Source organism: Gemmatimonadota bacterium (genome assembly GCA_030747075.1).
Taxonomy (GTDB): domain Bacteria; phylum ARS69; class ARS69; order ARS69; family ARS69; genus ARS69.
On the sequence record JASLLL010000004.1, the window covers coordinates 1 to 57,671 of the forward strand.

Genomic DNA, 57,671 nt, shown 5'->3' on the forward strand with positions numbered 1-57,671 from the left:
AAGGAAGACTTCGAGATTGAGCATGTCCAGACGCACTCGAAGGACTACCGCGGTCCGAAGAACTACCTCTTTTCGGTCAATGTGACGGATCTCCTGATCCGTCACACGGGCTCGAACCACAAGCGGGAGACGATCGCCTTTTCGAAGCGTCGGCGGAGCGTGGTCTTGCGGATGGGGGTGTTCCAGGTGTGGAGGAACTGGCTGAAGTCGCGGTCCGAGAAGCTGCAGGACGAGACCCCGGCGCAGTTTCTGCGTCTGTGTGCGGACAAGCTGACGGTGGACGATGTCTTGCGGAAGCGGCTCTTCCCCGGGCGAGTGAGGCTTCCCGATCAGTGGATGACCTACTACGAGGGGAAACTGCGGACGCCTTCGGTACCGAATGCGCCTCCGCACGCCTTGAAGTACGCGTTCTAGGGTGGGGACGGGCGGGTTGGAGGGGTGAATCGGAAGTGCCGGCTCCAGGCCGCCCCAATGAGGGGCGACCCGAAGCCGGGAGCTAGCTCACCGAAAGGGCAACGGGGAAACCCGCTCGGGAAAAACAACAATCTCCGCAACACAACGGTTCCGTTTTCGTCGGGATTTTCCCGGAGAGAATGGCTAAACTGTGGCTCCGCCACGCACCCCGATCTTCCCGGAGGAATCCAGTGTCGTCGTCATCTCGCTTTGCAGGCGAAGGTCTCACCTTCGACGATGTGCTCCTTGTACCCGGACCGTCCTCGGTCCATCCGCAGGAAGTGAAGCTCTCCACGAATCTCACTCCCGAGATCCGCCTGGAAACCCCCCTTCTCTCCGCCGCCATGGACACGGTCACGGAAGCGAAGCTTGCGAAGTCGCTGGCGCAAGAGGGAGGCATGGGAGTCATCCACCGCAATCTCTCGCCCGAAAGACAGGCGGAAGAGGTGGACCTGGTGAAACGCTCCGAGAGCGGGATGATTCTGGACCCCGTCACGATTCGCCCGGACCGCCAGGTGCGCGAGGCCGAGGGAATCATGAGCCGGTTCCGGATCTCCGGTGTTCCCGTCACGAACGAAGACGGCGCCCTTGTGGGCATTCTCACCAACCGGGACCTGCGGTTCATTCAGCGAACGGATGTCCCGGTCGCGGATGTGATGACGAAGGAGAATCTCGTCACGGTGCCGGTGGGAACCAGCCTGGAAGAGGCGCGCGGCATCCTGCACAAGAACCGAATCGAGAAGTTGCCGGTGGTGGATGAAAAGGGAATCCTCCGGGGGTTGATCACCATCAAGGATATCCTGAAGCGGCAGCGGCATCCGAATGCGTGCAAGGACTCACATGGAAGGCTGCGCGTCGGCGCGGCGCTCGGGACGGGCGCGGACCTGGAGGAACGGGTTGAGCGGCTGACCGAAGTGGAGGTGGATGCCGTATTCATCGACACCGCGCACGGGCATGCGGATGCCGTGGCGGACGCCGTCCTGCGCGCCAAGCGGACGAATCCAGACATGGTGGTCGTGGCGGGGAATGTCGCGACCGCGGAAGGCACGGAGGCGCTGATCCGGGCCGGAGCTCAGGCGGTGAAGGTGGGTGTTGGGCCGGGATCCACCTGCACGACGCGTATCGTCGCGGGCGTGGGCGTTCCCCAGTTGACCGCAGTGATGGAGGCTGCGGAAGTGGCCGGACAGCACGGCGTGTCCATCATTGCCGACGGGGGCATCAAGTACTCGGGAGACATCGTCAAGGCGCTGGCTGCCGGGGCCGCAGCCGTGATGGTAGGGAGCCTCTTTGCCGGGACGGAGGAAAGTCCGGGCGAGATCGTTCTCTATCAGGGCCGAAGCTACAAGGTCGTGCGCGGGATGGGGTCGGTGGCCGCCATGAGCGAAGGGAGCGGAGACCGCTACTTCCAGGAAGGCGTGGAAGAGGCGCGCAAGCTGGTGCCGGAAGGCATCGAAGGGCGCATTCCCTTCCGTGGATCGCTCGCCGAGACGGTCTACCAGTTGATGGGCGGCCTGCGCTCAGGCATGGGCTATTGCGGCGCTGCGGACCTTACGGAACTGGTTGAAAAGGCGCGGTTCATCCGCATCACCGGCGCCGGCCTGAAGGAGAGCCACCCGCACGATGTGGAAATCACGCGGGAAGCCCCGAACTATGTCAGGGGCTAGTCGGCGGCCGGGGCTGTTCGGGAAACGGTGAGTGCGAAGCGACCGTCCGCTCTTCGGGACACAGGAAAGGGGGCGCCACGCGGCACCCCCTGTTCTTCAGGAACCTGTCCGGCGAATCGTCCTACCGGTACAACCCCTTGATCTTCCCCCAGCTGGCGGGGTCGATGGCCGTGGGCGTGCACTCCATCACGAAATCCCACATGAGTTCAGAGTCGCAGACACCGTCGAAGAAGGTGCTGCCCGGACAGATCACCGAGGAAGCGGTTCCGTAGTAGAACGAACGCACGGCGCGGGTGGTCGGGTAGCACGATCCGCAGGCCGGGGGCCCGGTGGGTCCGGCGGCGGGGTGGTCGGAGACGACGCTGACCGGATCCCCCGCGGTTGGCGAGAGCGTGTATGTCACGGCAAACGGAGAGGTGACCGCCGCAGCGATGTTCAACCAGTCCCAGTCCTGCACCGGAAGATACGGCTGCGTCCAGACGGGGGCGCCGGTGGGGCAGAGGTCCGCGTCCGCCGCGAACACATCCACCGAACCGGTAAACCCATAGCCGGACGGAGAGCCGGTCCAGCAGAAGAGCCAGCCGCCGGTGAGGACGGAGGAAGTCCCGCCCGGGCAGCAGGAGTCCAGGGCGATCCCCAACTGGTCACCCGGTGACCATCCGCTCCAGATCCACAGCCAGCCCGTGCATGTGTTGTAGTACATGACCGTGCAGCTGGTGGCGACATTCCAGTTTTCCGAGCGCTCGCTGTCCCGAAGCGGAACCTCCGTCTTCTCCAGCGCGAGCGAAGTCGTGGCCGCAACGAGCAGCAGAACGACGGCCAATCCTGCAGCGATTCGAACCCGTGTCATACACACCACCTCCGTATCCACCCGTTCTCCCCGGGGGCATGAGATGCTCCCCGAGACTCTGTGTCGGCATCTCATGCGCCTGCAGGACATCCGACCACGCTCCGGTCCCGCACGAATCTACGACCAGTGCGCGTGGTTTGCCTAGAGAAAGGTGGAGTTCGCCCCGCGGGCAAAGGGGGGTCGCCTTGACGCTGGCCAAGGCGAACGATTACCATAGAGACAGTTCGGACGAGGCAGTTCAGTCTGCCGTCCGGCACTGATTTCGGTCCCTGCATTGCATGATCGCGGGCTGTGCTTCATCGGAACCTGTTGATTCCGAATCGGGAGCCTAACATTCGGCTGGGATGTCGGACCCCCTCCGGGGGGAGGACGGAACGGGTCGTGCGGGCACCCACCTGGTGATTCGGTTCTATGAACTCGGTCCCGGCCGGCATTGTGGGGTCCGGCCTTCGGGGCGTGCCACACGGCGCGCCCCTTCTTTCGTTCGTCCTGTTGGGCATTGGCTTGGCGTCACGCCGACCGATCACCCGCCCGGGAACTGGAAGAGGAAGCTCGGGTCCGCGGCACGCAGTCTCTTCACCGCCTCGATCAGAACATTCCGGTTCACCGGGTCGGGGTTCTTGTGCCAGAGCCAGTAGGCATCCAGGAAGTCGTCTCGAAGCGAAGAGACTTCAGTGCAGGGAGAGTCTTCGGGGTGGCCTCCAAGGGGGTCCTGTCGCAGAGCCATGATGTCGTCCTCCTTCATCCGCTCATACAGGTTGAAGTACTCGCTTTTCATGTGGAACAGCACATCGACATAACGCTCGAAATCCGTCGCCAGCTTTCCGCATACCTGGGAGACCGCCCCGTCTGCAGGCGTGCCCCGGATGCGTTCGTGGTACCTGGAGGCGAATCGGTAGTAGGTCTTTCCGCGGCCGATACGCATCCTCGCCGACGGGGCGTAACTGCGCCGCGCTCCCTCTCCGACATAGGGATGAGTCGCGAAGAGCCCGGTGCGCAAGAGAAGTTCATCGGCGTGCTGCCGATAGACCTCGCATTTCCACCGGGGGTCGGTGGATGTGCGGACCTTTTCGAAGACATCGGAATCCACGCAGGACGCCGGTCCCGTCGCCGAAGAGGTTCCCATGAGCGAGGAAAGCAGATGCACCAGATAGATGTTCACATCTTCATCTGAGGTTCCGGAGTTCGATTCGAAGCCGCACTCACCACGCGACCGGAGAAGTGCCTCCAGTACGAAGTAGGCGGTCTGCCCCGGACCGTCATCCGGTTCACCGAGATTGAAGAAGGGGGACGAGTGCATCAGTTCACCTCCACGCACGGGTCACGCAAGGGAAGTGCCAGATGTTGCGGCGAAGGGTCGCCACGATCGCCTTGTTTCGCCTACTCTTGCCCATGACGCTGCGGCCCCGGTGCGTGGGTCCACGCACAGAGTGCGGACAATCGCGCATCTTGCACGGGTGGGCACCTCACGGAGGCGGAGGCAGGCCATGCATCCAGAAGGAAGCGCTCGGACGATCCGCGTCGGGTTTGTGCAGATGCGCCCCTCCTTCGGTCAGGTGGAGGACAACCTGGACCGGGCCGCACAGGTCATCCGGGCCGCGCCCCCGTTCGATATCCTCGTCCTGCCCGAGCTTTTCTCCACGGGCTACCTGTTCCGGGATCGTGCGGAACTGGCGTCCCTCGCGGAGCCTCCCGAGGGGCGGACGACGGCATTCCTCTCCGATCTCGCCAGGGAGTGCGGCGCGTGGCTCTGCGGCGGATTCCCCGAACTCGACGGAAGCCGGATCTACAACGCGGCCATACTCGTCGGGCCGGACGAGACGACCTTCGTCTACCGGAAAATCCACCTCTTCGATCGGGAGACCATGCTCTTCGATCCCGGGAATCGGCCGCCGAAGGCGTGGACATTGTCGTGCGAGCACGGAACGGTCCGTGTGGGCGTCATGATTTGCTTCGACTGGCTGTTCCCCGAGGTGGCCCGCTGCCTCATGCTGGATGGAGCCGAAGTACTGCTTCACCCGGCGAATCTCGTGCTGCCGCATTGCCAGGAGGCCATGCGAACCCGGTCACTGGAGAATCGCGTAGGATCCGTCACCGCGAACCGAACCGGTGCGGACTGCCTGGACGGCGAGGAACTCGTTTTCACCGGACAGAGTCAGATCACCGACAATCTCGGCGAAGTCCTGTATCGTGCGGACGAATCCGGCCAGACCGTCCATGTGGCGAGCCTGGATCTAATGGCGGCGCGAGAAGGCCGCGTCACGCTTCGGAACCGTCTGCGCGATGATCGCCGACCCCACCTCTACGAACGACTGACCGCCCCCTCTGCCCGGAGAAGCGACGCCCGAAATTGACGGGCGCGTGAACTTCAGGCACCAGCCACCCAATCCACGCACTGACAGGCACTTGCCGGACTTCGCCCGGCACGGCGTCACCCGGAGTTGCCGGGGATGCCTCGCGGGGACTCCCGGTCGACTTTGGGGGGAGAGAGTGCAACGCGCTGTGGCACAAGTGATTGCGCAAGTTCCGGAGGCCGGCCTGAAAGTGGCCCGGCCCTTGCGAAAGGACAGGGCGACGCCAGAACGAAACGGGGGGTGTCCGGAGGGAACCCTCACCGACGCGGAGCGAAGCCGGGGAGATTCGCCGAGCGAAGGGGACACCCCCTACTCATCGAATGGCGGAACCCCCCGGTGCCGCGCCCGTGGGAAGGGCGGCCGGGAGTTGCTACCCGACGGGGGGTTCCGACGGTGTGCGGGCGTGTGCGGGAGGAGGCTGCTTGTCACATCAGGAGGTTCGGAGAGGGCGCTGGCCAGGCCTTTTTCGCCCCCGCATTCCCCCGGGGAGCCACCCGGGGCCACCCACACCCACGACGACCCACGGGCCGCGAGGTCACAGCGGTGTGTCGTGAGATACCCCCGGTCAGGCCGGGGTGAGCGTCCGCCCGGACAGCGCCTCCCCGAGCAACTTCCTCAGCGCCTCCAGCGTCAGCCTGCGCATCAACTGGCCGCCTTTCGCGCAGGAGACATCGCCCGTCTGCTCCGACACGACGATCACCAGACAGTCGGACTCCTCGGTGATCCCGATCGCCGCGCGGTGACGAGTGCCCAGTGCCCGGGAGAGTTGGGGGTTTTGCGTCAGGGGAAGGATGCATCCGGCGGCGGACACCTGATCGCCCTGAACTACGGTCGCGCCGTCGTGCAGGGGGCTGTCGGCGTTGAAGATCGACAGGAGGAGTTCTTCGCTGACGCGGGCCTCCAGGGGAATGCCCGTGTCGATCACGCCCTTCATGCCCGCGTTTCTCATCAGCACAATGAGCGCGCCGGTTCGATCGTGGGACATCTTGAATGCGGCCGACACGGCAATGTCGATCACCTCATCGTCGGTCCGATTCTGATAGATGAAGGGACGGATGAGCGGATTCTGGCCCAGCGTGGAAAGGACCCGCCGAAGTTCGGGCTGGAACACAATCACGAAACCGATCAGCCAGATGGTCTTCAGGCTGCCGATGATCCAGTTCAAGCCGTGCAGACCCAGAAACTGCGAGAGGAGGCCGCTGACGATAATCAGGAGCAGACCCAGAAACATGGACACAGCCCGGGTCGAGCGAATGAAGAGGTACAGTTTGTAAAAGACGACCGCGACGATCCCGATGTCGAGAAGATCCAGCGCCCAGTGGTTGCCGAAGAAACTCAACACGGGCAACCCTCTCCCGGAAGGCGTCCGGAGTGTACGGCCTCGGCGGTGAGTGCGGCCCGGACATTGCGACCGACCTCATGCACCCGAAGTACCGAAGCGCCGCCCGCGACGGCCAGTGCGGATACCGCCAGTGTTGCGTCTTCCCGACTCTCCTGCGTGTCGCCCGTGATGCGCCCCAGAAACGACTTTCGCGAAGCTCCCACCACCAGCGGCCGACCCAGGGTCGTGTATTCCCGGAGGCGTTGCAGGATGCTCAGGTTGTGGCCGGCGGTCTTTGCAAACCCCAACCCGGGATCGATGAGGATGTTCTCCTCGCGCACGCCCGAAGAGAGGGCGCGACTCATGGCGGTATCCAGTTCCCGAAGAGACTCGGCCACGACATCCCCGTAAACGGCGCGTTCCTGCATGTCGGCGGGAGTCCCGCGCATATGCATGAGCACCACCGGACACGCCGCGTCGGCCACGACTCCCGCCATCTCCGGGTCTCTCGTCATGGCGGAGATGTCGTTGATCATGGTCGCGCCTGCGTCGAGCGCCCGCTTCGCCACGCTGGCCTTCACCGTGTCGACCGACACCGGGATGCCCAGCGCCCGCGCACCCGCCAGCACGGGGAGAAGCCGGTCCCACTCCTCCGCGGCCGAGACCTCTGCGGCACCGGGTCGCGAAGACTCCGCGCCGAGATCCAGCGCGTCGGCGCCTTCGTCCACCATCTTCCGGGCGCGTCGCAGGGAGTCTTCCGGGGATCGGTCCACGCCGCCGTCCGAGAAGGAGTCGGGCGTCAGATTCAGGATGCCGAGGATGCGGGTGGCACGGGAGGGATCCCGCGGGGGGAGTGTCGCGGGGAGAGTGGCCGGTTGTCCGGCCCTCAGGAAACCCGCCCCCGCTCCACCGGCCATGAATGCCTCCTCAGCCGGCAGGCGCTTCGCCGACAGGCGGCGTCGGTGAGGCTCCGTCCGGGGCCGCCCTTGGACTCCGGTCCTCGGTCGCGGTGGGTTCCGCATCATCCGGCGGCGGGTCCGCAGGCTGCTTCTCCACAATCGGTGGGAGATCCCGTCCCTCCAGGATCAGGCGGATCTCCGCTTCATCCAGCGTTTCCCGTTCCAGGAGCGCCACGGTCAACGCATCGAGGGAGGCGCGGTGCTCGGTCAGGATCTCGTGCGCCCGGGCGCGACCTTCGTCCACCATGCGGTGAACCTCCTTGTCGATCAGTTCGGAGGTCTCTTCGCTGGTGTGTCGGTTCTGGACGATCTCCCGTCCGAGGAAGACCTGCTCCTCCGGGCGACCGAATGCAATCGGCCCGAGTGCGTCACTCATTCCCCATTCGCAGACCATGCGGCGCACGAGATTCGTGGCCTGATCGATATCGCCCTTGGCGCCGTTGGTGATCTCGTTGTGAACGATCTCCTCCGCGACGCGTCCCCCCATGATGACGGCGAGCTTGTTGAGGCAGTACTTGCGGGACAGGTTGTGCTTCTCGTCGATCGGGAGCTGGAAGGTGGTGCCGAGCGATTGGCCGCGGGGGATGATGGTCACTTTCGATACCGGGTCGGCGTCTTCGAGCTTCATCGCCACGAGCGTGTGCCCGGCTTCATGGCAGGCGACGACCGCCTTTTCCTCTTCGCTGATGATCAGGCTCTTTCGCTCCGAACCCATGGCCACCTTGTCCTTGGCGTCGACGAGGTCCTGCATGGTGACCGTATCCTGGTTGCGTCGCGCAGCGAGAAGCGCCGCCTCGTTCATCACATTGGCGAGATCCGCGCCGCTGAACCCCGGCGTGCCGCGCGCGACCCGCATGAGATCTACTTCGTCATCCAGCGGAATGGGCTTCGCGTGGACTCGCAGGATGCCCTCGCGGCCGTTCAGATCCGGCAGGTCCACCACGATCTGCCGATCGAAGCGCCCCGGCCGGAGCAGCGCCGGGTCGAGCACATCCGGGCGGTTCGTCGCGGCGATCAGGATGACCCCGTCAGAACTGTCGAAACCATCCATCTCCACGAGCAACTGGTTGAGCGTCTGCTCCCGCTCGTCATGCCCGCCGCCGAGGCCGGCACCGCGCTGTCTCCCGACCGCATCCATCTCATCGATAAAGATGATGCACGGGGCGTGTTTCCGCCCCTGCTCGAACAGATCCCGTACGCGGGACGCTCCGACACCCACGAACATCTCCACAAAGTCGGAGCCGCTCATGGAGAAGAAGGGAACATCCGCTTCGCCCGCCACCGCCTTCGCGAGGAGCGTCTTTCCGGTTCCCGGAGAGCCGACGAGCAGCGCGCCCTTGGGGATCTTTCCGCCGAGCTTCTGGAAGCGGGCCGGGTTGCGCAGGAAGCCGATGATCTCTTCCAGCTCTTCCTTGGCCTCGTCCGCTCCCGCGACATCCTTGAAGGACACATCCGGGCGGTCGCCCCCGGCGAGCATCTTTGCCTTGCTCTTTCCGAAGGTGAATGCCCGGTTTCCGCCCGACTGCATCTGCCGCATGATGAAGATCCAGATGCCCAGGATCAGGAGGATCGGGAACCACCCGAAGAGCACCTGCGTCCAGTTCATCCCGCGGACGCCGACCTTGATCCGAACGCCCGGGTTGTTCTCGCGGATGCGCGTCATCAGCCCCTCTGCCTGGAGGGGGATGTCCGTGCGGAAGTTCGTGTAACTTCGCTGGACGCCTTGCGCGACAACCAGCGCGTCGGAGTGAAGTTCTCCGTGTACTTCCTGCTCGACGATCTCCAGCGACTTGATGTTGCCTGCTTCCACCTGCTGAAGGAAGTCCGTGTAGATTACGGTCTCCTCCCGCGTATGCCCGCCGCGGACAGTCTGAAAGATCACCACAAGCAGAAGCGCCAGCATTGCCCAGAAGGCCATCGTCTTGGTGGTTCTTCCATAGCGGGGCGGTTCCCCTCCGGGATCCGGCTTTCCGCTTCCTCCCTCACGGTCCTTCGTGGGGCGCGCCTTCCTGTCCGCAGGTTCGTGCATCAATCGCCGTCCTCTCCGCGCCGGGGGAACTCCCCGGAATCCAAGTCTTCTTCGCTCAGAATCGTGATATAGGGCAGATTCCGGAATCTCTGGGCGTAATCCAAGCCATATCCCACCACGAACTCGTCCGGGACTCGGAACCCTACGAGATCAATCGGCACATGGACCTCTCTCTTTTCGTGTTTGTCGAGAAGAGACACAATCTTCAGAGAAGACGGGTTTCTGGCCAGCAGGAGCTCCCGAATGTAGTCCAGCGTGAGCCCGGTATCCACGATGTCCTCCACAATCAACACATCCCGATCCTCAATGTTCAGCACAAGATCCGACAGGATTCGGACCACTCCGGAGGACTCCGTCTTGTCTTCGTAGCTGGAGACCACCATAAAGTCTGTCTCACAGTGAACTTCCATCTCGCGGACCAGATCCGCCAGGAAGATAAACCCGCCCTTGAGAATGTTGATCAGAATCGGGGTGCGCCCCTCGTACTCCTCCGAAAGCTCGCGGCCCATTTCGCGGACGCGGTTGCGGATCTGCTCTTTCGTGAACAACACGGTTCCGATGGTGGCGGGGCATTCGCAGCGAGTGGGCATGGTCGTGCGGGTCTCCTCTTCTTCAACGGGGCAAAAGGGTGAACTCTCCAGACGAAGGCCCCTTACCGTTCCGGGGCCGATACCAACCCGCTCCGCAATCCGGAAGCCGGGTACCCAGACGATTCCTTCCCCGTCGCAAACGACCGGGAGAAAGTCCCGGGCCTTTCGGGGAACCTTGCGGTCCACCAGAAGATCCTGGACCTTGGTACTTCCTTCGAGGCCGACAGGCCGGTAGCGGTCGCCGTCCCTTCTCTGCCGGACCTCCAGCGGCGTGGCAATGCGGTCCGCATCCACCCACGCCACGGTCGGGCCGGATTCATCCCGCGGATCCAGCGGAGGCGCGGGGTACAGCCGCGCTTCCAGCATGGTCCCCGGTTCCCCAGGCGGCCCGGGCCAGCATACGCGTCCGGGCACCCGCAGCTCCCGCTCGCCGGGCGGGGTCGGCGGAGTTTCTCCCGTCCGGGCGATTCCAACCTCCTCCTGACCGACGACCACCCGAACCCTCCCCGGCAGATCGACGGACCGGTCATCCGCCCCGAGCCAGGCTCTCGCCAGTTCATCCAGAGGCTCAAAGGCCAGTCTCTGCAGGGGATCCCCGACCTCACGGGCGGCTTCGCGAAGCACCGTCCTCAGAATCAGCGGATGATAGGCCCGCCCTTGAGGAGCATCAAGAACGATCTCTCTCCCGGAGCGCCGCCGCGTCAGGAGCGACAGCACATCCCGTGCGCTCGTCTCGAGAAAGGCGTCCACTTCCGCCAGAAGCGTGGAGGTCCGCCCGACGGCGCGGGTGAGGCGCGGGTTTTCGCGCAGGAGGAGCGGCACAAGGTCGTGGCGGATCCGGGAGCGGAGGTTTTCGCGGGCGGCATTCGTGGGATCGGAGATCCACGGGAGGTCCTTCTCGCGCAGGAACTCCTCGACCTCCGCACGATCCCGATCGAGCAGCGGGCGGATGACGCCATCGTCGCGCCGGTATCGGGGCTGCGCGAGCGCCCCGGGTCCGGCTCCCTGGAGGAGACGCTCCAGGAAGGTCTCCAGCCGGTCGTTTGCTGTATGCCCCACCGCGACGATTCCACCCGCCTCCTCCGCGCACCGGTTGAGGAACGAGTAACGCGCGTCCCGGGCCGCGGCCTCCGTGTTTCCCGCAGGCGTCCCGCCCGGCCCTCCCCACTGCGCGCGCTCCATTCGGAAGGGGACATTCCACCGGTGGGCCAGCTCCCGGGCGAACCGCGCGTCCTCCCCCGAATCGGGGCGGAGGGCGTGGTCGAAGTGGGCAGCGGACAGATCCAGAGCGAGTTCCGCGCGAAGCTCCACCAGTACGGCCAGCAGCGCGGTCGAATCCGCCCCGCCCGAGATGCCGGCCACGACGACACTGCCCGGCGGAAGGAGACCTTCCCGGGAGACGGTCAGCAACACCTTGCGGGGAAAGTCGGGGGTCATGGTGGAATCCCCCTGGAGGGTGGTAGCGGTGCAGGGACTCGAACCCCGGACACGCGGATTATGATTCCGCTGCTCTAACCAGCTGAGCTACACCGCCATGAAACGCCCGGGGAGGTTACGAGGACCGGGCGCTGGTGTCAAGCTGCCGCCCTTTCGCGGTGGCGCCGTTCGCGGTTTCCGGGATAGACTCCGCGGACCTTTGCCCAAAGGAGAGAGACTCACCATGACCCGGGATTCCCACCAGCGAATCACGCGGCTTCTTCTGTCCGCTGTTGTGCTCATCAGTCTTCTGGCGGCGTGCGGAAGGCGGCAGGACAACACGGTCGGTTCCACGCTGATCGAGGACCAGGCGGGAGGCAAGGGCGTGAGGATGGCCGGGGTCGACTTCCCGGACACGAGCGCGGACTTCCACCTGGATCTGGCTCTTGGGACCGCGGGAAGCCTGGAGTCCCTTCTCGCCGGGGAGCGGCACGGGGTGCGCGCGACCCCCGTTCTTCGCTTCAGCGTCTTCCCGGATTCCGGCACCACGCTGGACAGCGCGGTGCTGTTCTTCTCGGTGACTTCCGCATCCGGAGACGCGGATCCGGTTGCGTTTTCAGTTCACCGCATCGACACGGAGTCGTGGACGGAGTCGATGGCGCTGAACGCGCACACCGACACGACCGACACGACCGACACGGTGTTCTCATGGATGGCGGACACGGCCGCGGTCATCGAGCTTCCCGCGGCCACCGGGGGCAACGCGCTTGTGCCGATGACGGAACTGGCTCAGTTCTGGACCGACAACCCGGACTCCAACCACGGCATGGTCCTTTCCCCGATGCCGGGGGCGAACGCTCTTCTGGAGATCGCCTCCTCTGAATCCGAAGTCGACACCCTCTCCGTGCAACTGCATCTCTACTGGACCGGAGCGGATTCCGCAGAGGTGTTGACCGTCCCGCCGACGGACGACACCTACCTGATGGAGAAGACACCCGACTGGGACTCGCTCACAGGATTCCCCGGGCGCATCACGGTGGCGCGCGGGGTTCCGGCGCGCGGGATCCTCCGGTTCGAGATGCCGGAACTGGGAGATCGGGCCACGATCAACCGGGCGGAACTCACGCTCCATGCCGACCCGTCGGAGTCGGATCTGGACGCGTTTACCCTGGGTGCATTTCGCGTCTCCGACACCACCTGGGTGAGCGACGGAATTCACCCGGACTCGCTGCTGGTGGAGGGCCTTGTGTACGACCCCCAGGAGGTGACGGCCGAGACCGACTCTCTGGTGCTGGCCGTCACAGGGCTTGTGAGCCGGCTCTACTCCATGGGGAACGAGGGTATCCTTCTTCGCGCCACGGATGAACGCCGGGACGCGGACTATCTTCGCATTTACGGTTACGACACAGTGGACCCCGCGAAGACACCGCGCCTTCAGATCTGGTACACGCCGGGAGACAGCCCATGATGCGCGTCGGGATTGCCGTGGTGATCGCGGGTCTTCTCCTGCCGCCTGTCGCGCGGGCGGATTCGCGCTATTCCCTCCGGGGCGCCGGGGAGTCGCTTTCGTCGATGAAAGCGGAGTCACGCGCGCTCGGCGGTGCGCAGACCGCGACGGACACTCCCGGCCTTGCGGGGAACCCGGCCTGTGCGGCGTTCGCGGAGAAGGGCGTCTTCTACGGAACCTACGAGACAGAGTGGATCCGCGTGGACGAACCAAAGCCCTCCGGCGGACGGAAGGTGCTGAAGGAATACTCCGGCGTGGTTCCCAACCTTGGCGTTTTGTACCCCTTGCCGGGTGGCGTCGTCTTCGGCACCGGTCTCCATGTGGAGCGGCGCCGTGGCGGGACCATCGAGATGGCTGCCACGGACTCCATGGTCGCGGCGATCGGCGGGCAGGAATACCAGTTCATCTACGAAGCCAGCGGGAACGCTCTCCGCATTCCGGCGGTGGCCGCGCTTCGCGTGGGGCCGGTGCAGGCGGGCGTGGGTGCCGATGTCGTTCTGGTGAACTCCCGGGAGCGGTGGCAGAACGATTTCCCGACCGGGTCCGGTTTCGAGGACAGCAACGACCTGACCTTCTCCAGCCTCTGGGCGGTGGGGCTTCGTGCGGGACTTCGCGTTCCCGTGGGAGATCGCCTGTCGCTGGGTGCGTGGGCGTCGCTCCCCGGAGATCTCTCCGGGAGCCGTCGATTTGAAAACGACGACCCCCTCGACAACAGCGACGACCTGGAAGTGGACGCTTCCGGCGAACTCCCCCGCGTCTGGTCGGCGGGTTTTGAAGCGCGTCCGTGGCCCCGCGTTCGGGTGCTCGGCGACTGGGTGCGCGAGGGCTGGAGCGAGGTCACGCCGTCCGCGCCGGAAGTCGTCCACCGGGATGTGGACCGGTTCGGCTTCGGCGTGGAAGTCACCCCGCCGGAGCGGGGAGGTCTCCGCTGGCCCGTGCGGTTCGGCTTCCGTACGGAACCCCTCCACGCGCTGGATTCGGAAGGGCGCGAGATCCGCGAGACCTTCCTCACCGCCGGGTCCGGCCTCCGCTTTTCCGGCGGCAGGGGTCTCTTCGACTGGTTCGTGGAATACGGATGGCGCGGGGAGAAGGACGAATCGGAGTTCCGGGAGGATGTCTTCCGCTTTGGGATCACGCTGACTGGATTCGAAGCCTGGACGCGCCGCCCGCCGCCCGAAGAGGACTGGTAAGCCGCGCCCCCCCCCGACCGCCAATAAAGAGGGGCCCTTGCGAGCCCCTCCACCTCCGCGCGGCACCGTGCTGCCGACGCGGAGCCCCCAATCGTGTGCCCGAGCTAGTCCGAGATCACATACGGGTAGCCCCAGGCGATGTTGTCGTAGGCGGCCGTGTCGTCGTTGAGCGTGTCGCTGGAGAGAACATCCACCACGGCGTGTCGCGGACCCGGCATCATCCCGGTGTGGTACATCCCCGTGAAGGTGCCGTCGCCGTTGCTGATGAACTGGGACCGCTGGTGGTTCCGCCGGACATGAAGGAAGACCTCGTCCGTCGAGTCGCCCGTATCCACCGTGAGCGTGACATCCGTATCGGGCGCAATCCGCATCACATCTTCGAGCGGGATCAGTTCGCCGACAGAGGTGATGGTCTCGTCAAGGTCGCCCGCCTGGACACGGACCGAGAGGATCTGTCGCGTGGAACCTTCGGACGCGATCTCCACACCGGACATCGACAGGAGCCTCCAACCGCGGTGACGGTCGCCGGTCAGCGTGCGATCACGCTCGAAGTACAGAAGACGCGTTCCGGCATCGTCGAAGTCCTTCGAATAGAGGACCGGTGTCGTCCCGCAGGCCCACAGGTTCAGCAATCCCGTCACTTTCCTCGTGATGGCGACACTGGCCGTCGGGGCCGATCCGGGATTCGCCTCGATCTGAATGTCCCAGTACTTGTAGACATCGATCAACTCGCGCCGCCACCAGCAGGTGTTGATCGGAGCGAGACCGGGACTGTCCTCTTCGTTGTCGTAACGAACATCCATATCGGAGTAATCCGACATGTCCCCGAACATCAACGATTCGATGGCTTCTTCATCCTCGGAATAGTCGCCGCTGTTGTTCGCGGGATTGCTGTCGGTGTTCAGGCACCCCGTCAGGAAGAGCATCCCCGCCAGAAGTGTCAGTCCCAGGAAAAGGCGTGTACGCTGCATGGTAGTTTCCCCCGTGTGTGATGTTGAAGCGATTCATGGGAAGGTCGCGGGACGGTCGCGGCAAGGCCGGCAGGGATTCTCCGCTAGGCCCCGCGCCTTCTCGGGGGGTGTCCTTTGCAGGCCGCGTGCCAAACTCCGTGCGAGGGAGTCAACGGACGCGATTGCAACGGCTTGGGAAGTTGGCTGCTTGAGATCGCGACACGCAGACGCCGAAAAACTGTACGCGTGCGTGCACATACCTGTCCGGCGAGGGGCAGCCTGCGTGCGTCAGCGCAGCGTGCGGAAGGGGGCGGGCGGCTCGTGGGGGTCCGCTTCGTTCGGCGGCGCGTCTCCCTCGGGCGCCTCCGGCAATCCCTCCGGTTGTCCGGACACATCCAGCTTGCGGAGTGCTTCCACCGCCCCTGCCCACTCGGCCTCCAGCGCACCCATCGTAAGGCGCGTCCGTGCGAAGAGCGCGTCCCGGAATGGCGTCCCCGCGGCGACATCGGCCGCAATGTCCGCGGGAGACTCCGCGCCGAACCGGTATGCGAGATGTCGCGTGATCGACCGCGCAACGAGTGGACCCATGGCCGTCTGGTAGAGCGACGCATCCGTGAGCGTCTCCCACTCGATCCTCCCGCGCTCCTGAACGAATACCCGGAAGCGTCGCTCCAGATCCCGATCCCACGGGCGAACCCCCGCGTGCGCCAGTCCCTCCACGAACCAGCGTGGCGCCCCCGCGAGCGGCCCTGCCATCTGCATGAGAGCGACATAGCGCATGGCCTCCCGTCGGCTCGTTTCCGGCGTGACCAGCGCGCTTTGCCCGGGGATTTCGAGGTAGAGCAGGCTCTCGCCCCGGATCGACCCCGTGACGGACGCATGAAGGACATCTCCCGTGGCGCGTTCCAGCGCCTTGTGATCGGGGAGGAAATGGAGGCGGAACGGGCGCGGTTCGAAGCCGTATCGCTCTCCGAGGCCGACGGCGAAGGCGTCCAGTTCATCCACCAGCCGAATGAGTGCTGGCCCCGCTTCCGGTGGGTGGCTGACGAGCAGTGTCGGTCGCTCCGTCGTCTGCCAGCCCTCCCGCGAGAGCATGGTGTGCGCAGGGATGCCGCCCATGGCCCCCCCGGCCCGCGCCGCGATCACCACCACCGCGACCCAGGGGGCGCCCCCCGCAATGACGGCGCGGGCCCGGCGCGCGCCCGCCCGGCGGAAGCTCCGGACGCTCCAGATGATCGCCCAGACGGAAAAGGGGTTTGTGAAGGCGATGAATACTCTTTCGGCGGGATTGCGCGGGCGAATCAAGAACCCCAGATTCACGGGCGGCTCCGGCGCATTGGTGATGAGCACAAGGCCCGCCTTCACGAGAAGCCCCGCCCCGACGATGGCACCACCCCACGCGAAGATCGACGCGACCCGACCGAATGACACGCGTACGCCGGACCCCGCCAGCAGAAGGCGGCTCGTGCAGGCGGTGGCGAATACCACCAGCGGCGGCACGATCACCGCCAGCGCCAGCAGCGCGATTCGAAAGGAGCGCACCAGTTCCGATTCGGTCGCCAGCGACTGCTCCAGAAGTCGTGGAATGACCCGGGGGAGCGCGGGGTCGACGGCCACGCTGATGTAGGCGGCGGAACACGCCGCGAACGCCAGAAGGGGAAGGAGAATGCGCGGGCGAGCGACGGGCGGGTCCGGCTCTGTCGTCACGCCCCGGTCTCCACCAGATCTTTCGTGACCGGCGTCAGGATGTCCGGTCCGCCTTCCGTGACCACCACGGTGTCCTCGATGCGAACCCCCCCGACTCCCGGAACATACACTCCAGGCTCCACGGTCATGACCATGCCCGGTTCCAGTACGATCTCCGACGCGTCGTTGAGGCCGCCCCCGTCGTGAACATCCAGTCCGATCGAGTGGCCCGTGCCGTGGATGAACTTCCCGGCGAACTCGGTCGCGTCGATCTCTTCACGCACGCGGCGATGGACCTCGCGGGCTTCGACGCCGGAGGTCGTCAGCTCCAGTCCGGTCTTCTGCGCGCTCCGCACGACATCGAACATGGCCCGCTGCTCCGGGGAGGCCGTGCCAAACACGAACATACGCGTGATGTCCGAGCAGTATCCCGCAAGTTCCGCGCCGAAGTCCGTCAGGATCATGTCTCCCGGGCGAAGCGGCACATCGCCGGGCGAATAGTGCGGTTCCGAGCCGTTCGCGCCGAAGCAGGCGATCGTGTCGAACGCGTTCTTCCCGCCTCCCTCGCGGATGGCGGCTGCGATTGCGGAGGACAGGTCCACCTCCGTCATGCCCTCGCGAAGCATCGACGGAATGCGTGCGGCGACATCGCTCGTCAGCGCGCAGGCCGCACGGATGAGCGCGATCTCTTCGGCATCCTTCACCAGCCGGGCGGCATTGACGGCGGCGGTCACATCCACGATCTCCGCCTCCGGGAAGGTCTCCGCCAGTTCATCCGCGCGCGCCTTCACGATCCCCTGCCCGTGGACGCCGATGCGCCTTGCGTCCCCCAGGAGGGTGGTGAGGATTCCCCGCTGTGCGGCCTGCGACGCGTAGGCGTGAATCTCCGAGTCCGGCGCGGTGAGCGCGCTCTCGCGCTCCAGATCGGAGACGACCAGCGCAGGCTTCTCGCCCGGGAGCAGTACGGCGGCGCAGTTCTCGTAGCCGCCACGCGTCACGCCGGAGACATAGCGGAATGTGCTGTCGGAGAACGGCATGCGTCCGTTCATGAGAACCACCGCGTCGAGCGGGACGGACGCGGCATCAAGGATGCGTTGGGCGCGATGGCGCACGGTGACCTCCACGGTGACGGGAAAGAACGGACGGCAGCGTATCAGCGGAGGTACGCACCCGCAAGCAGTGCGGATCGGCGGGCTATGCGGGCGGAGTGAGTGCCGCGAAGCGTGCCGTGGTCTCGGCCATCGTGTCGCCCCCGAACTTCGCGAGGAATGCGCGAGCAAGCTCGAAGCAGACCACCGCTTCGGCAATCACCGAGAGCGCAGGCACGGCGCAGATGTCGCTTCGCTCAAATGCGGACTCCACGGCCTCCATTGTCACGAGGTCCACGGATCGAAGCCTGCGTGCGAGAGTGGAGATGGGCTTCATCGCCGCGCGCACGATCACCGGCTCCCCGTTGGTCATGCCGCCCTCCAGGCCGCCCGCTCGATTGGTGGGTCGCAGGATTCCGCCCGGGCTTGAGCTGTCCGGCAGGATTTCGTCGTGAACCTCCGACCCGCGTCGCTCCGCCACGCCGAACCCCGCGCCGACCTCCACACCCTTCACCGCCTGAATGCCCATGACCGCGCCCGCCAGCCGTGCGTCGAGACGGTCCTCCCAGCGGGCGCAGCTTCCCAGGCCCCGCGGCAATCCCGTGACGCGTACTTCGATGATGCCGCCCACGGTGTCCCCGTCCTCCCGTGCCGCGTCGATCTCCGCTTTCATGGGCTCCTCCGCGCCGGAGGCCGGGCAGTAGACTTCGCTGGCGTCGCGGAGCTTCGTGATTTCCTCCGGCGACAGGTCCCCGGGAATGTCCGCCCGCGCCGCGCCGATTCCCGTCACGAACCCGACCGCTTCCACGCCGAACTCCGCCAGCAGCCCCCGGGCGATCGCGCCAGCGGCGGTCCGCGCGGCGGTCTCCCGTGCGGAAGCGCGCTCCAGAACGGGACGGCAGTCGGTCGTGCCCCACTTCCATGCGCCCGCAAGGTCCGCATGCCCGGGGCGTGGTCGGTGGACGGGCGGGGCCTCGTCGATGCGATGATCGCGGTTGTTGATCCGCAACGCGACCGGGGAACCGATCGTCTTCCCCCGCAGCACGCCGGAAAGCAACTCCGCACGATCCGTCTCGATCGACTGGCGACCGCCGCGACCGTACCCGCCCTGGCGCATGGCGAGCATCGAGTCGACCCTCTCCAGCGGAATCCGAAATCCGGCGGGAAGTCCCTCCACCAGCGTGATGAGGCAGGCGCCGTGGCTCTCCCCGGCCGTCGCGCAGGACAGTTCCCTCATCGGTCGGTCTCCTTGTCCGCGGCCCTCACCGCCTCGACGAATGCCCGCATCCGATCCGCATCCTTGATCCCGGGAGCGGACTCGATCCCGCCGGAAACATCCACCCCGAACGGTCGCACCTGGCGGATGGCGTCGCCCACATTCTCCGGCGTGAGGCCCCCGGCCAGGATCAGTCGTCCCAGTCCGCGTGCCGCCTGCGCAATCGACCAGTCGAAGGTCCGCCCGGTTCCTCCTGCCACCCCCTCCACCCACGAATCGAGAAGGAAGAGATCGGGAGCCCATTCGCGGATCTCCTCCAGAACCGTATCGTCCCGTGCGCGGAACGCCTTCACGATTCGATGGCCCGATTCTTCACTCAGTGGGGGCATTCCGTCTCCGTGCCACTGGATTCGGTCGATACCGGAGCGCTTGACCGTTTCTTCAATGGCCTCAGCCCGTGCATCGGTGAAGACCCCGTAGCGCAGGACATCCGGGGAGATTTCCCCGGCCATCTTGCCCACAGTCTCCGCCGGGACCCTCCGGGGGCTTTCCGCAAAGACGAATCCCACGGCATTCGCCCCGGCCCGCGCCGCGTTTTCGACATCCCGTGCGTTGGTCATGCCGCACATCTTGATCCATGTGGAGCGTTTCACGACCGTTCCCCCCGTGCCGGTCGGCGGAGCGTAGGAGGTGAAAAACGCGCTGTCAAACCCCACCCGCGCCTCATGATACGGCCCGAATCGGCCGATTCTCCTCTGAGGGGTTCGCAAGTGCCGTTTGCGCCCGCCCGGTCCGTTCGGGCAACGGGAGGAATCCACCGATGACGCGTGGCGGAAGGATACTTCTGGTGGAGACGGAGGGAGACCTGCGTCTTCAGATCGATGCCCTTCTGGATCGCGCGGGGCATGAGGTCTCCGCGGTGGACTCATGCGAGGGGGCGCTCCGGCTCATCCGAGAGGGATTTCGGCCGGATGTGGTGGTCTCCGGGCCCGGACCGGGGAAAGCGGTTCGCCTTTCGGGGGTCGCGCAGAAGGCGCCGCTTCTCGTTGCGGACGGCGGGCTTGCCGAAGGGCTTCCCACTGCCCCCGACGCGGCGGTGACCCACTGCCTTCCGGACCCCTCCGTCGTGGTCGCGTCCGTGGAGGAGTTGCTGGTTTCCGGGTTTGCCGAGCCGTCCGGAGACGACACTTCCCGGTGCCTGGAGTTGGGGCGTCGGCTTTCCCTGTCGCTGCCGCGGATTCCGGACACGAAGGGTCGGATTGATGTCGTGTCCGAGGGTCTCGAGCAGTTCTTCGGCCTTCAGGGAAGCCTGGTTCTCCGGCGTGCGGGAGGGGACTCGTCGTGGGTGGAGGCGCGCCGGGGTCTCTCCGACGATGTGGTCTCCGCCGTTTCCGCCGAGATCTTCCGCCGCACCGACGGACGCGGACTGCGGCCATTCTTCACCGAGGTTCTGGCGGACGGAGCCAGCCATGTCGTGGCCGGGCTTGGGATTCCGTTCCCCGGCGGCGATGTGGACCTTGGGTTCGTTCTGGAGCGCCCCCCCGGCCTGGAAGCACGGGCGGCTCTGGCGGGCCTTCTGGGTGCCGCCGTTCGCGCCGCGCACTCGGCCGACCGCCTCCGCGAGGCGGAGGACCTGCTGGAGAAGCGCGGGTCGTCCGTCGATCGGGTGGTCGCGGCGGCGCGGTCCTTCTCCCGCGCGTCAGGAATGGAGTTCCTTGCCGACGAAGTTCTTTCCGTTCTCGGCCATGAACTGAAGGTGGACCGGAGCGTACTCTTCTTTCCCGACTACCGGGGGCACCTCACGCTGGTGTCCGCGTCCGGCTTTGCGCCGAAGCGCCTGGACCGGATCGGGCTCTCCATCAATCACGGCGTAGGGGAACAGGTGATCTCCGCGAGCGAGCCGGTGGCTCTTTCGTCCATCGCCCCGCAGGGAGCCGGAAGCCGGGAAGTTCATTTGCTCTTTGAGGCGGGACTGGAGTGGGGCGCGTCGCTGCCGGGGTTTGCGGACAGTGCGGCGGTCGTCTTTCTGGGCGGAGGTGCCTCCGTGCCCGCCGCACCCGGAGCAGGCGAGGGCGTGCGAGACGGTCTATTGGCGGCGGCGGGAGTTGCCGTGGAGTACAGGATGCGGCTGGATCGGCACCAGCGAACCACATCCGGCCTTGCGTCCGGACTGGTCGAGGCGCTGGAGAACCTCCACCCGGACGATCGGGGGCATAGTGAGCGCGTTGCCGCATGGGCGGTACTCCTCGGGCGGGCGCTGAATCTCTCCGACGCCGACCTGCGCGCGCTATCGCTCTCCGCGCGACTCCACGACATCGGGAAGATCCTCGCGTGTGGCGGAACGGGTGCCCCGCCGGATGCCGGGCGAATGAAAGCGCACGCCATGCTGGGTTCGCGGCTCCTTACGCACGGAGACCTGCCCGCGGGTGTCATCGAAGGCGTGGAGCAGCATCACGAGCACTTCGACGGGACGGGTCGCCCGCTCGGCCTTGCCGGGGAGTCGATCCACCTGTTCGGCCGGATCATCTCGGTGTCGAACGCGCTCGATCATCGGGAGCGCCCTTCGCAGGACGACCGCGTACCCCTGCATGACGCGCTCGATCGCCTGCGCGAAGGGGCCGAAACACTCTTCGACCCCGAACTCGTTCCATTGCTCGCGCGAGAGGCTCTCCGCCGGTCTTAGCGGCGGATTCGGATCTGCTGGATCGTGTCCTCCGCTCGGATTTCGTCCACGGTGCTCATGCCCTTCCTCACCCGGCCGAAGATCGTGTACCGGCCGTCCAGGTGCCTTTGAGGGGAATGCGTCACGAAGAACTGGCTCCCGCCCGTGTCCTTCCCGGCGTGGGCCATGCCGACCATTCCGCGCTCAAAGGGAAGGCGGCTCGTCTCACACCGGATGTCGTACCCGGGGTGGCCCCACCCCGTACCGGTCGGGCACCCCGTCTGGATGACGAAGTTCGGCACGACGCGGTGGAAGATCAGCCCGTCGTAGAATCCGTCTTCCGCGAGCTTCACGAAGTTCGCGACGGTTCGGGGCGCAACTTCCGGCAGGAGTTCGATCGAGAGGATCCCGCGCGTGGTGATGATCATGGCCTCCATCGATTCCTTTCCACCCGCGAAGTAGTCGCTGTCGACGGGAGAGGCCTGGCCGGGAAGCGGTCCCGGGGGCGGGATGGACGGTCTCGGTTCGCCGAGTTTCTGCAGCGACTCCGCGGCCTGTACGCGGACGCGCCGCTCGGGGTCCGACGCCGCCAGCTTCTCCAGCGTGGAGAGGGCCGTTTCATGCGGGAAGGAACCCAGCGCCTCGGCGATGGCCAGCCGAACATCCACTTCTCCGGCAACCGGGCCGTCGAGTGCCGCAACCAGCGCGGCGGGAGTCTCTTCCCGATGCTTTGCGCGAAGCGTCTCGTCCTGCGGGTCCAGCTTCCCGAGTGACAACGCGGCCCCGGTGGCCAGCAACCACTCGCGCCCGGCGAGTGCCTGAAGAAGCTCCCCTCTCGGGAAGTTCGCCTGAAACCCGCCCAGGTGGATCGCGCAGGAGAAGCGCTCGCGGAGGGAGACTTCCGGGTCGCGGAGCCGCCACTTCATGTAATGACTGCACGAAGACCGCCACCGGTACGCACGGTCTCTCGACACCTTCTCTCCCGCCGACTCGAAGCTGGCGTAGGCGTGTTCCTTCACATAGTCGCTTTCGTCGTCGGCCGCCGTGAAGTGGTCGTCCGCCATGTGGTCCAACTTCTCCAGACCGGCGGCGAGCGGCATCATTGTGGCGGCGCGGACTTGCGGTTCCAGGTCTTTCAACAGGCCGAAGAGAAGATCATCGCGCGTGTAGTGCCACGGAATGAACTCAGCGGCGGAAGCGACGGCGGTTCGAACATGAACGACGGGATCTTCGGCCTGTCCGATCAGAAGAGGGAGTGCATCGGGAGACCGGGTTTCGCCCAGCGCGCGCAGGGTGTTCACACGGATTCGCCAGTCCTCGTCGCCGAGAAGAGGCTTCAGATCCGGGAGCGCGTCCGGGTCTTTCAGATCCCCCACCGCCCGGGATGCCGCAAGGCGAACGGAATCGTCCGCATCGTTCAGCAAAGCGCGCAGGTCGGCGGCGAGTGCCGTCGCGCCCAACCGACCCGCCGCCCATGCCGCGGCGGCACGAACCTTCGCCGACGGGTCGTTCAGCAACGGGCGCAGCGATTCGGCGGCGGAACTGTCCGCCGTTCGTGCCAGCGCCACGGCGGCTTCGGCGCGGACCGCTTCGGAAGCGTCGCCGAAATGGCCGAGGACGGCGGCCCCCGCATCCGGCAACTTCCCGAGTGCAAGGATGGCTTCGGTGCGTTCCGACTCCGGGCGGCCCCGGGCAGCGGCGTCTTGCAGGGCGTCTGCCGCGGACGCGTCCCCAATCTGCCCCAGTGCGAAGAGAATCTCCAACCGCGCTTCGGCGTCGCTTTCCGTACCGAGTGCGGCGGTCAGGGTCGGCGCATCCGTGGCGTATCCGTTGCGGCCCATGGCGCGTGCGGCGGCCGAGCGAACCGCGGGGCCGCCCCGGGCGAGGAGTTCCGCGAGCCTTCCCTCGCCGGACGAACGACGGTCTTCCAGCGCGGAGATCTCACTCAGTTCGCCGGTGGGCGCCGCGCGCGCGGCCGCTGGAACAAAGGCAAGCAGTATCAGCACGGCGAAAAGGAGCCACCCGATTCGGGCAGGACGGTCAGATTGTGTCATCGTCGCCTTGCTCCGTCTTTTCCTCAAGAAGTGCCAGAATGTCCTTCTCGTAGACCGATCCCGGCCGGAAACCGACATACTGCTGCCGGACGCGTCCCTCCCGGTCGACGAGGAAGGCGGTGGGAATGCTCCGGACGCCTCCGTAACTCGCGGCGACCTCCCGGTTCGCGATCGCGAGCGTGTAGACCATCTTCTGCTTCTGGAGGAAGGCGTTCACATCCTTTGCGCCCCCCCGGTCCAGCGACAGTCCGACGATCTCCAGCCCGCGTTCGTGGAACTTTCCGTGGAGTTCGTTCAGGTGGGGGATGGCCTTTCGGCACGGGCCACACCAGGTCGCCCAGAAGTCGAGAAGCACCACCTTCCCCCGGAGCGAGGAGAGCTTCACCGTCTTGCCGTCCACGGTGGGAAGCTCGAAGTCCGGCGCCATGGGATGGGCGTCCGTCGGTTCGGTGGCCGCGCCTTCGGCAGGGGGAGGTGGGGCCTCCGTCGTGGCCGGCGTCTCTTTGGCGACCTCGGCGGCATCGTCGCCGGAGCCCTGGTCGGCGGAACAACCCGCGAAGCCCGCAAACAGCGTGAGGCAGAGAACAAGGCGGATGACTCGGCGCAAGGGAATCGGATTCATGCGTGTCTCCAGGAGGGATGAACCCCCGGTTCAGGATGAGTGTCCGGTGCCGTCCGCAGTTTTCACGACGCCGGGCAGGATTTTCAGAACCCTATCGATTTCGTTCGCGTTTGTCTCCCTCCCCAGCGAAAAGCGCAGCGTGCCGGACGCGATGCTTCGATCCAGCCCCATGGCGGTCAGCACGCCCGAGGGCGCCGCAGCCCCCGCTGCACACGCCGCACCCGTGGAGACCGCGATGCCGGCAAGGTCGAGGCCGATCATCAGTGTTTCGCCATTCAGTCCCGGGAAGGCGATGTTGCTCGTGTTGGGCAGCCTGGGTGCCTCCGCTCCGTTCACCAGCGACTCGGGGAACACGGCCCGGATTTCCCGCTCCAGCCGGTCGCGCAATGGCCCGGTGCGGGAGCCGAACTCATTCACCTCACGCGCCGCGAGTTCCGCCGCTCTTCCGAACCCCGCGATTCCCGAAAGGTTCTCAGTTCCCGGACGGATTCCCCGCTCCTGTCCGCCGCCGGTGACGAGGCCGCTCGGGACAATGCCCTTGCGAAGAAGCAACGCACCCGACCCCGCCGACCCACCGATCTTGTGGCTGGAGAGAGAGGCGGCGTCCACGGGGAGATCCGAAAACCGAAACGGGACCTTCCCGAAGCACTGCACCGCGTCCGTGTGAAAGAGAACCCCGTGCTCCCGGCAGATCTCGCCGAGCTCCTTCAGCGGGGCGAGAACGCCCGTCTCGTTGTTGGCGGCCATGATGGAGACCAGAGCAGTGTCGGGTCGAAGCGCGTCCCGCAGGGAGGCCGGATCGATGCGTCCGGACCCGTCGACGGGGAGGATGCTCACCCGGGTGTCCGTGGAGCGCAGCGCGGAGGCGGTGGTGAGGACGGCTTCGTGCTCCGTCGCACCAACGATGAGGTGGTTTCCCCGCTCTCCTCCCGTCAACCCCCGAAGCGCGAGGTGGTCGGCCTCGGTACCGCCGGAGGTGAACACAACCTCGCGGGGGGCGCATCCGGCCGCCGCCGCGACGCGTTCCCGTGCGGCTTCCCGCACCTCGCGGGCGACCCGGCCGAACTGATGCGCGCTGGAGGGATTCCCCGGTTCGGCAAGTACCGCGGCGATCTCCTCGCGGACTTCCGGGCGAACCCGGGTGGTCGCGTTGTGATCGAGGTATACGGTTTTCAACGCGGTCTCCGGCGGACGACGGAAGCGGGGGCTGTCAGAAGAAGTCGGCCCCCACGATGCCCCACGAGCCTCCCGCGCGCAAGGGGGGGGAAATGCCTTGCGCATCCTTGGTGAAGATCGGGGAAGCGTGGGGTCCCCTGACCCGCGCCCGCGACGAACCAGGACCTCCTTCATTCGTTTGAGTTGCGAAGTATGGTACAATGCCTTCAGGCAGCTGCTGCCCGAATCAGATGGGACATCCCTGAATGAACACCACCGCTTTGGGTTCCGCCATCCAGTATCTGGCCGCGAAAGGCTGCTCCGCCGTGCGCCTTCATGGTGCCCGCACGCTTGGATCTCCGCGGAAGTTCGGACCGATTCGGGACATTTGTGACGATTGCGAAAAGGACATGCTGGCGCGTGATGTGCGGGAGCTCTTTCTGCTTCCGTTTGTGCGCGCCACGGAGACCGACCGTCTCCGGGGGAGGGCCTCGGGTGTCCTCGGAACCGTGCTTTCCGCAAACGCCTCGGTGGCACTCGATGCACTTCTCGCACGCGGGCATTGCCGGCCGTCGGATGCGCTGGCGACTCTCCTGGAAGGGATGCTGGAGCGCACGCACCCCGACGGGCGCTTTCTGGAACCGTACGAAGTGGACACGCATGGAAGCAGTGTGCGCGTGGACTCCGTGCGCGTGACCGCCGAGTACCTGCGCATACTGATGGCGTTCGGCAAGAGTCGCGACCGGAGAATCCGGGCGGCGCTGGACTGGCTTTCGGAGCAACAGGAAGACGATGGAGCGTTCCGCCCGTCGAGGGCGGAGCTGGTCGAAAACGACCTCCTGAGCTACACGCTCACCCGATCGGTCGCGGCTGCCTTTGCGGAGATGCCCGCCACGCTGGTGCGCCGGTACGCGACGGTCCGCAGACGGCTCGCGGCGGCGTTCGCGGATCGGGTTCTGGACCGCATGGACGACCCGGACGCGGTCGTGACGGAGGTCTATGTTGCGAAGGATCCGTGCGGCCCCCATCGAGGCAAAGGGGCTCCCCCCATGCCGCCGGGGCTGGCGGACCGCGTGTTGTACTTCACGCTGGAGGATCTTCGCCTGGCACTGGCCATTGGGGCTTCCCCCGAACATCCCCACCTCGCTCCGTGGATTGAATGGATCCGGGACTCGCAGTTTGCGGACGGGCACTGGAAACTGGCGGACCCTTCTCTTCGCGAGAGGCTGCTTCTCTCCGATCCGAATGGGCGTCTTCGTGCGGAAGCGCTCTACCTCACAGACGACTGGATCACGCTTCGCGCCGCTCAGGTGCTCCGCCTCGTGGAGACGCGCGGAACCGGGAGTTCCGCCGCGACATCCCGGAAGAAGGCTGGCGCGCGCGTCTGACGCGATGGATTCCCTTGCCATCCTCGCTTTGTGCCCATGAGAATGCGCCGATCGTATGAATCCACCATCGTGTGAAAGGAGCAGGCATGGGCGTCACCACGGGGGTGTACGGGCTCGGAGTGGAGCTTCACATTCCATATGAAGAGGCGAAGGCGAAGGTCGTGGCCGCGTTGACCGACGAGGGTTTCGGAGTGCTGACCGAGATTGATGTACAGGCCACGATGCGCGAAAAGCTGGATGTGGACTTTCGACGATATGTGATTCTGGGCGCGTGCAGTCCGCAACTGGCCCACCGGGCGCTGACGGCGGAGACGGAGATCGGCCTTCTGCTTCCATGCAATGTCATCGTGTACGAGAACGAGCGCGGGGGGACGAGCGTCTCAGCCATGAACCCTGTGGCGATGGTCTCGGTGACGGGCAATCCGGATCTGGAATCGGTGGGTGCGGAAGCCCGCGAGAAGCTCGAGCGCGTTCTGGAGTCCATGGAGGAGGACGCAGGCTGAGACTTCACGGGGTTTTCATTGCTGCGGCACTTGCCGTCATCGCCCTGCTGGGCGACCCCGTGGCGTCGTATCCGACCTTCCTGCCGCTTGCACTGGTCGCCGGAGGGGGTTGGGCGCTGGCGGTGGTGCGGGACCGCGGAGGGTTGGGGGGAGGCGTTCGTCGCGAGGTCGCGCTTCTGCTGATTGCGGGGGGAGCCGTCCGGGCGCTTCTTCTTCTGCCGGAGACCCCGCTGTCCGACGATCTCTATCGCTACCTCTGGGACGGACATGTTGCGAACCACGGCGTGAATCCCTACGCGCACGCACCGCAGTCACCCGAACTGGACGCGCTGGACACCGGTGTCCGCGCGCTGGTGAATCACCCGTCCATTCCGACCATCTATCCTCCCGTGGCGCAGTGGCTGTTTCGGGGACTGGATGCGGTCGGAGCGGGGCCGGGTGGCGTGCGGGCACTTTTCGCCGCGCTGGATCTGGCGGCCGCGGCCTTTCTTGCGCTCCTGCTGGGCATGCGCGGCCGGAATCCCCGGGTCGCCGTCGTGTACGCGCTCTGCCCGCTGGCCGCCCTTGAGTCCGCGGCCGGGGGGCATGTGGACCCGGCCGGGATTGCGCTCATGACCGCAGGGTTGACGGCATGGGCGGCCTCCCGCATTCCTGCGGCGGGTCTTCTTCTGGGGGCGGCGGTTCTGGTGAAACCGATGCCGCTCTTTCTCTTCCCGGCGCTTCTCATTCGGCTGTGTCCCCGGGATCGCGCGCGGTTTGCGTTCTTCGCGGCCCTCCCGCTTCTTCTCTATCTGCCGCATCTGGACGCGGGGTTCGGGGTGTTCGGCGGGCTGGAGGCCTATGCCGCGCGATGGAGTTCCCATGGCGCTCTCTTCCCGCTGGGCGAATGGGCGGGGATTCCAGCCGCTCCGCTCCGCGTGATTCTGGCGACCGCCGCCGTCGCGCTTTCGGGCATCTTCGCATGGCGCATCCGCGACCCCCTGGCGGCCGGTGCCTGCGCCGTGGGGGCGGCGCTCGTTCTCACGCCCACCGCACACCCGTGGTACCTGGTCTGGCTCGTTCCGCTGCTTCCCTTCCTGCCGCGTGCGGTCCTGCCCGCGGGCATTGCATTGATTGCGCTGGCCCCGGTGTCGTATGCGGCGGGGTGGTTGTTTGCGTGCACCGGGGTGTGGGCGGAACCGGTGGCCACCCGATGGATTCTGTGGGGATCGGTGGTTCTCGCGCTGGCCCTGGGATTCCTGCGCGTCAGGAAGGACGCCTTCGAAGCACCGCCTCCCGAAAGATCACCCAGAGAATCTTCCGGGAGGCGCGGAGCGTTCCCGATATCGTTCCGGTGATCTTCGACTGTCCGATGCGCTTTCGATAACGCACCGGAACCTCCGCGCACCGGAGTCCGTTTCGCGCGGCCTTCACCTGCATCTCAACGGTCCATCCGAAGTCCCTGTCCGCCATTTGGAGTGAGGCGAGCGCCTCCGCGCTCACAGCGCGAAACGGGCCGAGGTCGGTGAATCGCACGCCCCAGATCAGGGATATGAGGCGCGTCGCGAACCGGTTGCCGAGGAGGGCCTGCGGGAGAAGCGCGCCCGGTTCTCTCCGACCGGTCATGCGGCTTCCGATGACCAGGTCCGCCTCCCCGCGAAGCACCGGACCGGCGACCCACGGGAGCTCCTCCGCATGGTCCGAGTGGTCAGCATCGAGGAAGACGACGACATCCGGCGATTCCAGCGCGGCGATCCCGGCGAGGCACGCGCTCCCGTACCCGCCGCGCGGTTCCCGGATGACGCGCGCTCCACCCTCCAGCGCCACGGCCGCAGTCCGGTCGGTCGATCCGTTGTCCACGACAAGGATCTCGCGGACATACGCTCCGGGGATGTCCGCAAGCACGCTCGGAAGGGACGCTTCTTCGTTGAGCGCGGGGATGATGACCGACACGCGCGCCGCGTCGCTCACGAAGGCTGCCGACGCAGCGATTTCAGCCCGACAAAGAGATAGCCGAACAGGAAGACCGCGACAAAGGGGACGGACGCGAAAAGCGCGTGGCGCACCACGAACACGGAGATGGCGATGAAGTAGATGGCGAAGAGGAGTTCGATGGCGACCGTCCCGCTGGGCTGGCCCCGATAGGACTCGTGGGCGATTCCGTCGGCAGGGGCGCGGGGGTCGAGCTTTGGCGTTCGGTGGAAGGGCGTTTCCCTTCCGATGATCCCCTCCACGATGGCGCGGGAGTTGTTGGCCGACAGCCCGATCCCGACGCCCATCATCAGCGGGAGATCGCACAGCTTGCCCGCCCAGCCTCCCGGGGCGCGGGCCAGCGGAAGGCGGTAGAAGACGAACACCGAACCCGTCGCCAGAAGGAAGAGTGGAAGTTCCACCACCAGCGCGAAGGCCAGCCCCGTCTGGTACCGGATCAACACGGCCGGAAAGAGAACGACCGACAGGATCAGAACGAGCAGGTAGGCGAAGTTCTGCGTGAGGTGGATGGACGCTTCCAGCTTGCGAGCGAGGGAAAGACGGGAGTTCCAGACACGCGGGAGGAGCTTCTTCGCAACCTGTACCGACCCCTTGACCCATCGGAACTGCTGGCCCTTGAACGCTTTCATGTCCACGGGAAGGTCCGCGGGGCAGGTCACATCCCGCAGAAAGACGAACCGCCACCCGGCGAGTTGTGCGCGCCAGGACAGGTCGAGGTCCTCCGTCAGCGTGTCGTGGTGCCAGCCGCCAGCGTCTTCGATGCAGGATTTTCGCCAGATGCCCGCCGTTCCGTTGAAGTTGAAGAAGAGGCCGTTCCTTGCGCGGGCTTCGTGATCCACGAGGAAGTGCCCGTCGAGAGAGATCGCCTGAATCCGAGAGAGCAGCGAGTGGTTGCGATTCAAGTGGTCCCACCGAACCTGGACCATGCCGACGCCGGAGTCCGCGAGGAAGGGGAGGGTCTCCCGGAGGAGGTTGGGCCGCGGGACGAAGTCCGCGTCGAGAATCAGCAGGAACTCTCCACGCGCGAGTTTCGTTCCGTAGGCCAGAGCGCCCGCCTTGTAGCCTTCGCGGGTTTCCCGGCGCAAGTGATGGATGTCGACGCCGCGCTCCCGGAGGCGGCGCACCTCTCCGGCGGCGATGTCGGTGGTGTCGTCGTCCGAGTCGTCGAGAAGCTGGATCTCCAGGCGATCGGACGGGTAGTCCAGTTCACCGACGGCCTGAAGAAGCCGCCGGACGACGAATCGCTCATTGTACACCGGCAACTGGACGGTCACGCGCGGGAGCCTCTCAAACTCCCCCCGGGGAAACGGCCGCTCCCCCCCCTGCCGGGAGAGCCGGACAAGCCAGAGCCTGCGCGCCCCGAGGCACGCCAGGAGCCCCCAAAGCACGAAGTAAACCCCGACGAAGGCCCGGTGTGCGCTTTCTGAAGCCAGCCACTCCAAGACCAATCCCCGCTTCCGGCTTCCCGTTTCTGATCAAAGTGACCGGAACCATAGGAGCGGCACCCCCGACCGTCAAGACGACCCCGTTCCCGTCGGATTCGAAGGCGACAGGACAGACCTCGCCAAATATGATAGGAGCAGTACCCTACCTACCTCGCGAAGCTCCCGGCGAAGCACCGCCGGGGCCTGGCGAGACACGCAGGGTGTGGATTCTGTCAGAACCTGATCAACTGTGGAGGAGATGCTGATGAGCAAGATGACCGCCGTGACCGACGCCAACTTCGAGGCCGAGGTGGTGTCCTCGGATGTTCCCGTGATTGTGGACTTCTGGGCACAGTGGTGCGGACCCTGCAAGATGCTGACGCCGGTCCTGGAAGAGGTCGCTGCGGAGTACGAGGGCCGCGTGAAGATCGTGAAGCTGAATGTGGACGACAACCCGAACTCCGCAACGAAGTATTCCATTCGCTCTATCCCGACGCTCCTGTACTTCAAGGGCGGTGAGCTGGTGGACCAGACCGTCGGAGCTCCCGCAAAGGGAGACCTCACGAAGAAGATCGACTCCTTTGTGGCGTAGTTCCAGGTCGCACCGGGTGCCGAACGGGCGGGTGCGGCTGAGCGTCCTTTGTGCGCTGGCTTCGGTGGCGGTCACGGCGGCCTCCGGGGCGTTCGCGGCTTCGCTTTCCGGCGGGCAGGTCACGCTGGATGCTCGCGCGGAAGAAGGGCTCCGTGTTGCGTATGAGTTCACCGTGGACGGCGCCGGGGACGGACCGCTGGTGCTGTACCTCGCGAGTGTCGTTCAGCTGGAGTCCGCGTCCGTGGACGGACGCAGCGCAGACCCGTCCAGTCGCCGCGTGGAGGGTACCGACCTTCGCGCCTGGTCGCTTCCCTCCGGGGGTGAGTCCGCCAGGATCGCGCTGAGCGGGACCATTCCCCCGGGGGAACGCCCGGGAATCCGCATCGGCGATGGCGAAGGCGCGCTCCTGCCGGGGTCGGGGTGGTTTCCGTCGCTGGAGGCCGAAGGCGCCGCGAGCCTCGCGCATTCCACCCGCTTCCGCCTTGCGGACGGCGCGACGGGGATCGCCTGCGGCAGTCGCGTCGGGTCGGCCAGTCTCTGGCAGTCCGCCTCGTCCGGTCGCCCGTACGCGGTATGGGGGTCGTACGAATCCCGGCGCGAGGAACTCGGCGCACAGGAGGCCATTCTCCACGAGCGCGGCGGCTCCGGGGACCTTCTTTCGGAGGGGCTTCGCCGGGAACTTCCCGCGCTGACGAATGCGTTGGAGACCGCGCTGGGACCTCCGTGCGGAGAAGGGCCGTGGAAGATCGTCGGCGTGGCGGAGCCGGGTACGCACGGTGGGCTTCGCACGCTGTTTGTCGGGCCGTCCCCCGGGGGGGATGTCGACGCCGTGCTTGCGGTCCGGCGACTCTCCGAAGCGGTGGCCGCGTCCTACTGGACGGAATGCGTCGCGCCGACCGGCCCGCTTGCGGCGTGGCTGGGACGGGGCGTCCAGGCGTACCTGGGCGATGTCACCGCGGTGGCCGTGCTGGGGGAGGATCGGCCGGACCGGATGGATGCGCGGGTTGCGGCTTCACGGCATGAAGCGCTGGCCCGGGAAGGGAACGCTCCGCGCTCTCTGACGGGATTTGTCCCTGTTTCGCCGGGTGCCGCGGATGTGCTGGAGGGTCGTGCGGCACTGGTGGCGCACGCGGCCGCGGAAGCGGTTCCCCCGCGCACGCGCTGGATGCATGTTCTTCAACGCTTTCGGTCGGAAACCAAGGCCGGCGCCACCGCCGGGGACTTCCTGACCTCCGTCGCGAAGATGCTTCCGAACCAGCACGAGTTCCTCGCGCCCCTTCTCTCGACCACGGATCTCCCTGCGTTCGAGATTCTCTCGACCGGCCCCGGCAAGGGGAAACGCTCGGGGCATCTTCGCGTGGAAGTGAAGAACTCCGGAACCGCCACCGCGCCGGTGGAGGTCACCGTGTTCGCGAAGAACGGGATCCCCATCCGGAGCACGCTGCTCCTGTTGGAGCCGGGGCAGGTTCGGAGCGTGTTGATGAAGGACCGTTCGCGGATTGCGCGCGTGGCGGTCGATCCGCGCCTCACCATGATTCGCAGCGGAACAGGCCGGGAGAGCGTGGATCTGTCCGAAGGCCTGGCCGACGACAATGAAGAGTGGGTTCCCTCCTTCGCCTTCAGCGGCACGAGGGACGACATGCGCGTGATTCGCACGGTCCTCTCCGCAGTGCTCGGCCCCGTCACGCTGGAGGGGTTCACCGGCCATGTGCTTCCGTACTCGACGCATCACGGACCCAGCGGTATGTCCATCCTCGGCGAAGGGAAGGTCACGATCACCCCGCGTTCGCCCTTTGCGGAGAGCTGGAAGAAGGACATGGGCCGCGAATCGCTTCAGTACTCAGCCCGCGAAGTCTGGGTGCGCTTTCCCGTGGAGGACTGGTCGCGCATCGACCCGGCTCTCGGAGAGATGCCGGACTTGAAGACGCGGTCGAGACTGTTGGGCCTCAACCGCCAGATCTATCAGTTCTCCTTCCCGAGCTACTTTTATGATGACAGCCGGGCCCGCGTTCCTCCCACCGGAAGCGTCCTGGTGATCTTCACGACCGAAGGCGGGGAGCGGCTGGGCTTCCTGCGAGAGGAACTTCCGGACGGTCGCGTATACGAGAGATTCTGGAACCACCTGGAGGGACGGACATTCTGGGAAGAGACGCGCTAGCTGTGGCCCGCCGGGACTCCCCGGTGAGCCAGGGCTTGCTTTTGGAGTCACACAACGAAGGTTCACCGCACACAGACCACATAGGGCAGGTTTCGGAGGGCGGGAAGATGCAGAAGAAACGGATCGTCATTCTCGGCGCGGCCGGAAGGGACTTTCACAACTTCAACACCGTGTATCGGGGGGATGACTCCTGCGAGGTCGTTGCTTTTACGGCCACACAGATTCCCGACATTGACGGCCGCATGTATCCGCAGGAACTGTGCGGGCCCGGGTATCCCGACGGCATTCCCATCGTGCCGGAGTCGGAACTGGAGCAGGTGATGGCGGAGAAGGCCGTGGACCTGGCCGTGTTCGCCTACTCCGATGTTCCCTACGGGTATGTCATGAGCCTCGCTTCCCGCGTGAATGCGGCAGGTGCGGACTTCGCGCTTCTTTCCGCGACAGACACTCAGTTGAAGTCGAACCGGCCCGTTGTGTCGGTCTGCGCCGTTCGCACCGGTTGCGGGAAGAGCCAGACCACACGGGCCGTGGCCCGGGTGCTGCAGGACATGGGGAAAAAGGTCGTGGCGATTCGCCATCCCATGCCCTACGGAGATCTCGTCAAGCAGCGCGTGCAGCGGTTTGCGTGCCTGGAAGACCTTGCGAAGCACGAGTGCACCATCGAGGAGATGGAGGAGTACGAACCGCATATCAACACCGGTGTGGTTGTGTATGCGGGCGTGGACTACGCCGACATTCTCGCAGAGGCGGAGAAGGAGGCGGATGTCATCCTCTGGGACGGCGGGAACAACGACACCTCGTTCTACAAGCCGGATGTTCTGATTACGCTGGTGGATCCACATCGGCCCGGGCACGAAGCGTCGTACTATCCCGGGGAGACGAACCTGCGCATGGCGGACTGCATACTGGTGAACAAGGTGGACTCGGCCGAGGCTGCGGGAGTGGACGCGGTCCGCGCGTCCGCACGACGCTTGAATCCCGGCGCGGTTCTGCTGGAGGCGGCGTCGCCCATTTCGGTGGACGATCCTTCGCTCATTCAGGGGAAGCGCGTACTGGTTGTGGAAGACGGCCCGACACTGACTCACGGCGAAATGAAGTACGGCGCGGGCATTGTCGCCGCGCGGAAATACGGGGCGGCGGAGGTTGTCGACCCGCGTCCATGGGTCGTGGACAGCATCGCCGAGACTTTTCAGAAGTACCCCGGCATCGGGACGCTGCTGCCCGCGATGGGGTACGGCGAAGCGCAGGTTCGGGATCTGGAGAAGAGCATCCGCTCCGTCGACTGCGACACGGTGGTGATCGCCACGCCCATCGATCTGGGACGCATCCTGAAGATCGACAAGCCGTCCGTCCGCGTTCGATATGACCTTCAGGTCATCGGCAAGCCGGATCTTTCGGATGTGCTGTCCGGGATCTGAGGGAGAGAGAGGGGGGGGGAGTTCGCCTCCCCCGCCACCTCCCGTTAGAACGGAATCACCGCCGAGGCCGTCGCCGCTTCCGTTTCTTCGCCCAACTGGTTTTCGTGCAGCGTGGCCTCTACCGACATTCGCACGGGAGCGCCGCGCGGCCTTGCAAAGGACGCCGTGAGCCGCGCCGTGGACTCGCTGGCGTCGTAGGATGCATTGCGCTCATCGCCCGTGAGTCCGCGCGTGTGCCGGACCATCCAGGTGACGGGGCCGGAAGTTCCCTCCAGCGTGGCACCCGCCGTCCATCCATGCAGGTTGTTCGTGTTGTAGGGCGCGGTGTCGAAGTCGTATTCGTCCGATCGATAGCCGGTGTGGATCACGAGGGCCCCGTCGCCGGGCCGCCACTGCGTTTCGGCCCGCAGGAAGCGACGCGTGTTGTGTTCGCGCGGGCCTTCCACCAGATCCGACCCCACCACCACCGTGCGCGGCGTGAGCCCGTACCGCGCGGCGAGGAGTTCCCCCTCCAGCCGAAGTGTGGGGTCCAGGCGAATCCACCCGCCGAGAGTCATGGCGTCCATGTTCACGATGTCGAGATCCGCCTCCGAGAGGAATCGCGCGGGGAAGGGATCGTGGCGCAGGGCCAGCGCGAGGCGGCCGCTGTCGAATGCGTGCGCGACGGTGAACCTTGCGCGCGGGACCGCGACGCCGCTGTCGTACCGGTCGCCGCCGATCGACCCGGAAAGTGTGACACGACGAAGACGCCGGTCCGCGGACAGCGCGATGCGATGCCGATCAAAGATGCGGAAGTCGAAGCCCCCCGCGAATCCACGGTGGATCACCGGCGCGAAGTCCCACTCCGCCCGGAGCGTTCCCGTGCGGCCGGTCCGTGTCATTCCCGCCCCCGCCTGAGCGTGGTCCTCGTTGGCGACGGAAGTGGCGGTTCGGGAGTCATAACGCACCCCGCCGGCGCGCACGAACCAGCGAACGGTGTCGCTTCGCCGGCCTTCAAACCGGGCCGCCCCGCGCCACACGGCGAAGTCATACACAGCCGCCCCGTAGTCCAGATTCGTGACCGCTTCGCGTGACCAGGACGCGCTTGCCGACATCACGCCGTCGGAGGCGGCGGCGTGGCGAACCCGCGTGGACCCGCTCTGCGTGAGGTACTCCACCCGCACCGGGGAGAGGGGAGTCCCGTTCAGGAAGAGACCTTCGTCTTCAAGGCCTTCGATCACCTGAGCCCGGGAACTCCGCGCCGTGACCTCCACCGCATGATCGGGGAGCAGCGCGTCCAGCCCCTCGCGTGCCCCGGCATCTCCCGGGCGAAGCGCGAGCAGCCGGTCATAGGCCGCGCGTGCCTCTTCGGTCCGGCCGATCCGGGCGGACAGCACTCCTGTCCAGTAGAGGCTGCCACCGTCGGCCGGATCCGCCTCCACCGCGTTCCGGTAAGCGGCGATGGCGCGAGTGGTCTGCCCGGCACGGCGCCATGTGTCCCCGAGGCGACGATGCAGTTCCGCGCCCTCGAACACCTGCCGGAGAATGCCGGCGGCGCGTCGGCCCTCTCCGCGCGCGGCGATCCCATCCGCCAGGAGCCCCATCGCGTCCGGGTTGCCCGGGACGACCGCCAGCGCGGCCCGCAGGTCGGTCTCCGCAAGACGCTCGTTCCCCAGTGTTCGGTGCACGCGCGCGCGACCCGTTCGCGCTTCCGGGGAATCCGGAGACAGTTCCACCGCGCGATCGTATGCGCGAAGGGCTTCGTCCGGTCGTCCCGCCCACCGCTCCAGCGTCCCGATCCAGAACCAGGCATCCGCGTCGTGCGCGTCGAGACGGACCACTTCGCGATAGGCGGCCAGCGCATCGTCGAAGCGCCCTTCGGCCCGCCGCTCCCGGGCGCGAATGCGGTGATGGTTCGCATTGTCCGATGGCGCGACGATCCGCGGCGACCCGACGCGGGGAGATTCCGTCTCCGGCGCGAGGGTGGTCGCATGCGCGTTGCCGGAAAGGAAGAGCGCGGCCACGAGCAGGCCTTGCGCCAGTCGCCGCGACGCACTCGTTCCGCGTGGAATCTGTGAAGAGCGTCTCATCCTCGGTCCTCCGGAAAGTGGACTCCGCCGGGAGGGGTTGTTCGATAAACGCGCGCTCGTCCTTCAAAGTCGCGCACCAGTTCAAAGCGTTCGGGGTGGTTCGCCACCCATGTTTCCGCCACGGGAGAGCCCGTTTCCTCCCACCACGGAACCCAGACCACGACCCAGCGCACGCTGTTCTCGTCGAGGCTCTCCTGCCACGCGCGGTAGTCGTCGATGCGCGGGGCGGGTCCGACCGGAGGGTCGTCCATTGTCGGCGAATAGACCACTCCGTTGCGTCCATGCCACCCGAACAGCGGCGCAATGAAGCTGGCATTCGTGAAGGTGACCGTATCCCCCGGAGGTGTGTTCTCCGCGATCCAGTTGAACGCGCGTCCCGCGGCACCGTATTGCATTTCGTAGTAGCGACCGGGCGACCACTCTCCCGCGCGCGCCCGCTCCAGGACGCGCCCGAGTTCCGGCACCGCGGATGCCATCCCCCCGATTCCCGCGAAGAGGATCGCGAAGGTGACCGCGCCCGTCGCGAGACGGCGGGGTGCCGCTCGCCGGGCGGTTTCGCAATAGACGGCGGCGACGGCAAGTACCGAAAACCCGCAGGCGGCGATGGCATAGCGCGGCTCGCGCCAGGGAGTCGCCAACAGCCACGCGGCCAGCGTGAGCGGCAGGGCAAGGTGCGCGCGCGCGGCGACCCACTGCCGGCGGCGACAGGCCAGTGCGAAGGCGGGAAGCGCCAGTACAAACCCCGCGGCGAAGAGAGGCCCGAACCCGTTCTCCAGTGTCCATGCGGGCCGCCCGTGGAAGGTCTCGTGGAACGGGTATGTCGCCCAGCCAGCGGGAGATTCGACGAACCACGACTCCTGACGGGTCGACCCTTCGATCGGCAGTGGCCCCTTCAAGAGCGTGATGGCGCCGACGGTCACCGGAGTCGGGTGAACGGGGTTTCCCGTGTTCGCCGCGTTCCGGGCGAGCCACGGAGCGCTTCCCGCGAGGAAGAGCAGCGCCAGGAGTGCGAACCGCGGTGCGGCGCGCCGGTATCCGCCGCCGAGCGTTCCGCGCCAAGGTGCGCGTCCCGCAAGGACCACCAGTACGGGAAGCCCGAGAACCACGAAGGAGAGCTTCGTTCCGAGAGCCAGTCCTCCCGCCAGTGCGGCCATGGCGACATGGGCGGTGCGTCCCGACTGCGCGGCGAGAAGCGCGAACGCGAAGGATGCCAGCAGAAACGCGGCGAACATCGTGTCCACATAGCCCGAGAGCGGCTGGATCATCACGATCGGCGTCAGCATGACAGCGGGTACCACCCACGAGCGCGCCTCGCGAAGTCCGAGCGCGTCGGCAGCCACGCGCACCGCGACCCCGGCGGTGAGTCCGAACGGAATGAGCGCGACGCCGGTCGTGCGCCAGGATTCCGCCCCCGCGCCAGAGAGAAGGTGCGCCCAGAGCGAGTGGAGTTCGCCGACCATCGGGAAGAAGAACATGCGTCCGGGAAACGGGAAGGGGTCGAGGGATTGCGTGCGGGTTGCGTGGAATACATCGGTGAGGTGATAGACGAGCGTATCCCATCCGTATGGCGGAACAAGCGTGCCGACTCCGAGAAGCACGGCATAGGCAAGGGCCGCGAATCCGCCGAGAAGCGCTCCCGCGCGGGTCACGGGACGGCGGCCTGAGAAACCGGGTGACGGCCTCCCGCGGCGGCTGCGGAAGGCCGCGCCACCACCCAGGAGGATTGCGGTCGCCGTCGCGGCCGCCCGAAGCCAGCCCGGCGAGAGCCGGCCCGTCGCGCCGAGTGTTACCTCCAGAGCGACGATCATGGCCGACACGCCAACCATCGTGGCAAGGAGACGCACCGGGCGTTCGGAACCGATGCTCGCAGACCAGGGCCAGACCGCCGCGCCGAGCGCGGCCGTCAGAATCACCGGGGGGAGAAGAAGCGCGATCATGACCGCATGCCCCGGGCGATTTCGATCAGGGGGTTGGAGACTGCGTCGAGATTGGACACCGCATATGTCACGATGGCAGCAACCAGCAGCAAGGCGAAGATCCAGGGCAGTGTTGTCGTCTCGTCAAACCGCATTCTCATGACGACTCCTCCGCACTTTCGACTGGCTCTGTCGTGTCCGCGTCTTCCGGATCGGCTTCCGGGTCTTCGTCCGCGCCCCGGAAACCCGTGCGATCCATTCGACCCCATTCCCGTCGCCCGAAGAGGAAATCGACGAATGCGCTGACCTTGAAGAGCGTGAGCATCTGCCGGTAACCCAGGTGCTCCATGACGCCCGCCGTCAGGAGCTTCACGAGGTTCATCCAGCCCGGGTATCTGCGGAACGAAAGCTCCTCCAGCAGTACTGCGGCCATCGAGAGGATGATCCCGTACACGATGGCCACCGCCACGAAAAGGAGAAGTGCGGTCGTGTTGAGCAGGCCCAGCGCCCACGAAATCGGAATCACGAGATAACCGAGCGTCTCGACCAGCGGACCGAACATCTCGAACAGCACGAAATACGGCAGCGCGAAGAGGCCGACGCTTCCGTACCTCGGGTTCCCGATCATTCGCCTCTGGCTCCAGAGCGATTGAATCAACCCGCGGTGCCAGCGGCTTCTCTGGCGCATGAGGGTGCGGATGTTTGTGGGGGCCTCCGTCCAGCAGACGGGATCAGGAACGAACACGATCCGGTACTTCCGGCCCTGATCGCGTGCGTGTCGATGAAGCCGGAGCACCAGGTCCAGGTCTTCCGTGTCCGTTCTCGACGAGTAGCCACCCACCTCGATGACCGCGTCCTTTCGGTAGATGCCGAACGCCCCCGAAATGATGAGTACGGATCGGAGTTCGCTCCAACTGACGCGTCCCACCAGGAACTCGCGCAGGTACTCCACAACCTGGAGAACCGGAAGCGGCCGGTCCGGCAGGCCGATTTGTGCGATAAGGCCCTTCACGACGCGACAGCCGTTGGCGATCCGCACAATCCCGCCCACGGCCAGCATTTCGTCGGGGTGTTCCATGAATGGCTTCACTACGCGGAGGAGCGCGTTCTCGTCGATTACGGAATCCGCATCGAACGAGCAGACCAGCGGGTACCGGCTCATGTTGATGGCTGCGTTCAGGGCGTCGGGCTTTCCGCCGCGTTCCTTGTCCACCACGACGAGTCCGGGCGTGTCCATCGATGCGTAGATGCCCCGCATGGCACGCGTCTTCAGCGACCTGCGCATGACGCCGTCCACGCGCACCAGATCAAAAGCATCCACCAGTCGCGAAAGCGTCTCGTCGTCCGACCCGTCGTTGACGACGATCACTTCGAACTCTCCGTATCGAACGCGCAGAAGAGACCGTACCGTCTCCACGATCGTCCTCTCTTCGTTCCATGCGGGAACCAGAACGGAGATGGGCCAGGTCATGTCCGATCGGAGTATCTGCTGATAGTCGGAGAAGAAAGTGCGTCGGACAAAACGCAGGATTTCCGTGAGCGAGATGAGGAAGAGCACGAAGTAAGTCGTGTTGAGCACGAGAAAGTACGACAGCACGAAGTAGTTGAACCCTTCGATGAAGGGGGTGGCCGCTTCCGCCCAGTTCACGACTCGTCCCCTGCGCACAGAAGACTCTCCAACGCGGTCCGCACCTGCGCGGAGCGGTGGACGCGCGCGAGTTCGTGGAGGCGATCGGTTCGGTCGGCATCCACGAGGGCGTGAACGAGCTTCTCGGCGGAGGATCGTTCAATCCCCTCCGGGAGCGAGAGGTTGTCCACCTGACGGTCGACTTCGCCCGACTCCTCCAGCATGAGTGCGGCGCGCTGGCAGGCGAAGCGGTCTCCGTCGGCAAGTGTGCGGATGAGTGCGGCCGTGCCCTTTCGGCCAAAGGCGCACAGCGCCGTCCCCGCATTCGTGCGGACCCACCAGGCTCGATCTCCCAGCGCCGTGCGGAGCGCGTCGACGGTTCCTTCGTGGCCGATTCGCCCGAGCGCTTTGGCCGCCATGGCACGGACCGGCCAGGAAGGATCGCGGAGCGCTTCTGTCAACGCGCCCGCGAACTCGGGATCACCGATGGCCCCCAGTGCGTGGCAGGTGCGCGCGCGGACATCTTCCTCGGGTGCGGAGAGGTTTCCGAGAAGCCACTCGCCGAGATGGGTCGGCTGGATGCTTGCGAGAATGTCCATGGTGGCGATGCGCGCAGTGAGATTCATGGTCGGCCACGCATCGACGAGTTCGTTTACGACATCGCCCCCCATGGCGGCGAGGATATCGGCAATCCGCAGCGTGGACCAACGGCTCGGTTCAGAGAGTGCGCCCACGAGCGTTTGAATCGACGACTGTCCGCCCAGCCTCCCCAGCGCGGTGGCGGCGCGTATGCGAACCTCCGGCACGGGATCGTCCATGGTTTCGGCAAGTCGAAGCGCGGCGCGCCGCACATTCGCTCTACCCAGCTTGTCCGCCGCGTCCGCACGCTTCCACCAGCTGCGTCGCCCGAGGTCCGCAAGGTACCGGTCTACGCAACCCATCTCCACGAGCGCTTCGCTCATCCGCGTTCTCTCCTGCCCGTCGACGCGGGTGAGGTGGTCCAGAAAGACCTGCTCCGCGACTCTGGCAGCGCGACCTTTCGGAACCGCACCCAACCGGTCGGAGAGCATTCCGTCCGGGGCGTGCGCGTAGGAGAGAAGATCCGGCTCCATGATGTCCCGTTGCTTTGCGCGGCGACGCTCTGCGCCATCCGCGACGGCCTTGCGCACCAGGATGAGGCCCATCAGGGCGAAGAGAATCGATACGAGCGTGAAGATCGCCGAGATCAGGTTGGAGTGCATCCGCCATTGCCCTCCGCTCGCTCGAGAAGCCTCCGGATTCGCGCGACCAGTTCCCGTGCGCGAAACGGTCGTGTCAGGTAGTCGTCGGTCCCTTCTTCGAAGCAGCGCACCGCGTCTTCTTCCCGCGTCCCGTTTGACAGCGTGATGAACGGGACATTCGCGAGGCGCATGTTCCGGCGCACGGCCTGCAGCAGTCCGTGGTGTTCCCGGGGCGAGATCCCCGGGTTTCCGACGATCAGACTCACCCTGCTTTCGACCGACATTCGGAGTGCTTCACGCGGACACGACGAGTGCAAGACGCGATACCCCCGCTTTTCCAGCAGGGAACGGACGAAGCGTACCGTCAAAGCATCGTTCTCCGCGAGAAGGATCACGGGACACGGGTCTGGATGTCTCACCCGTTAGAACCTCCCTGCGGACGGCCGCGTCCGTGGCGTGTCGTGGCGGTCGAGGCATCAACCGAGAACAGAAAACGCCCCCACGGGATTTCTCCCGTTGTGCAAGATGTCCCCTTTTTTTCGGCGGTCTGAGTCTCTCGCTTGAGGACCGAAGCCTTCGGCAGGAAGTGGGAACTCCCGCCGTTTCAAAGGCTTGGGGGGATTCGTGCCCCCCGGGGGGGGAAGTGGTGGGCGCACCGCTCTCTCTGGCGGGGTGCGCGGGTCGGAGTGTGTCCACGGTGTCCGATCATTCCCCGTCGTGTCCCCCGGTCTCGATTCTCGACGGCGTCACGCCTCCCCGGTAGTCTTCGTCGCCATGAAAGCGAACTCTCCCGGCGTGGCGTTCTCAGGAGGGCGAAGGCGGGTCGGCCTTCTCCTGGGTACGCTCGCACTCATCATCGTGGTCGTGAACCTGTCGAACTGGTTCATCCTCCGAAGCGTGTCCACTTCCGTGGAAGAGGAACTGGGCCGTCGCCTGGTCACGGTGGCGAGTTCCGCCATCGACGCCGCGACGCCGGATCTCCTTCTCAGCCCGGAGGTGGACGAAGACACCTTCGTTCGTCGTGCCATGAGCGAACTGGTGGACGGCCACGGACTGGACGGGCTGTTTCTGGTCGATACGGCGGGCGTCGTCCTGTACGACTTCCACCACCTGAGCGTGGGAGCCACCAGCCCTGTGCTCGGCGGAGAGTTCAGCGCGTTCACCCGTGCGGTGGCCGGTGTTCCTGCGGCATCGCCCTCGCAGGAAGTGAACGGCCTGTTTCTCAAGGCGGCCTATGCTCCCGTGACCGACTGGGACGGGGCGGTTGGTGCGGTGCTTTGCGTGACGGTGGGTTCGGACTTCTTCGACACGATGTCCGGACTCCGGCGAACGCTGGTCGTGGCGTCTGCGGTGAGTGCGGTCCTGGTGGCGCTCCTCGGCATCGTGTTTGTCTCAATGGCGCGAAACATGATGCGCACAGAGACCGCCCTCGCGCGGTCGGAAACGCTGAGTGCCATGGGGATGATGGCGGCCGGGATCGCGCACGAGGTTCGGAATCCCCTGGCGATCATCTCCGGAACGGCGAGCCTCCTGAAACGCCGCTACCCCGACTCCGCCGGGGCGGACCCGCGCATCGATTTCATTCCGGAGGAGGTGGAGCGGCTCAACGGGATCCTGGAGGGCTATCTTCGATTTGCCCGGGATGAGCCGATGGAGACCGAACAGTGCGACCTCTCCCGGCTTGTGGCGCGCAGCGTGGAGATGGTGGAGCAGGGGATCGACGACGACGTGACCATTGAATGTGTCGGAACGAATGCGGCGCTTCCCGTGGACGCGGATCCCCGGCGCATCCAGCAGGTGTTGCTCAACCTTCTGCTGAACGCGGTGCAGGCCATGCCGGGCGGCGGGCGGATCTGCGCCCGGGTCGACGCGTCGGGGGATGCGGCCCGCGCCGTGATCACGGACAGCGGACCGGGGTTTTCCGGGAAGGAACTGCAGGGCGCGTTCCAGCCCTTCTACACGACCAAGGAATCCGGAAGCGGACTGGGGCTCACCATGGCAAAGAGGATTGTCGAAGCTCACGGAGGGCGGCTGACTCTGGGCAACGCGGATTCCGGCGGAGCAAGAGTAACGATGGAGATCCCGCAGGCGCGCGCGACGCGTCCGGAGGAGGAGTGATGTCGACGATTCTCGTAGTGGACGACGAACCCCGGATTGCGTCTCTCCTGGAAGCGGAACTGGCGGCCGCCGGGCACGAAGTGTCCACGGCGAACGACGGGGACGATGCGGTACGGCTCGTGGGGTCGAAGCGGTTTGATGTGGTGATCACGGACCTTCGCCTGGGTCGAACGGACGGGCTGGAGGTTCTTCGCGCGGCGCGGGCGTCCGACCCGTCGGTTGTGGTGCTGTTGATGACGGCGTACGCGACGGTTCGCACCGCCGTGGCGGCGATGAAGGAAGGGGCGGCGGATTACCTGGAGAAGCCGGTGGACTTCGAGAAGGTTCACCTGGTGATGGAACGCGCGCTGGAGACGCGAAGGCTTGCGGAAGAGAATCGGCTTCTCAAGCGAAAGGCGCTTCCTGGTGAAGTCGGGGCCTCCGCCATGGTGCGCGGAGAGAGCGCGGCCATGGCGCGGGTCATGGCGCTGGTGGAGAAGGTGGCCCCCACCGACGCGACGGTTCTGCTGACGGGAGAAAGCGGCACCGGCAAGGAGGTGGTCGCGAGAGCGATCCACGACCTCAGTGCGCGCGCCGACCAGTCGCTGGTGGCGGTGAACTGCGCGGCGCTTTCGGAGACGCTTCTCGAATCGGAACTGTTCGGGCACGAGAAGGGTGCGTTCACGGATGCATCCCAGCGGAAACCGGGCTGGTTTGAAGTCGCAAAGGGTGGAACGATCTTCCTCGACGAGATCGGTGAGATGGCGGCCTCCACGCAGGCGAAGATCCTGCGCGTGCTGGAGGAGCGCCGGTTCCATCGACTCGGGGGATCGCAGACCATCGAGGCGGATGTTCGCGTCGTTGCGGCGACGCACCGGGATCTTCCCCGTGCCATCGAAGAGGGTGCGTTTCGCGAGGACCTCTTCTACCGGCTGAATGTGTTCCCGGTGGAGCTGCCAGCGCTGCGCGGTCGGATGGAGGATCTGCCTTCGTACTGTGCGCACTTTCTGGAGCGCGCGCACTACGAAGGTCCGGGAGTCGCCACCGCCGCCATGGACGCGCTGACCGGCTACGACTGGCCCGGGAATCTGCGGGAGTTGCGGAATGTCCTGGAGCGCGCGGTCATTCTTGCCGGAGAGGGTCCGATTACGCTGGCGGAGATCTACATTCCTCACGCGCGTCCGGCGAAAAGCGGGGGCGTCGGGTCCGCCTCCGGCGATCGTCTGGACTTGCAAGGGCAGGAAGAGGCGATGGTGCGCGAAGCACTGGACCGCGCAGGCGGTAACAAGTCGAAGGCCGCACGCCTGTTGGGCATCACGCGGCGCGCGCTCTACGGGCGACTGGAGAAGTACGGCATCGAACCGGGATCGGACGGAGACGAAGAGGTCTGACGGATGCCCCTCGCGGGCCAGACCTGTACGCAATGGGACAGTCCCGGCACTACGATCGGGGCAGGGGGTGCGGGAGCACGAGTAACTGCCGTGGAGGCAGGCGTTTGCGGTCGCGTGGTTTTGGCCGTGATTGGCACGCGAGTTGCAAACTTCTCGGCGCGGAACCGGAAAGTGTCCTTGGAGGGAGAGCACCATGATCGGGAAGACCACGCACAGAAAGCGGATCCTGGCGGTTCTCGGGGTATTGAGTGCGGTGGCGCTGGCGACCCTGCTCGCGGATCCAGTGTGGGCCGCCCCCCGTGATCGCGTGCTGGAGGAACTGGAGAGAACGGACGCCGGGCTGGATCGCGCCCGGGAGATCGTCGGAGAGTGTGATTCGGAGCGGGCAAGGCGGCTCTTGGTGGCGGCGGAACACGCACAGGAAGCAGCGTGGGCGCAGTTCCATCTGGAGACGCCGACGGGTCTGCTTCGGGCGGGCGTGTTGACGCGCGAGGCCCGGGTGCTGGCGCGAAAGGCCGTCAATCTGGCCAGAGAGGACCAGTCGCTTCGTCGCCGTGCGCACCGGGAGATCGAGCGGACGCGAGTCGCTCTCCAGCGGGTACGGGACGAACTGGGCGATGACCCGCCCGCCGCGGTGGTTCACCTTGTACGAGAGGCTCGTTCGCAACTGGAGCGGGCCGAACGACAGTTCGGAGAGCAGCACTACGAGGCCGCGCTCCGGCTGGCCGTCTCCGCGCAGAGGCTTCTGCGGCAGGCGTCGGGTGCTTCGGATGGTTCCGGCGCGCTGCAACGGCTCCGGCGCGAGATCGAACGCACGGATCGGCTCATCGACCGTGCGGGGGATCCGATTCGAGAGAGTGGCGTGGAAGGGGCCATCCGAATGCTGGAGCGCGGAATCGACCTCCAGGACCGTGCGAAGGACGATCTGGCCTCCGGGCATCCGCGCGCCGCGCTGGCGGCCACGCGGGAGTCGCGGGATCTCGTGAACCGGGCTGCGCGCCTGGCGGGCGGCCCTCTGGATGCGGAGCGTGTTCTTGCGCGGATCGAGGCGCTGGAGGCGCGGCTTGCCGACGCGGCCGATATCGTCGCGGAGTCGGGGAGTGAGCTGGCGCAGGGGTTGCTCGATCGCGGGCGGGATCACCTCACGCGGGCGCGGGACCTTCTGGCGGAAGAGAACTTCCGCGCGGCCATGGCGGAAGCCCGAGTCGCGGAACGCCTGATCCGGCGGGCCGTTCAGGTATCGGGATGAACCGCAAGGCAGCGGTGGCCGCGTGCCTCCTGGCGTGCGGCTTCGTTCATGCGGCGGCCTCTCCGGGCATGACTCCCGGGGAGGCCGTCTACGAGGAACTGGCTGAGAAGTTCGTTGAGGAGTCGCTGACAATCCGCGAGAATCCCGACTTCGACCCGCTGGTGCTGGCAGAGGCGGAGGAAATGGCCGCCATCGCCGACGAGATCCTGACGGAGGCCGATGTCGAAACCGCCACGATCCTGCTCACGGAGGCTCTGGAGCTTCTTCGCACGCACTGACCCCCCCCGCCTCTCCCGCGTGCGGAGGCTTCTTCCTGTCCTGGGCCTTCTCGCAGTCGCCCCGGGCGCCGCTCACTCGATGGAAGTGGCTCCGTACGCGGGAGTCGGGCTAGAGTATTTCGGCGAGACCTATCAGACCACCGAAGACAGCGACACGGTCCTCACCGTCAGCGATCGGGGTGCCTTTCTGGGGGTTCGGCTTCGCACGCCGTCCTCCGGGCGCGATCGTTTTCAGCTCGACGCGGAAGCCCGCTTCGGAAGATCCACCAACCGATTCGCGATGGACTTCGACGGGCAGATTCGCAGGGGTCGCCACCGCCTGAGAGTGAACCATCGCGGAACGGTGCGTGTGTTTCGGGAAGGCGGAGACTATGAGATCTCCAGCGACTCCGTTCAGGATGACCTCTCGCTTTCGTGGCGGTGCGATCTCGGGGGAGGACTGGAGGCAAGGGTGAAGGAGAGCGTGGATGTCACCTGGTACGAAGACCCGGACGAGTACAATCTCAACTCCTCGCGCCTGCGCACCGGTGCGGAACTGCGGTGGGACTTCGGTGATCTGAACACAGCCGGCGTGGGCTACCGATACGGGAGGCGCTCCGTTCCGGACTCCACCTCGCTGGGTTACGGGCGCAGCACCTTTGACACGGATCTCTCACTGTTGTTCGGCGCGTCGTCGTCCGCGGACATTGCGAACCGTCTGGAGCGGCGCATCTACAACGCGAACAGCGTCCGTGGGGACTCGTGGGAGAATCGTCTGGACGGGGAAGTGATCGTCGGGCTTCCGGCGGGGTACGAGGTCGGCGTGGTCCACGAGAGCGAAGTGGTCCGGTTTGATGTGCCGGACGATCTGGACTTCGACCACGAGTTCTTCCGGCACGGTCTTCGTCTGGGCGTTCCCCTGGACAAGGGGCTGGACCTTTCGTTCATGCCGGTTCTCTCGACCCTGAGAAGCGACACCGCTTCGGGAGAGGAGTACACCGAAGTCAGTGCGGAAATCGGGGCGACCTGGTGGATCGGCGACCAAGCATGGATCACGGTCACGGATGAGGTCGGACTCCGGAACTACACGGTGGAAGGATCCGGTGTTGAGACGGATTACTCCACGGAGGTGTTTTACACGGACTACACCTTCAACCGCGCGACGATTCTCCTGTCGTGGGACCCGCACCCCGGGATCTCGGTCCATGTGTTTGGCCACTGGTTCCCGGAAGACCACAAGGACCCGCTGGACAACTCGGAGACGACGCTGCTCTCCGGCGAAGTGGAATACGCCTTCTAAGACTGAGGCCCGCCGCCGGGTGTCGTGGATGAACCCGGGCGGCAGGCCGACATACGCAGAGCAAGGCTACTCCTTGGAGCGCTTCTCCCACTTCTCGACCAGTTCGGCGACGAGCTTTTCCAACTCCTCGACGCGTCCGGCAATGTCCCCGGAGAGTTCCTCCCCGAGAAGTTCCAGCTCCTCCAGGTTGATATCGAGATCCAGCTCCTCTCCGAGTTCCTGAATCTTCGCGAAGACCCGGACCTTGCCCGGGCCACGGCTGTCGCACTTCGCGCTGGCTCCGCCGTGCTTGCCGGATTCGCATCCGGGATGCCCGCCGCCGGGTCCGCCGTGCTTGCCGGATTCGCATCCGGGGTGCCCGCCGCCGGGTCCGCCGCGCTTGCCGGGTCCGCATCCGGGGTGCCCGCCGCCGGGTCCGCCGCGCTTGCCGGATTCGCACCCGGGGTGCCCGCCGCCGGGTCCGCCGCGCTTGCCGGGCCCGCATCCGGGGTACCCGCCACCGGGTCCGCCGCGCTTGCCGGGCCCGCACTCAGCCTTGCGGGTGGCGAGCTCCACCTTGTCGTCCCGGGACTTTCCCTTGCGGAGCCAGGCGATACTCACTTCATCTCCCGCCTCGCGGGATCCCACGAGCTGTCGAAGCGTCTGCGGGTTGAGGATGGTCTTGCCGTCCACGCTTCGGAGGACATCGCCGACCCTCAAGCCGAGTTTCTCGGCCGGAGTGTCCGGGAGGACCCGAGTGACGAGCGCCCCCTCACCGTTGTCCGCGCCGAAGAACGAGCCGAGGTCTCCCTTCAGGCAGTCGATTTCAACGCCCAGGTACCCCCGGTTTGCGCCCGCGTGATGGTCCCGGCGTTCAGGGTGGCCTTCGCCGGAATAGGATTTACAGACGATCGTCCGAACCCCGCCGGCACCGTCCGCGTCCTCGCCGATTACGACCTCGACGGTCTTTTGGGTGGAAGTGGCTTCGGAGGTTGGGGAATCGGCGGCGCTCGCGGCCGAAATCGTCCAGAAAGCGGCGCAGACCACCATCAGGAGGATTGTGGATACTCGAAACGGAGACTTCATGGCTTCTGCCTTTCGTCCTGGGTTTGTGTGACTGCCTCCCCCTATACCCCCTCTGGGCGCAGAAGTTCGACTGTGTTCTGAAGATTGTTGTTGGGCAATGGGGCCACGGCGTGCCGGACCCGCGCTGATCATCGGCCCTGCCGCTTGCCTCCTCGGCGGCGCATCTCACCAGGACCCAATGGGTTGAGCTCTCAGGGGCCCCGGTCACGGCCCTCTGTGCGCCAGACGGCCCCCGGTCGGCCCCCCCGGGGGGAAGAGGCCCGGCCTCAGGATGAAGGCGGAATCGGTCCCCGGACTGTCCGAACCCCCCCCATCCCGGCTTCCTTCGGTCGGATTCCAGGCGGGGCCAGCCGCGGTCGTGCCTGCATAACCTCCAACCCAGACGGAAGTTAGCTCAATGAAGAGAAGCCGGTCGGGGCGCGGGACAAAAACAACAATCTTAGGAACACCCCCGTTTTTCTCCCACGGCGTGAAAAACCGCTCCCGTGCCGTGTCCCATGGTGGGAATCCAGGCCAGCCGCCCCTTGGATTCGTCGATAGTCCGGCCCGACGGTCGGGAAAGCAGGAGGAACCATCATGCGGAACATCACTCTTCTGGCACTTTTGCTGGCACTGACGCTCTTCTCCTCATCCGCGTGGGCGCTTCGGGCTCCCGTGTACTTCACCGTGGAGAGCGACGGACAGGGATTCCTGTCCCCGATCAACAATGAAGTCATGGCCTTCTCTCCCGACGGGGCCGAGATTTTCCATTCCTCCCAGTACACGCCCACCGGGTGGCCGGACCGAAACAACAGGCTGGTTCAGTTCTCCTTCTGGATGGGCCTGAGCCATGAAGACGAACTGGACGCCATGTCCTGGGGCTTCGATCCGATCGAGCCCGTGGATCAGGGGAGTGGAGATCAGCCGCTGAATCGGGATGTGTTCTTCTCGGTGGACCGGAAGGCTGTCGGTACCCCGGGTTCCTGGCCGCCGGATGTCTTCACCGAGGCGGGCATGGGGCAGGCCCCGGGAGACATCTACTTTACACTGCGAAACGACAACGGGTTTGCCATCGGGAACCACCTGGGAGTTCCCGAGATCATGCTCGGACTCGGCACGGGCACACAGACCGAGACTCCGGACGAACTGGACGGCTTCGACTTTGGCAAGCAGCACGATGAACCAAGGCCGCAGGAAGGCCCGTTCCTGTACTTCTCGCTGAATCGCGTGTCCTGCGGGCTTCCGGGAAATGCCGCATGGACGGAGTGCGCGTCCTCCGGCCCGCCGGAGCAGGCCGCCGACATCTTCATCACCAACTTCAGCGGATCGCACGGCCTCTTCGCGGATGAGAAGTCGATGGGCCTCGACGGCAACGACGACAACATCGACGCCTTCGCGCTCTACGACTGGGGTCCGGAAGGTCAGCCCAACGGGATCCTGGATCGGGGGATGGACCAGATCTGGTTCTCGGTCGACGGTGTCGGGACCTGGGGACTTCCCGGGACGGCCGTGAACACCGAGTGCACAGCCGGGAACTGCGCCGGAGACATCTTCTGGTCGGACTTCACCGGCTACAACCTGAAGGTGCTGGACGGCTTCCAGCTTGGGCTGGTGGAGCCGATCCCCGCGATTCCCCTCCAGGAGGACGAAGACGATCTCGATGGGCTGGATGTGGCGTTGATTCTGGATACGGACAACGACCACATCCCCGACCTGGTCGACAACTGCCCGTACACCTTCAACCCGATGCAGGGAGATGCGGACCTCAACGGGGTGGGAGATGTGTGCGACACGACCTCCACGACCGGCGTGGACGAACTGATGGGTGGAGCGGACATGGAACATGGCCTTCATGAGGCTTCGCCCAATCCGTTCGCGCGGTCAACGGAACTGTCCTTCGCGCTCGCCGCGGAGGGTCACGCGACGCTCGACATCTACAATGTGAGCGGTCGCCACATGACGCGACTCGTAGACGAGAACCTCGCCGCCGGTGGACACACAGTCAACTGGAACGGCATGGACGAATCGGGGAGTGCGGCTCCGGCCGGAGTGTACTTCGCACGGTTCGTCACCGATGGAACCACGGAAACCAGGAAGCTGATCCTGATCAAATAGGGGGGAGGGAGACGCTTCCTGTAAGCGGCGCCGGGGGGAGACTCCCGGCGCCGTAGTGCGTTAGGGTGCATTCCTCATCAGGTCGGTTCCGGAGGGTCCCGTGCTTCTGTCCCCGCTTCTCGTGATCGTCTCCACGCTCCTGCCCGCACCGGAGTCGCCCGCGTCGGCGAGTGGCCCCGCACTGGCGTGGGGTGCGCGGGGCGAGATGATCGTTGCGTGGGAGTCCGGGCGCGGCGCCGCGCGCGACATTCTCTTCCGTCGGTTGGATGCGGACGGCGGCCCGCTCGCCCCCGTGCGCCTGGACGAAGACGGGGACGCGCGTTCGCTGGAAGTGCGCCTTGCGGCCGGGTCGCGAGGTGTGGTTCACGCCACCTGGCAGGACTCGCGGGCGGGACTCGACGACATCTTCCACCGCCGGTCTCCGGATGGCGGGCGAAGCTGGCCGGATCCGGCCACGCGCGTCGATACCACGCCGCGGGGATCGTCGGTCTCTTCGCTTCCCGCCATTGCGACCGACGACCGCGGGACCGTGTGGGTGGCGTGGGAGGATCTGCGGAACGGGCGGCGCGACCTGTACCTCAACCGGTCGACCGATGGCGGGGTCTCCTGGCGCGCAGAGGATGTACGGATCGACTCCGACCTCCCGGGCGCGGCCGACTCGTACCACCCGCACCCGGTGGCCCTTCAGGAGGGGCGCGTGCTGCTTGTGTGGTGGGACGAACGAGGCGCGAAGGTGAGCGTCCTTGCGCGAACGGGTGGCGGCGTTCCCTTCGCATGGGACGAACCGGAGGTGCGCATCGACCCGGAATCCGCGGCCGGGCGGGAAGTGGCGGTGTCCGTCAGCGATGTCGGGGCGGTGGCGCTGGCGTGGGAGGAGGGGCTCGCCGAGGCGACTGTTGTGGCGGTCCGCGTCTCGAAAGACGGCGGGTCCACCTGGAGAGAGGTGGCGCATCCGTCGCAAGGTGATGGCGCCGTCTCCCGACCCTTTCCCGCGTGGTCAAGCGACGGCGCACTCCATGTCGCCTGGCGGGAACAGCGTGCCGGGGGGGCGCAGATCCTCCACAGTCTCTCCGGGGACGGCGGAGAGTCGTGGACCCCGCCCGCGCCTCTCTCCGGGGTTCCGCCCGGGGGCAACGCCATGCGCCCCCTTCTTGCGGAAGGGGGAGGGCGGCTGTGGGCGGTCTGGACGGAACGCGAGGCGGGCCGGTCGCGGATTGTCTTCCGCTCCGGAACTGGCGACGGCCGTCGCTGGGCACCGCAGGAAGTCGTGGCGGGAGAGGCCGGAGCGAGCGCCGATTCCCCGCGGATACTCGTGGCGGCGGATGGGGCGCTGCGGATGGTCTGGCGGTCCGTGGGAGCGCCCGGGAGCGGGAGCCTGCGCCTTGCCCGGATACCCGCCCCCGTGGAGTGACGGCCGGGCGCACCGCCCCCTTCCCGGTCGTGGATTGCGGTCTGCCGCGCGTTCGTGCAATCCTGCGGGCACGCGAAAGGAGCGACATGTCGGAAGCCGAACGAGCGGACAGCGCCGTCTCTCTGGAAGTTCACGACGGAGTGGCGATTCTGGTGATGGATCGCCCCGACGCCATGAACGCGGTCGACATCCGTATGGCCTCCCAGCTGGCTTCCGCGCTGGAGGAGGCCGTCTCGGACCCGTGTGTTCGCGCCGTGCTACTCACCGGAACAGGTCGTGCCTTTTGCTCCGGCGGAGACATCCGGGCGATGGCCTCCGCGCTGGATGCCGACCCGCGCGCGTTCTTCGCGGAACTGACGGACAGCCTCCACGCCATCACCCGGTCGCTTCAGTATGCACGCGTTCCGACGATCGCCGCAGTGAACGGACCGGCTGCGGGCTTCGGGTTCGGGCTGGTGCTCTCATGCGATCTTGTCGTTGCCTCCGAGCGCGCGACCTTTTCGATGCTGCACGGACAGGTCGCTCAGATACCCGATGGGGGAGGCTGGTACCTCCTGCCGCGGGTCGTTGGGCGCAAGCGGGCGCTGGATCTGTACCTGACCCGGAGGGTGCTGGACGCGACAGATGCGGAACGCTGGGGGATCGTCTGCCGCGTGCTCCCCGCGACGACCTTCCGCGAGGTCGCCATCGGTTTTGCGCGGGAGATCGCGTGCGGTCCGACGGTGGCCTACCGCGAAGCAAAGCGGCGCATGGCGGAAGGATGGGATCAGCACCTCGACGATTATCTGGACGCGCAGCGAGAGGCCATTGTGGCACTCGGCGGCGGCCGCGACTTTGAAGAAGGCGTCCGCGCGTTCTTGGAGCGGCGCCCACCCGGGTTCCGGGGAGACTAGCCGCCATGCAGCCCAAGGACCGAACGGTGCGCGCGCTGGCGGCGGATGCCGGAGTCCCCGCGCGCGAAGCGGTGCGCATTCTCCGCAAGGGCGGGTTCAAGGTGAGCCACCCCAGCGCCCGCGTCTCGGGCGTGGATCTGAAGCGAGCGCGTGAGGCTCTGGGCCTGCGTGGGCGGGCGCGTCAGGCAGGTGCCGACGCGCGTGTTCTGACGCGCGAGGAACTCACCGACCGGATTCTGAAGGGGCTCTGGGTAAAGAAGAAGGTGGCGAAGAATCGCACGACGGCCATTGAGAACAGCTGGGGGCGGAGTGTTCCCTCTCACCAGAAGGGGCAGGCGCAACAGCTGGTCGAGGAGTTCCTGACGGCGGGCCTCATGGGCGAGAAGATGAGTCAGGGTCGGCGCCATGTCTGGATCACCGGGGAGGGGGTCGCGTTTCTGAATCCGGATGACGGGAGTGACGCAGCCTAACCGCGCCTCTCGTCCAGCGCTTCGCCCAACCGGTGAAGTGCGCCCCGGACGGTCTCTTCCTGTCCGCCGACGCTGACGCGAACCCACCCGGGCTGGCCGAAGTGCTCTCCGCCGGCGACCACCACGCCGCGTTCCGCGCTCAACCGTTCCGCGAAACTTGCCGTGTCCGGCACATGGCGAAGACGCAGGAATGCGTTGATCCCCGCCGCCGGACGAACCCAGCTGACATCGTCACGGGATTCGATCCACTCCGACAGGGCCGCCGTCCCGCGCATCGCGGCTTCGCGTGCCTTCCTTCGGAACGACTCGCGATCTGCAAGCACTCTCACCCCGGTGGCCTGCGACCCATGAGAACCGTCCACCGCCAGATAGAACGAGAACTCCTTCACCGGCGCGAGGGCTTCCGGATTCCCCAGCACCCACCCGACACGCAGCCCGCCGAAACCGTATACCTTGGTGAGCGAAGCGGTTGAGAAGAAGTTCGGTGAATAGGCGAAGCCGGGCCGTGCGCTCTCGGCGAAGTCGAGAAAAACCTCGTCGAGCAGGACACGGAAGTCCCGTTCGGCTGCGAGTTCCGCAAGGCCCGTGAGGAATGTGTCCGTGAGATCCGCACCGGTCGGGTTGTGGAGGCGCGTCAGGACGACGGCCGCGACGGGGGTGCGCGTGGCACGCTCCACCTCCGCGAGCGAAGGTTGCCACCCGTTCTCCGGGCGTCGCGGAATGCGTTCCACGGCGGCTCCGTGAAAGCGCGGGATCTCGTGCAGCGGCGGATAGGTGGGAGTCTCCACGAGAACGCGATCGCCCGGGCCGGCGAGGGTCGCGAGGACGGCATAGTTCGCGAGGCTGGTGCCTTCCGTGACGAGCACTCCATCAAGGTCCGCGCCGTACGCTCCTGCAACGGCAGTGCGCAGTTCCTCCAGACCGTGGAAGTTCGGGCCGCCGTACCGGGCGGGTGAGGGCGGATACTCCTCCGGGGACGGCGCGGCCATCCCGCTTGCTCCGAGGCACCACTTGTGGGCGCGAACATGTCTCTTGGCCCAGTGCATGAACCGGAATGTCTCTACTCGTCTCACGGAGCCTCCCATCGCGCGGACATCTTGCCACGGGAACGGCCGGTGCGTAACCTGCCCTGATCTGAAATCTCACCCGAACCGATCCCCGGTTCGTTCATCCCCCCAGGAGGTCTTGCCATGAAGGTGTCCATTCTCTTTTGCCAGATGTGAAACTACGAACCCATCGCCGCCAGTCTGGCGGCCGCGATCAAGGCGGCGTTCCCCGCCAGTGTGGAGCAGATCCCCGGATCCGGTGGTGTCTTCGATGTCACGGTCGACGGCAGGCTCATCTACTCGAAAGACGAGACGGGGCGTCACATCCGGGACAATGACGAAATCCTGGACATCTTGCGCGCCGGGAAGGGTGGCTGATCAGCGACATGACCGGATCCTCCCCGGAAGGGTGCCTGACGATCGTCTTCACCGGAGACCTGCACGGACGGGTCAGCGGGACGGACCCGTACACTCTCCAGCCCTTTCCGGGCGGGGCGGCCCGCGCCGCGACCCACATTGCCGGAGTTCGCGAGAGAGATCCTGAAGCGGTCTTTCTGGACCTCGGGGATCTGGTGCAGGGAACGCCGATGTCGACCGATCACGCTCTGGGGCGAGGGCTTGGCGGCCCGCACCCGATGCTTCGTATTCTGCACGAACTGGGGTGCGACGGCTTTGTCATCGGCAACCACGAGTTCAACTTCGGGATGCGCTGGGTCGAGGAGTTCCGGCGGACGGCGCGCTTTCCTGTACTCGCGGCGAATGTGCTTGGCCCGGACGGTCGGCCGGTCTTCCAGCCCACGCTCATGCTGGAGCGCGGGGGCCTCCGCGTGGCGGTGCTGGCCGTCACGACGCCGCAGGTTCCGCGCTGGGAAGAGCCGTCCAATATCGAAGGCCTGATCTTCCGCGACGCCACCGAAACCGCACGCGAGTGGGTGCCGAAGTTGCGGCGCGACGCGGATGCGGTGGTGGTGGCCGCGCACATGTCGTGGGAAGGCGTGACGGACGGCGGGCTGGAGACCCCCGAACCGCCGGAGAATGATGTCGCCCGAATGGTCCGTGAAGTTCCGGGGATCGACTGCATTCTGATGGCGCACACGCATCGAGTGGAGGAAGGAGCGCGTCGCGGAGGGACACTGGCGGTGCAGGCCGGGTGGGGGGGGCGCGCCGTCGGTGAGGTGCGGCTCGAACGCGATTCGCACGGTGTGATCCGGGCGTCATCGATCGTCCATCAATCCAGACTGGATACGCCGACAAGCGCGGCGATTCTCAATCTGGCCGCATCCGAAGAGGAAACAGCGCGTCTTCGTCTGGACCAAGTGATCGGTGAGGCGTCCGGGGAGTTTCACGCAAGGGGAGTTCGTCACGGAGAGACTCCGCTTCGAAGTCTCCTGCACCGCGCGCAACTGGAAGCGTCCGGGGCGGATCTGTCATCGGCCGCGCTCTTCCGTGAGGAGCAGGTCATTCCGCCGGGGCCGGTCACCGTGCGGGATCTCTACCGGATGATCCCGTTTGAGAATCGGATGGTCGTGGTGGAAATGGATGCGGGCGGGGTTCGCGAATACCTGGAGGAAACGGCGCGCGCCTGGGCCGGGCCCGGACAGAACGGGGAGCCCGCGCCCCTGAACCCGCGCTTTCACCTCTACAATCACGACACCATTGCCGGTGTGGAGTACCAGGTGGATCCCGCACAGCCGGTCGGGAGCAGAATCCGGGATCTGACTTTTGGCGGGGAGAAGGTGCCCGCGCGTCAGAAGTTCACACTGGCTACCACAAACTACCGGGTGTCAGGCGGCGGGGGATATCGTGTGCTCAAGACCGCGAAAGTGTTGCGCCGAACGGGCGATGAGATTCGCGATCTCGTGATCTCGTATGTTCGCAGGCACGGCACCATTGACCCGGTGATGCCGGGTGCGTGGCGGCTTGTCGGATCTCAGTCCGGATCAGCCTGACGAATCCGATTCCCACTTGTCCGGAACATCCACAGGGACATAGCGGTCCACGAACTCCAGCGCCTTCTCCGGAGAACCCGCCAAGTGAAGAAGCGCGCGGTGCTCCGGCTTCGCAAAGTCTCCCGCCACCATCTGGTCCAGGAACGAGAGGAACGGATTCCAGTAGCCGTCCACATCCACCAGCGAAATGGGTTTCTTGTGCAGTTCCAGCTGGCGCATGGTCAGGAGTTCCGCCACTTCCTCCAGCGTGCCGAATCCGCCCGGCAGTGCGAGGAACACATCGGAACCCTTGATCATGGTGATGCGGCGCTCCTGCATATCCTTTGTGACGACGGTTTCATCCGACCGTTCGAAGGTGAGGCCGCGGTCATGGAACATCTGCGGGATCACGGAGATC

The 57,671-nt window shown here is 66.0% G+C and carries 48 protein-coding genes, 1 tRNA gene, 1 other RNA gene and 2 pseudogenes (1 of these 52 running past the window's edge); 24 read left to right on the forward strand and 28 right to left on the reverse strand.

The window, feature by feature from the left end; genetic code table 11:
* Both QF819_02060 and guaB read left to right on the forward strand, forming a co-directional pair.
* Positions 1–414 (forward strand): hypothetical protein (locus tag QF819_02060; GenBank protein ID MDP6801947.1); only part of this gene is annotated, 414 nt, incomplete at its 5' end.
* Between the two features lie 230 nt (positions 415–644).
* On the forward strand, positions 645–2,117 hold the full coding sequence (gene guaB / locus QF819_02065) for an IMP dehydrogenase (GenBank protein ID MDP6801948.1): 1,473 nt from the start codon (positions 645–647) through the stop codon (positions 2,115–2,117).
* 121 nt (positions 2,118–2,238) lie between these two features.
* Here the strand turns inward: guaB and QF819_02070 are convergent, their stop codons facing one another.
* Complete coding sequence (locus QF819_02070) at positions 2,239–2,967, reverse strand: hypothetical protein (GenBank protein MDP6801949.1); 729 nt, start codon at positions 2,965–2,967, stop codon at positions 2,239–2,241.
* 263 nt (positions 2,968–3,230) lie between these two features.
* Between QF819_02070 and ssrS the strand changes: the two genes are divergently transcribed.
* A non-coding RNA gene (gene ssrS, locus QF819_02075) (6S RNA) lies at positions 3,231–3,413 on the forward strand.
* Positions 3,414–3,490: 77 nt separating this feature from the next.
* On the opposite strand, the gene QF819_02080 is transcribed toward ssrS, so the two are convergent.
* Positions 3,491–4,267: a hypothetical protein gene (locus tag QF819_02080; GenBank protein ID MDP6801950.1), complete on the reverse strand. Its 777-nt coding sequence runs from the start codon at positions 4,265–4,267 to the stop codon at positions 3,491–3,493.
* Positions 4,268–4,454: 187 nt separating this feature from the next.
* Here QF819_02080 and QF819_02085 point away from each other — a divergent pair, with 187 nt between their 5' ends.
* The gene (locus tag QF819_02085) at positions 4,455–5,321 is read left to right on the forward strand and encodes a nitrilase-related carbon-nitrogen hydrolase (protein ID MDP6801951.1); all 867 of its coding nucleotides are present in this window, start codon (positions 4,455–4,457) and stop codon (positions 5,319–5,321) included.
* 565 nt (positions 5,322–5,886) lie between these two features.
* Here the strand turns inward: QF819_02085 and cdaA are convergent.
* The 6 genes and pseudogenes from cdaA to QF819_02115 form a co-directional block, all read right to left on the reverse strand.
* Positions 5,887–6,660, reverse strand: coding sequence for a diadenylate cyclase CdaA (gene cdaA / locus QF819_02090; GenBank protein MDP6801952.1), 774 nt, complete (start codon positions 6,658–6,660; stop codon positions 5,887–5,889).
* On the reverse strand, positions 6,657–7,559 hold the full coding sequence (gene folP, locus QF819_02095; protein ID MDP6801953.1) for a dihydropteroate synthase: 903 nt from the start codon (positions 7,557–7,559) through the stop codon (positions 6,657–6,659). The genes cdaA and folP overlap by 4 nt, the downstream gene beginning before the upstream one ends.
* 10 nt (positions 7,560–7,569) lie before the next feature.
* Positions 7,570–9,519, reverse strand: coding sequence for an ATP-dependent zinc metalloprotease FtsH (gene ftsH / locus QF819_02100; GenBank protein ID MDP6801954.1), 1,950 nt, complete (start codon positions 9,517–9,519; stop codon positions 7,570–7,572).
* Between the two features lie 110 nt (positions 9,520–9,629).
* Positions 9,630–10,220 (reverse strand): hypoxanthine phosphoribosyltransferase, encoded by a 591-nt coding sequence (hpt, locus tag QF819_02105; GenBank protein ID MDP6801955.1) that lies wholly within the window; start codon positions 10,218–10,220, stop codon positions 9,630–9,632.
* Between the two features lie 96 nt (positions 10,221–10,316).
* Positions 10,317–11,657, reverse strand: a pseudogene (tilS, locus tag QF819_02110) (tRNA lysidine(34) synthetase TilS).
* 20 nt (positions 11,658–11,677) lie between these two features.
* Positions 11,678–11,754, reverse strand: a tRNA-Met gene (locus QF819_02115).
* Between the two features lie 126 nt (positions 11,755–11,880).
* Here QF819_02115 and QF819_02120 point away from each other — a divergent pair.
* Together QF819_02120 and QF819_02125 are read left to right on the forward strand one after the other, a co-directional pair.
* Positions 11,881–13,104, forward strand: coding sequence for a DNRLRE domain-containing protein (locus tag QF819_02120; protein ID MDP6801956.1), 1,224 nt, complete (start codon positions 11,881–11,883; stop codon positions 13,102–13,104).
* Positions 13,101–14,333 (forward strand): hypothetical protein, encoded by a 1,233-nt coding sequence (locus QF819_02125; protein ID MDP6801957.1) that lies wholly within the window; start codon positions 13,101–13,103, stop codon positions 14,331–14,333. The genes QF819_02120 and QF819_02125 overlap by 4 nt, the downstream gene beginning before the upstream one ends.
* Before the next feature lie 104 nt (positions 14,334–14,437).
* Here the strand turns inward: QF819_02125 and QF819_02130 are convergent, their stop codons facing one another.
* The 5 genes from QF819_02130 to QF819_02150 form a co-directional block, all read right to left on the reverse strand.
* A complete protein-coding gene (locus tag QF819_02130; GenBank protein MDP6801958.1) occupies positions 14,438–15,304 on the reverse strand; it encodes a hypothetical protein in 867 nt (288 codons plus the stop codon).
* 267 nt (positions 15,305–15,571) lie between these two features.
* Positions 15,572–16,990, reverse strand: coding sequence for a hypothetical protein (locus QF819_02135; GenBank protein ID MDP6801959.1), 1,419 nt, complete (start codon positions 16,988–16,990; stop codon positions 15,572–15,574).
* A complete protein-coding gene (locus QF819_02140; GenBank protein ID MDP6801960.1) occupies positions 16,987–18,081 on the reverse strand; it encodes a Xaa-Pro peptidase family protein in 1,095 nt (364 codons plus the stop codon). Before QF819_02140 ends, QF819_02135 begins: the two co-directional genes overlap by 4 nt.
* 82 nt (positions 18,082–18,163) lie before the next feature.
* A complete protein-coding gene (gene aroC, locus QF819_02145; GenBank protein MDP6801961.1) occupies positions 18,164–19,294 on the reverse strand; it encodes a chorismate synthase in 1,131 nt (376 codons plus the stop codon).
* Positions 19,291–20,043 (reverse strand): phosphoribosylanthranilate isomerase, encoded by a 753-nt coding sequence (locus QF819_02150; protein ID MDP6801962.1) that lies wholly within the window; start codon positions 20,041–20,043, stop codon positions 19,291–19,293. Before QF819_02150 ends, aroC begins: the two co-directional genes overlap by 4 nt.
* A gap of 50 nt (positions 20,044–20,093) precedes the next feature.
* On the opposite strand from QF819_02150, the gene QF819_02155 reads away from it, so the two are divergent.
* On the forward strand, positions 20,094–21,956 hold the full coding sequence (locus tag QF819_02155) for an HD domain-containing phosphohydrolase (protein ID MDP6801963.1): 1,863 nt from the start codon (positions 20,094–20,096) through the stop codon (positions 21,954–21,956).
* Here the strand turns inward: QF819_02155 and QF819_02160 are convergent.
* The 4 genes and pseudogenes from QF819_02160 to QF819_02175 form a co-directional block, all read right to left on the reverse strand.
* Entirely contained in the window at positions 21,953–22,372 is a 420-nt protein-coding gene (locus tag QF819_02160; protein MDP6801964.1) for a peptidylprolyl isomerase, read from the reverse strand. The genes QF819_02155 and QF819_02160 overlap by 4 nt on opposite strands.
* 111 nt (positions 22,373–22,483) lie before the next feature.
* Positions 22,484–23,989 (reverse strand): annotated as a pseudogene (locus QF819_02165) (HEAT repeat domain-containing protein).
* Entirely contained in the window at positions 23,976–24,611 is a 636-nt protein-coding gene (locus QF819_02170) for a TlpA disulfide reductase family protein (protein MDP6801965.1), read from the reverse strand. Before QF819_02170 ends, QF819_02165 begins: the two are co-directional and overlap by 14 nt.
* Before the next feature lie 30 nt (positions 24,612–24,641).
* On the reverse strand, positions 24,642–25,787 hold the full coding sequence (locus tag QF819_02175; protein MDP6801966.1) for a cysteine desulfurase family protein: 1,146 nt from the start codon (positions 25,785–25,787) through the stop codon (positions 24,642–24,644).
* Between the two features lie 245 nt (positions 25,788–26,032).
* Between QF819_02175 and QF819_02180 the strand changes: the two genes are divergently transcribed.
* The 3 genes from QF819_02180 to QF819_02190 all read left to right on the forward strand — a co-directional run bounded on the left by QF819_02180 (position 26,033) and on the right by QF819_02190 (position 28,994).
* Positions 26,033–27,154 (forward strand): hypothetical protein, encoded by a 1,122-nt coding sequence (locus QF819_02180; GenBank protein MDP6801967.1) that lies wholly within the window; start codon positions 26,033–26,035, stop codon positions 27,152–27,154.
* A gap of 86 nt (positions 27,155–27,240) precedes the next feature.
* On the forward strand, positions 27,241–27,657 hold the full coding sequence (locus QF819_02185) for a DUF302 domain-containing protein (protein MDP6801968.1): 417 nt from the start codon (positions 27,241–27,243) through the stop codon (positions 27,655–27,657).
* A 59-nt stretch (positions 27,658–27,716) separates the two neighbouring features.
* Positions 27,717–28,994: a hypothetical protein gene (locus QF819_02190; protein MDP6801969.1), complete on the forward strand. Its 1,278-nt coding sequence runs from the start codon at positions 27,717–27,719 to the stop codon at positions 28,992–28,994.
* Here the strand turns inward: QF819_02190 and QF819_02195 are convergent.
* Together QF819_02195 and QF819_02200 are read right to left on the reverse strand one after the other, a co-directional pair.
* Positions 28,903–29,607, reverse strand: coding sequence for a glycosyltransferase family 2 protein (locus QF819_02195; GenBank protein MDP6801970.1), 705 nt, complete (start codon positions 29,605–29,607; stop codon positions 28,903–28,905). The two genes, QF819_02190 and QF819_02195, sit on opposite strands and share 92 nt — an antisense overlap.
* Positions 29,604–31,070 (reverse strand): glycosyltransferase, encoded by a 1,467-nt coding sequence (locus QF819_02200; GenBank protein ID MDP6801971.1) that lies wholly within the window; start codon positions 31,068–31,070, stop codon positions 29,604–29,606. The genes QF819_02195 and QF819_02200 overlap by 4 nt, the downstream gene beginning before the upstream one ends.
* Positions 31,071–31,317: 247 nt before the next feature.
* Here QF819_02200 and trxA point away from each other — a divergent pair, with 247 nt between their 5' ends.
* The 3 genes from trxA to QF819_02215 all read left to right on the forward strand — a co-directional run bounded on the left by trxA (position 31,318) and on the right by QF819_02215 (position 35,220).
* Complete coding sequence (trxA, locus tag QF819_02205) at positions 31,318–31,644, forward strand: thioredoxin (GenBank protein ID MDP6801972.1); 327 nt, start codon at positions 31,318–31,320, stop codon at positions 31,642–31,644.
* A gap of 16 nt (positions 31,645–31,660) precedes the next feature.
* Positions 31,661–33,802, forward strand: a complete 2,142-nt coding sequence (locus QF819_02210) for a hypothetical protein (GenBank protein ID MDP6801973.1) — start codon at positions 31,661–31,663, stop codon at positions 33,800–33,802.
* Between the two features lie 107 nt (positions 33,803–33,909).
* The gene (locus QF819_02215) at positions 33,910–35,220 is read left to right on the forward strand and encodes a cyclic 2,3-diphosphoglycerate synthase (protein MDP6801974.1); all 1,311 of its coding nucleotides are present in this window, start codon (positions 33,910–33,912) and stop codon (positions 35,218–35,220) included.
* 44 nt (positions 35,221–35,264) lie between these two features.
* Here QF819_02215 and QF819_02220 read toward each other — a convergent pair whose 3' ends face one another.
* Genes QF819_02220 through QF819_02245 form a run of 6 tightly spaced genes read right to left on the reverse strand, consistent with a single transcriptional unit; the run spans position 35,265 to position 42,471 of the window.
* On the reverse strand, positions 35,265–37,289 hold the full coding sequence (locus tag QF819_02220) for a tetratricopeptide repeat protein (GenBank protein ID MDP6801975.1): 2,025 nt from the start codon (positions 37,287–37,289) through the stop codon (positions 35,265–35,267).
* On the reverse strand, positions 37,286–39,226 hold the full coding sequence (locus QF819_02225; protein MDP6801976.1) for a hypothetical protein: 1,941 nt from the start codon (positions 39,224–39,226) through the stop codon (positions 37,286–37,288). Before QF819_02225 ends, QF819_02220 begins: the two co-directional genes overlap by 4 nt.
* Positions 39,223–39,366, reverse strand: coding sequence for a hypothetical protein (locus QF819_02230; GenBank protein MDP6801977.1), 144 nt, complete (start codon positions 39,364–39,366; stop codon positions 39,223–39,225). Before QF819_02230 ends, QF819_02225 begins: the two co-directional genes overlap by 4 nt.
* Entirely contained in the window at positions 39,363–40,871 is a 1,509-nt protein-coding gene (locus tag QF819_02235) for a glycosyltransferase (protein MDP6801978.1), read from the reverse strand. Before QF819_02235 ends, QF819_02230 begins: the two co-directional genes overlap by 4 nt.
* Entirely contained in the window at positions 40,850–42,073 is a 1,224-nt protein-coding gene (locus tag QF819_02240) for a HEAT repeat domain-containing protein (protein ID MDP6801979.1), read from the reverse strand. Before QF819_02240 ends, QF819_02235 begins: the two co-directional genes overlap by 22 nt.
* Complete coding sequence (locus QF819_02245) at positions 42,058–42,471, reverse strand: response regulator (protein MDP6801980.1); 414 nt, start codon at positions 42,469–42,471, stop codon at positions 42,058–42,060. The genes QF819_02240 and QF819_02245 overlap by 16 nt, the downstream gene beginning before the upstream one ends.
* Before the next feature lie 355 nt (positions 42,472–42,826).
* On the opposite strand from QF819_02245, the gene QF819_02250 reads away from it, so the two are divergent.
* The 5 genes from QF819_02250 to QF819_02270 all read left to right on the forward strand — a co-directional run bounded on the left by QF819_02250 (position 42,827) and on the right by QF819_02270 (position 48,346).
* Entirely contained in the window at positions 42,827–44,170 is a 1,344-nt protein-coding gene (locus QF819_02250; GenBank protein ID MDP6801981.1) for an ATP-binding protein, read from the forward strand.
* On the forward strand, positions 44,170–45,540 hold the full coding sequence (locus tag QF819_02255; protein ID MDP6801982.1) for a sigma-54 dependent transcriptional regulator: 1,371 nt from the start codon (positions 44,170–44,172) through the stop codon (positions 45,538–45,540). Before QF819_02250 ends, QF819_02255 begins: the two co-directional genes overlap by 1 nt.
* Before the next feature lie 193 nt (positions 45,541–45,733).
* Entirely contained in the window at positions 45,734–46,789 is a 1,056-nt protein-coding gene (locus QF819_02260; protein ID MDP6801983.1) for a hypothetical protein, read from the forward strand.
* The gene (locus QF819_02265; GenBank protein ID MDP6801984.1) at positions 46,786–47,067 is read left to right on the forward strand and encodes a hypothetical protein; all 282 of its coding nucleotides are present in this window, start codon (positions 46,786–46,788) and stop codon (positions 47,065–47,067) included. The genes QF819_02260 and QF819_02265 overlap by 4 nt, the downstream gene beginning before the upstream one ends.
* Before the next feature lie 19 nt (positions 47,068–47,086).
* Complete coding sequence (locus QF819_02270) at positions 47,087–48,346, forward strand: hypothetical protein (GenBank protein MDP6801985.1); 1,260 nt, start codon at positions 47,087–47,089, stop codon at positions 48,344–48,346.
* Between the two features lie 66 nt (positions 48,347–48,412).
* Here the strand turns inward: QF819_02270 and QF819_02275 are convergent, their stop codons facing one another.
* Positions 48,413–49,411 (reverse strand): PDZ domain-containing protein, encoded by a 999-nt coding sequence (locus tag QF819_02275; GenBank protein MDP6801986.1) that lies wholly within the window; start codon positions 49,409–49,411, stop codon positions 48,413–48,415.
* Between the two features lie 576 nt (positions 49,412–49,987).
* Here QF819_02275 and QF819_02280 point away from each other — a divergent pair.
* From QF819_02280 to QF819_02295, 4 genes are all read left to right on the forward strand, one after another.
* Positions 49,988–51,505 carry a T9SS type A sorting domain-containing protein gene (locus QF819_02280; protein ID MDP6801987.1) on the forward strand — a complete coding sequence of 506 codons (1,518 nt, stop codon included), beginning with the start codon at positions 49,988–49,990 and terminating at the stop codon, positions 51,503–51,505.
* A gap of 100 nt (positions 51,506–51,605) precedes the next feature.
* Positions 51,606–52,916: a sialidase family protein gene (locus QF819_02285; protein ID MDP6801988.1), complete on the forward strand. Its 1,311-nt coding sequence runs from the start codon at positions 51,606–51,608 to the stop codon at positions 52,914–52,916.
* 86 nt (positions 52,917–53,002) lie between these two features.
* On the forward strand, positions 53,003–53,809 hold the full coding sequence (locus QF819_02290; GenBank protein MDP6801989.1) for an enoyl-CoA hydratase-related protein: 807 nt from the start codon (positions 53,003–53,005) through the stop codon (positions 53,807–53,809).
* Positions 53,810–53,814: 5 nt separating this feature from the next.
* On the forward strand, positions 53,815–54,279 hold the full coding sequence (locus tag QF819_02295) for a hypothetical protein (protein MDP6801990.1): 465 nt from the start codon (positions 53,815–53,817) through the stop codon (positions 54,277–54,279).
* Here QF819_02295 and QF819_02300 read toward each other — a convergent pair.
* Positions 54,276–55,352 (reverse strand): pyridoxal phosphate-dependent aminotransferase, encoded by a 1,077-nt coding sequence (locus QF819_02300; GenBank protein ID MDP6801991.1) that lies wholly within the window; start codon positions 55,350–55,352, stop codon positions 54,276–54,278. The two genes, QF819_02295 and QF819_02300, sit on opposite strands and share 4 nt — an antisense overlap.
* A gap of 162 nt (positions 55,353–55,514) precedes the next feature.
* Between QF819_02300 and QF819_02305 the strand changes: the two genes are divergently transcribed.
* Positions 55,515–55,703, forward strand: coding sequence for an Rdx family protein (locus QF819_02305; GenBank protein ID MDP6801992.1), 189 nt, complete (start codon positions 55,515–55,517; stop codon positions 55,701–55,703).
* Positions 55,704–55,711: 8 nt separating this feature from the next.
* Positions 55,712–57,274 (forward strand): bifunctional UDP-sugar hydrolase/5'-nucleotidase, encoded by a 1,563-nt coding sequence (locus QF819_02310; GenBank protein ID MDP6801993.1) that lies wholly within the window; start codon positions 55,712–55,714, stop codon positions 57,272–57,274.
* Here the strand turns inward: QF819_02310 and QF819_02315 are convergent.
* Positions 57,266–57,671 carry the 3' portion of a TIGR00730 family Rossman fold protein gene (locus tag QF819_02315; protein ID MDP6801994.1) on the reverse strand. 176 nt of this gene lie beyond the right edge of the window, so 406 of the gene's 582 nt are visible here — the last part of the coding sequence; the start codon falls outside the window, past its right edge; it ends in the stop codon at positions 57,266–57,268. The genes QF819_02310 and QF819_02315 overlap by 9 nt on opposite strands.

Excerpts from the sequence above, each read along its gene's own strand:
- QF819_02250 (MDP6801981.1), top strand. The coding sequence starts at position 42,827 with ATGAAAGCGAACTCTCCCGGCGTGGCGTTCTCAGGAGGGCGAAGGCGG.
- QF819_02265 (MDP6801984.1), top strand. The coding sequence starts at position 46,786 with ATGAACCGCAAGGCAGCGGTGGCCGCGTGCCTCCTGGCGTGCGGCTTC.
- QF819_02255 (MDP6801982.1), top strand. The coding sequence starts at position 44,170 with ATGTCGACGATTCTCGTAGTGGACGACGAACCCCGGATTGCGTCTCTC.
- QF819_02240 (MDP6801979.1), bottom strand. The coding sequence starts at position 42,073 with ATGCACTCCAACCTGATCTCGGCGATCTTCACGCTCGTATCGATTCTC.
- QF819_02120 (MDP6801956.1), top strand. The coding sequence starts at position 11,881 with ATGACCCGGGATTCCCACCAGCGAATCACGCGGCTTCTTCTGTCCGCT.
- QF819_02220 (MDP6801975.1), bottom strand. The coding sequence starts at position 37,289 with ATGAGACGCTCTTCACAGATTCCACGCGGAACGAGTGCGTCGCGGCGA.
- QF819_02225 (MDP6801976.1), bottom strand. The coding sequence starts at position 39,226 with ATGATCGCGCTTCTTCTCCCCCCGGTGATTCTGACGGCCGCGCTCGGC.
- QF819_02080 (MDP6801950.1), bottom strand. The coding sequence starts at position 4,267 with ATGCACTCGTCCCCCTTCTTCAATCTCGGTGAACCGGATGACGGTCCG.
- ftsH (MDP6801954.1), bottom strand. The coding sequence starts at position 9,519 with ATGGCCTTCTGGGCAATGCTGGCGCTTCTGCTTGTGGTGATCTTTCAG.
- QF819_02230 (MDP6801977.1), bottom strand. The coding sequence starts at position 39,366 with ATGAGAATGCGGTTTGACGAGACGACAACACTGCCCTGGATCTTCGCC.
- QF819_02310 (MDP6801993.1), top strand. The coding sequence starts at position 55,712 with ATGACCGGATCCTCCCCGGAAGGGTGCCTGACGATCGTCTTCACCGGA.
- QF819_02185 (MDP6801968.1), top strand. The coding sequence starts at position 27,241 with ATGGGCGTCACCACGGGGGTGTACGGGCTCGGAGTGGAGCTTCACATT.
- hpt (MDP6801955.1), bottom strand. The coding sequence starts at position 10,220 with ATGCCCACTCGCTGCGAATGCCCCGCCACCATCGGAACCGTGTTGTTC.
- QF819_02125 (MDP6801957.1), top strand. The coding sequence starts at position 13,101 with ATGATGCGCGTCGGGATTGCCGTGGTGATCGCGGGTCTTCTCCTGCCG.
- QF819_02170 (MDP6801965.1), bottom strand. The coding sequence starts at position 24,611 with ATGAATCCGATTCCCTTGCGCCGAGTCATCCGCCTTGTTCTCTGCCTC.
- QF819_02290 (MDP6801989.1), top strand. The coding sequence starts at position 53,003 with ATGTCGGAAGCCGAACGAGCGGACAGCGCCGTCTCTCTGGAAGTTCAC.
- QF819_02280 (MDP6801987.1), top strand. The coding sequence starts at position 49,988 with ATGCGGAACATCACTCTTCTGGCACTTTTGCTGGCACTGACGCTCTTC.
- QF819_02070 (MDP6801949.1), bottom strand. The coding sequence starts at position 2,967 with ATGACACGGGTTCGAATCGCTGCAGGATTGGCCGTCGTTCTGCTGCTC.
- QF819_02160 (MDP6801964.1), bottom strand. The coding sequence starts at position 22,372 with ATGGAGGCCATGATCATCACCACGCGCGGGATCCTCTCGATCGAACTC.
- QF819_02085 (MDP6801951.1), top strand. The coding sequence starts at position 4,455 with ATGCATCCAGAAGGAAGCGCTCGGACGATCCGCGTCGGGTTTGTGCAG.
- QF819_02180 (MDP6801967.1), top strand. The coding sequence starts at position 26,033 with ATGAACACCACCGCTTTGGGTTCCGCCATCCAGTATCTGGCCGCGAAA.
- QF819_02155 (MDP6801963.1), top strand. The coding sequence starts at position 20,094 with ATGACGCGTGGCGGAAGGATACTTCTGGTGGAGACGGAGGGAGACCTG.
- QF819_02295 (MDP6801990.1), top strand. The coding sequence starts at position 53,815 with ATGCAGCCCAAGGACCGAACGGTGCGCGCGCTGGCGGCGGATGCCGGA.
- aroC (MDP6801961.1), bottom strand. The coding sequence starts at position 19,294 with ATGAGGGAACTGTCCTGCGCGACGGCCGGGGAGAGCCACGGCGCCTGC.
- QF819_02130 (MDP6801958.1), bottom strand. The coding sequence starts at position 15,304 with ATGCAGCGTACACGCCTTTTCCTGGGACTGACACTTCTGGCGGGGATG.
- QF819_02215 (MDP6801974.1), top strand. The coding sequence starts at position 33,910 with ATGCAGAAGAAACGGATCGTCATTCTCGGCGCGGCCGGAAGGGACTTT.
- trxA (MDP6801972.1), top strand. The coding sequence starts at position 31,318 with ATGAGCAAGATGACCGCCGTGACCGACGCCAACTTCGAGGCCGAGGTG.
- folP (MDP6801953.1), bottom strand. The coding sequence starts at position 7,559 with ATGGCCGGTGGAGCGGGGGCGGGTTTCCTGAGGGCCGGACAACCGGCC.
- QF819_02275 (MDP6801986.1), bottom strand. The coding sequence starts at position 49,411 with ATGAAGTCTCCGTTTCGAGTATCCACAATCCTCCTGATGGTGGTCTGC.
- QF819_02260 (MDP6801983.1), top strand. The coding sequence starts at position 45,734 with ATGATCGGGAAGACCACGCACAGAAAGCGGATCCTGGCGGTTCTCGGG.